This window comes from Streptomyces sp. BK340, from assembly GCF_007827595.1.
Taxonomy (GTDB): domain Bacteria; phylum Actinomycetota; class Actinomycetes; order Streptomycetales; family Streptomycetaceae; genus Streptomyces.
Map to the genome: position 1 here is coordinate 160268 of NZ_VISR01000011.1, position 57447 is coordinate 217714.

The 57447-nt window shown below is 68.8% G+C and carries 51 protein-coding genes, 2 pseudogenes and 2 CRISPR repeat arrays (2 of these 55 only partly in view); of the genes and pseudogenes, 23 read left to right on the plus strand and 30 right to left on the minus strand.

The genetic code is table 11. The annotated features are described in order from the left end of the window. From FB157_RS47960 to FB157_RS21025, 9 genes and pseudogenes are all read right to left on the minus strand, one after another. Window positions 1–329: the 5' end (the start) of a site-specific integrase gene (locus FB157_RS47960; RefSeq protein ID WP_222440951.1), read on the minus strand. 2173 nt of this gene lie to the left of the window's left edge; 329 of the gene's 2502 nt are visible here — the first part of the coding sequence; the start codon lies at window positions 327–329; its stop codon lies off the left edge, out of view. Next, complete coding sequence (locus tag FB157_RS20995) at window positions 326–1471, minus strand: tyrosine-type recombinase/integrase (RefSeq protein WP_145881917.1); 1146 nt, start codon at window positions 1469–1471, stop codon at window positions 326–328. Before FB157_RS20995 ends, FB157_RS47960 begins: the two co-directional genes overlap by 4 nt. 120 nt (window positions 1472–1591) lie before the next feature. Beyond that, the gene (locus FB157_RS21000; protein WP_145881919.1) at window positions 1592–1969 is read right to left on the minus strand and encodes an ATP-binding protein; all 378 of its coding nucleotides are present in this window, start codon (window positions 1967–1969) and stop codon (window positions 1592–1594) included. A 128-nt stretch (window positions 1970–2097) separates the two neighbouring features. Next, window positions 2098–2349, minus strand: a complete 252-nt coding sequence (locus FB157_RS21005) for a hypothetical protein (RefSeq protein WP_145881921.1) — start codon at window positions 2347–2349, stop codon at window positions 2098–2100. A 277-nt stretch (window positions 2350–2626) separates the two neighbouring features. Next, window positions 2627–3085 (minus strand): transcriptional regulator, encoded by a 459-nt coding sequence (locus FB157_RS21010; RefSeq protein ID WP_145881922.1) that lies wholly within the window; start codon window positions 3083–3085, stop codon window positions 2627–2629. 99 nt (window positions 3086–3184) lie between these two features. Next, complete coding sequence (locus FB157_RS21015) at window positions 3185–3910, minus strand: hypothetical protein (RefSeq protein ID WP_145881925.1); 726 nt, start codon at window positions 3908–3910, stop codon at window positions 3185–3187. A 95-nt stretch (window positions 3911–4005) separates the two neighbouring features. Further along, entirely contained in the window at window positions 4006–4668 is a 663-nt protein-coding gene (locus tag FB157_RS21020; RefSeq protein ID WP_145881927.1) for a hypothetical protein, read from the minus strand. A gap of 65 nt (window positions 4669–4733) precedes the next feature. Beyond that, the gene (locus tag FB157_RS47395) at window positions 4734–4871 is read right to left on the minus strand and encodes a hypothetical protein (RefSeq protein ID WP_186581613.1); all 138 of its coding nucleotides are present in this window, start codon (window positions 4869–4871) and stop codon (window positions 4734–4736) included. A gap of 274 nt (window positions 4872–5145) precedes the next feature. Beyond that, window positions 5146–7429: pseudogene (locus FB157_RS21025) on the minus strand (DNA translocase FtsK); the annotation flags it as partial. Here FB157_RS21025 and FB157_RS48565 point away from each other — a divergent pair. After that, the gene (locus FB157_RS48565) at window positions 7404–7631 is read left to right on the plus strand and encodes a hypothetical protein (protein WP_261386419.1); all 228 of its coding nucleotides are present in this window, start codon (window positions 7404–7406) and stop codon (window positions 7629–7631) included. The pseudogene FB157_RS21025 and the gene FB157_RS48565 overlap by 26 nt on opposite strands. A 320-nt stretch (window positions 7632–7951) precedes the next feature. Here FB157_RS48565 and FB157_RS21030 read toward each other — a convergent pair whose 3' ends face one another. The 12 genes from FB157_RS21030 to FB157_RS21085 all read right to left on the minus strand — a co-directional run bounded on the left by FB157_RS21030 (window position 7952) and on the right by FB157_RS21085 (window position 18740). Beyond that, on the minus strand, window positions 7952–8476 hold the full coding sequence (locus FB157_RS21030) for a hypothetical protein (protein ID WP_145881929.1): 525 nt from the start codon (window positions 8474–8476) through the stop codon (window positions 7952–7954). 86 nt (window positions 8477–8562) lie between these two features. After that, complete coding sequence (locus tag FB157_RS21035) at window positions 8563–8790, minus strand: hypothetical protein (protein ID WP_145881931.1); 228 nt, start codon at window positions 8788–8790, stop codon at window positions 8563–8565. Between the two features lie 34 nt (window positions 8791–8824). After that, window positions 8825–11377, minus strand: coding sequence for a hypothetical protein (locus tag FB157_RS21040; RefSeq protein WP_145881933.1), 2553 nt, complete (start codon window positions 11375–11377; stop codon window positions 8825–8827). A gap of 82 nt (window positions 11378–11459) precedes the next feature. Further along, entirely contained in the window at window positions 11460–11858 is a 399-nt protein-coding gene (locus FB157_RS21045) for a hypothetical protein (protein ID WP_145881935.1), read from the minus strand. A gap of 2 nt (window positions 11859–11860) precedes the next feature. Next, entirely contained in the window at window positions 11861–13252 is a 1392-nt protein-coding gene (locus FB157_RS21050; RefSeq protein WP_145881937.1) for a hypothetical protein, read from the minus strand. A gap of 117 nt (window positions 13253–13369) precedes the next feature. After that, a complete protein-coding gene (locus tag FB157_RS21055; RefSeq protein WP_145881939.1) occupies window positions 13370–13741 on the minus strand; it encodes a hypothetical protein in 372 nt (123 codons plus the stop codon). A gap of 226 nt (window positions 13742–13967) precedes the next feature. Beyond that, window positions 13968–15266, minus strand: a complete 1299-nt coding sequence (locus FB157_RS21060) for a hypothetical protein (RefSeq protein ID WP_145881941.1) — start codon at window positions 15264–15266, stop codon at window positions 13968–13970. A gap of 222 nt (window positions 15267–15488) precedes the next feature. Continuing rightward, on the minus strand, window positions 15489–16271 hold the full coding sequence (locus FB157_RS21065; RefSeq protein WP_145881942.1) for a hypothetical protein: 783 nt from the start codon (window positions 16269–16271) through the stop codon (window positions 15489–15491). Between the two features lie 73 nt (window positions 16272–16344). After that, window positions 16345–16542 carry a DUF5999 family protein gene (locus FB157_RS21070; protein ID WP_315903826.1) on the minus strand — a complete coding sequence of 66 codons (198 nt, stop codon included), beginning with the start codon at window positions 16540–16542 and terminating at the stop codon, window positions 16345–16347. A 184-nt stretch (window positions 16543–16726) separates the two neighbouring features. Continuing rightward, window positions 16727–17005 carry a WhiB family transcriptional regulator gene (locus FB157_RS21075; RefSeq protein WP_145882085.1) on the minus strand — a complete coding sequence of 93 codons (279 nt, stop codon included), beginning with the start codon at window positions 17003–17005 and terminating at the stop codon, window positions 16727–16729. Window positions 17006–17216: 211 nt separating this feature from the next. Next, window positions 17217–17654 (minus strand): ATP-binding protein, encoded by a 438-nt coding sequence (locus FB157_RS21080; RefSeq protein ID WP_186581614.1) that lies wholly within the window; start codon window positions 17652–17654, stop codon window positions 17217–17219. Between the two features lie 480 nt (window positions 17655–18134). Then, complete coding sequence (locus tag FB157_RS21085; protein WP_145881947.1) at window positions 18135–18740, minus strand: hypothetical protein; 606 nt, start codon at window positions 18738–18740, stop codon at window positions 18135–18137. Between the two features lie 703 nt (window positions 18741–19443). Between FB157_RS21085 and FB157_RS21090 the strand changes: the two genes are divergently transcribed. The 19 genes from FB157_RS21090 to FB157_RS21185 all read left to right on the plus strand — a co-directional run bounded on the left by FB157_RS21090 (window position 19444) and on the right by FB157_RS21185 (window position 47087). Next, entirely contained in the window at window positions 19444–20202 is a 759-nt protein-coding gene (locus FB157_RS21090; RefSeq protein WP_145882087.1) for a GntR family transcriptional regulator, read from the plus strand. A gap of 315 nt (window positions 20203–20517) precedes the next feature. After that, entirely contained in the window at window positions 20518–21534 is a 1017-nt protein-coding gene (locus FB157_RS21095) for an XRE family transcriptional regulator (RefSeq protein WP_261386398.1), read from the plus strand. Window positions 21535–21558: 24 nt separating this feature from the next. Beyond that, entirely contained in the window at window positions 21559–22122 is a 564-nt protein-coding gene (locus tag FB157_RS21100) for an isochorismatase family cysteine hydrolase (RefSeq protein ID WP_186581615.1), read from the plus strand. Then, a complete protein-coding gene (locus tag FB157_RS21105) occupies window positions 22119–23042 on the plus strand; it encodes an FAD-dependent oxidoreductase (RefSeq protein WP_145881953.1) in 924 nt (307 codons plus the stop codon). The genes FB157_RS21100 and FB157_RS21105 overlap by 4 nt, the downstream gene beginning before the upstream one ends. Window positions 23043–23094: 52 nt before the next feature. Then, complete coding sequence (locus tag FB157_RS21110; protein ID WP_145881955.1) at window positions 23095–23649, plus strand: GIY-YIG nuclease family protein; 555 nt, start codon at window positions 23095–23097, stop codon at window positions 23647–23649. Between the two features lie 877 nt (window positions 23650–24526). Beyond that, window positions 24527–27154 carry a hypothetical protein gene (locus FB157_RS21115; protein ID WP_145881957.1) on the plus strand — a complete coding sequence of 876 codons (2628 nt, stop codon included), beginning with the start codon at window positions 24527–24529 and terminating at the stop codon, window positions 27152–27154. Beyond that, window positions 27151–27843 (plus strand): DciA family protein, encoded by a 693-nt coding sequence (locus tag FB157_RS21120; protein ID WP_261386399.1) that lies wholly within the window; start codon window positions 27151–27153, stop codon window positions 27841–27843. The genes FB157_RS21115 and FB157_RS21120 overlap by 4 nt, the downstream gene beginning before the upstream one ends. A gap of 770 nt (window positions 27844–28613) precedes the next feature. Further along, window positions 28614–29497: direct repeats of the CRISPR family, unit length 29 nt; unit sequence CGGCTCACCTCCGCTCGCGCGGAGAAGAC. Between the two features lie 166 nt (window positions 29498–29663). Beyond that, window positions 29664–32558 (plus strand): CRISPR-associated endonuclease Cas3'', encoded by a 2895-nt coding sequence (locus FB157_RS21130; RefSeq protein ID WP_186581616.1) that lies wholly within the window; start codon window positions 29664–29666, stop codon window positions 32556–32558. 215 nt (window positions 32559–32773) lie between these two features. Continuing rightward, complete coding sequence (gene casA, locus FB157_RS21135; RefSeq protein WP_315903824.1) at window positions 32774–34351, plus strand: type I-E CRISPR-associated protein Cse1/CasA; 1578 nt, start codon at window positions 32774–32776, stop codon at window positions 34349–34351. A gap of 29 nt (window positions 34352–34380) precedes the next feature. Then, a complete protein-coding gene (gene casB / locus FB157_RS21140; RefSeq protein WP_261386400.1) occupies window positions 34381–35151 on the plus strand; it encodes a type I-E CRISPR-associated protein Cse2/CasB in 771 nt (256 codons plus the stop codon). Window positions 35152–35219: 68 nt separating this feature from the next. Next, complete coding sequence (gene cas7e / locus FB157_RS21145; RefSeq protein WP_145881964.1) at window positions 35220–36401, plus strand: type I-E CRISPR-associated protein Cas7/Cse4/CasC; 1182 nt, start codon at window positions 35220–35222, stop codon at window positions 36399–36401. Continuing rightward, window positions 36398–37285, plus strand: a complete 888-nt coding sequence (gene cas5e / locus FB157_RS21150) for a type I-E CRISPR-associated protein Cas5/CasD (RefSeq protein ID WP_145881966.1) — start codon at window positions 36398–36400, stop codon at window positions 37283–37285. The genes cas7e and cas5e overlap by 4 nt, the downstream gene beginning before the upstream one ends. Continuing rightward, the gene (cas6e, locus tag FB157_RS21155) at window positions 37282–37956 is read left to right on the plus strand and encodes a type I-E CRISPR-associated protein Cas6/Cse3/CasE (RefSeq protein ID WP_145881968.1); all 675 of its coding nucleotides are present in this window, start codon (window positions 37282–37284) and stop codon (window positions 37954–37956) included. The genes cas5e and cas6e overlap by 4 nt, the downstream gene beginning before the upstream one ends. Continuing rightward, window positions 37953–38927, plus strand: coding sequence for a type I-E CRISPR-associated endonuclease Cas1e (cas1e, locus tag FB157_RS21160; RefSeq protein WP_261386401.1), 975 nt, complete (start codon window positions 37953–37955; stop codon window positions 38925–38927). The genes cas6e and cas1e overlap by 4 nt, the downstream gene beginning before the upstream one ends. Before the next feature lie 28 nt (window positions 38928–38955). Then, window positions 38956–39267, plus strand: a complete 312-nt coding sequence (gene cas2e / locus FB157_RS21165) for a type I-E CRISPR-associated endoribonuclease Cas2e (RefSeq protein WP_145881971.1) — start codon at window positions 38956–38958, stop codon at window positions 39265–39267. Between the two features lie 18 nt (window positions 39268–39285). Beyond that, window positions 39286–41327: a CRISPR direct-repeat array (repeat unit 29 nt; unit sequence GTCCTCTCCGCGCGAGCGGAGGTGAGCCG). Window positions 41328–41906: 579 nt separating this feature from the next. Then, window positions 41907–45506, plus strand: a complete 3600-nt coding sequence (dnaE, locus tag FB157_RS21170; protein ID WP_261386402.1) for a DNA polymerase III subunit alpha — start codon at window positions 41907–41909, stop codon at window positions 45504–45506. Further along, entirely contained in the window at window positions 45503–45862 is a 360-nt protein-coding gene (locus FB157_RS21175; RefSeq protein ID WP_145881973.1) for a DUF6300 family protein, read from the plus strand. Before dnaE ends, FB157_RS21175 begins: the two co-directional genes overlap by 4 nt. A 140-nt stretch (window positions 45863–46002) precedes the next feature. Then, window positions 46003–46362, plus strand: a complete 360-nt coding sequence (locus FB157_RS21180) for a protein kinase domain-containing protein (protein WP_261386403.1) — start codon at window positions 46003–46005, stop codon at window positions 46360–46362. Window positions 46363–46643: 281 nt separating this feature from the next. Beyond that, window positions 46644–47087 (plus strand): hypothetical protein, encoded by a 444-nt coding sequence (locus FB157_RS21185; RefSeq protein ID WP_145881975.1) that lies wholly within the window; start codon window positions 46644–46646, stop codon window positions 47085–47087. A gap of 308 nt (window positions 47088–47395) precedes the next feature. Here FB157_RS21185 and FB157_RS21190 read toward each other — a convergent pair whose 3' ends face one another. From FB157_RS21190 to FB157_RS21205, 4 genes are all read right to left on the minus strand, one after another. Continuing rightward, the gene (locus tag FB157_RS21190; RefSeq protein WP_145881977.1) at window positions 47396–47575 is read right to left on the minus strand and encodes a hypothetical protein; all 180 of its coding nucleotides are present in this window, start codon (window positions 47573–47575) and stop codon (window positions 47396–47398) included. Between the two features lie 528 nt (window positions 47576–48103). Further along, window positions 48104–48550, minus strand: a complete 447-nt coding sequence (locus tag FB157_RS21195; RefSeq protein WP_145881980.1) for a lamin tail domain-containing protein — start codon at window positions 48548–48550, stop codon at window positions 48104–48106. Between the two features lie 573 nt (window positions 48551–49123). Next, window positions 49124–49627 carry a hypothetical protein gene (locus FB157_RS21200; protein ID WP_145881982.1) on the minus strand — a complete coding sequence of 168 codons (504 nt, stop codon included), beginning with the start codon at window positions 49625–49627 and terminating at the stop codon, window positions 49124–49126. Window positions 49628–49655: 28 nt separating this feature from the next. Further along, window positions 49656–50765, minus strand: a complete 1110-nt coding sequence (locus FB157_RS21205) for a NucA/NucB deoxyribonuclease domain-containing protein (RefSeq protein WP_145881983.1) — start codon at window positions 50763–50765, stop codon at window positions 49656–49658. Window positions 50766–51220: 455 nt separating this feature from the next. On the opposite strand from FB157_RS21205, the gene FB157_RS21210 reads away from it, so the two are divergent. Continuing rightward, window positions 51221–51892 (plus strand): hypothetical protein, encoded by a 672-nt coding sequence (locus FB157_RS21210; protein ID WP_145881985.1) that lies wholly within the window; start codon window positions 51221–51223, stop codon window positions 51890–51892. 430 nt (window positions 51893–52322) lie between these two features. Then, on the plus strand, window positions 52323–52793 hold the full coding sequence (locus FB157_RS21215) for a pRL2-23 (protein WP_261386404.1): 471 nt from the start codon (window positions 52323–52325) through the stop codon (window positions 52791–52793). A gap of 308 nt (window positions 52794–53101) precedes the next feature. Here FB157_RS21215 and FB157_RS21220 read toward each other — a convergent pair whose 3' ends face one another. Together FB157_RS21220 and FB157_RS21225 are read right to left on the minus strand one after the other, a co-directional pair. Further along, window positions 53102–53479 carry a fic family toxin-antitoxin system, toxin component gene (locus FB157_RS21220; protein ID WP_145881987.1) on the minus strand — a complete coding sequence of 126 codons (378 nt, stop codon included), beginning with the start codon at window positions 53477–53479 and terminating at the stop codon, window positions 53102–53104. Continuing rightward, the gene (locus FB157_RS21225; protein WP_145881989.1) at window positions 53479–53718 is read right to left on the minus strand and encodes a hypothetical protein; all 240 of its coding nucleotides are present in this window, start codon (window positions 53716–53718) and stop codon (window positions 53479–53481) included. Before FB157_RS21225 ends, FB157_RS21220 begins: the two co-directional genes overlap by 1 nt. A 244-nt stretch (window positions 53719–53962) precedes the next feature. Here FB157_RS21225 and tpg point away from each other — a divergent pair. Next, window positions 53963–54175: pseudogene (gene tpg / locus FB157_RS21230) on the plus strand (telomere-protecting terminal protein Tpg); the annotation flags it as partial. A gap of 257 nt (window positions 54176–54432) precedes the next feature. Here tpg and FB157_RS21235 read toward each other — a convergent pair. The 3 genes from FB157_RS21235 to FB157_RS21245 form a co-directional block, all read right to left on the minus strand. Continuing rightward, the gene (locus FB157_RS21235) at window positions 54433–56427 is read right to left on the minus strand and encodes a hypothetical protein (protein ID WP_145881991.1); all 1995 of its coding nucleotides are present in this window, start codon (window positions 56425–56427) and stop codon (window positions 54433–54435) included. 391 nt (window positions 56428–56818) lie between these two features. After that, the gene (locus FB157_RS21240; RefSeq protein ID WP_145881993.1) at window positions 56819–57169 is read right to left on the minus strand and encodes a helix-turn-helix domain-containing protein; all 351 of its coding nucleotides are present in this window, start codon (window positions 57167–57169) and stop codon (window positions 56819–56821) included. 2 nt (window positions 57170–57171) lie between these two features. Next, a protein-coding gene (locus FB157_RS21245) for a DUF4259 domain-containing protein (protein WP_145881995.1) crosses the window boundary here: on the minus strand, window positions 57172–57447 show its 3' end. 417 nt of this gene lie beyond the right edge of the window; only the last 276 of its 693 coding nucleotides appear in the window; the start codon falls outside the window, past its right edge — the gene reads right to left on this strand; the stop codon is at window positions 57172–57174.

A 57447-nucleotide genomic window follows, 5' to 3' on the forward strand; every position in this document is an offset into this window, starting at 1 on the left:
CAGTTCTCGATGCCGAGATACCGCCCGGCCTGTGCCGCGGGCGACGCGGCGAACTCCTCGGGACTGAGGTCCTGCCATTGTCGCTTCCAGCGGCTCCGGCAACCGGAGCACAGCCCACAGGCGTAGGTACTGGCGCGGTAGCAGGACGGAACGATGCAGGCCTTCACGCCCAGGTAGAGGTGGTCGTGCGGGAAGTACAGCACCCGCATCTGCGGCTCCCAGCCCAGTAGCGCCAGGAAGTCCGTGTCGACAGCCGCCCACAGCTCTGCGGTGACCGCGTCAAACTCGTCCGTCTCGGGCAACAGGGGCGTTGGCAGGCTGATCGTCACCGGCCCACCCCGTCGACCAGCTCTCGCGGCGTCGGCACCCGCTCGATTGCCGCGCGCAAACGCCCAGGGGAAGGGTGCAGATACGGCTGAGCCGACGCAGGCTGCGACTGCCCCAGCAGGTTCTGGATCTCATCGAGCGTGCCGTCGGCGTCTGCGACGTTGCTGGCAAAGCCGTGGCGCATCCGGTGCGGCGCCACATGCTCCTGCACTCCGGCCCGCCGGGCCAGGGCCTCGATCAGATCGCCGATCGCGTCCGGCGTGACCGGCGACCCCAGCGGCGGGCGGAAGAGGTTGACCAGCAAGAAGTCGCTGCCACCGGCGCCCAGCCGCTCGTGCCGTTCAGCGGCGTACTGGTCGAAAGCCTGCACGACCAGGAAGTCCACCGGCATCGCCCAGGCGCGGCGAGACTTCGACCACGCCCCGTTGGGGTTCTGCCGCCGCACGACATGAAGGTGAGCGCCTTCCACATCACAGCCCAGCGCGCGGGAGTCCATCAGCAGGTGGCAGTCCTCGCGGCGCAACCCGGCCACTTGGCCCCGGCGCAGCCCGACACGGGCCAGAAGCAGCACGATCAGCCGGTCCCGTGCGTTGCGGCACGCCTGGAACATCGCGACCACTGCTTCGTCGCTGGCCCGATCCACCTGTGACTCCGGCTCCTGCAGCCGGTGCCGTGCCTTCAGCCGGTACTCCAGCCCGGCCCCCTCGATATGGGCCTCGGGCGGCAGATCCCGGGTGTCGGCCAACTCGTAGATCTGACCGAGCACCCACGGCGGAGCCTCGCCGATCCGGATCGCGTGAGCCAGCAAGCCGCGCACCCCCGTCAGGACGCGGTTGACCCGCCGCTCGCCCCGCACCGGCACCGCTCCAGGCCCGGACACCACGGCGCCCACCGACCCGTCGGCCCGTACCGGCGTGTACTTCAGCCACACCATGAACAGGCCCAGGTCCTGGGCCGCTACCCGCCAGTCCCGCGCGGTCCGTCGGCACCACCTCAGGTACAGGGCGACGTCACCGGCATACGCCTTCGTGGTCAACTCCGCGCGGTGCTGACCGAAGCGAAGGTGCCGCAGCCAGTGATCCGCTGGCCGCACCACGTCCAATCCGTCATCGATGACTGTCCAGTACCGCGTTCCGGACGGCATCCGAACCGGGAAAGCCCTCACTTTTCACCTCTTGCTCCGAGACCTGTGCAACAACCGGCCACAGAGCGGCACCCCCTGAGAACCGACCTGCGGCTCCCAACGAGAGGGTCTCCAACAACGTCACGCCACAGGCTCAGGACCCCCAAAGAAGTCGGCCGGGGTGGCGACGATGACCGCGATGGCGGGCATGTGGTGCCGTGTGGCAGCGGCGCCCAGCGGGGCCCTGGCCTCCGCCGACACGTTGGTCGCGTCCACGATCGTGTTACGCCGGCGGGCCATCCGGCGCTCCAGGATCAGATGCAGGGCGTCGACCGCGTCGCCCGTCGCCTCCTGGCAACCGCAGTCATCGCTAACGGCAGCATGCAGGGCGTCAAGCGAGAGGACCTGGCTCGCGGGCCAGGTGGCGGCCAGCGTCGACTTTCCCGCGCCAGAGGCACCGATCAACACGATCAGCGCGTTCTCCGGCAGGTCCGGGTACAGCGGCATCGGCGAGGTCATACGTGATCTCCTTGCAGGTCGAGGAACGGGTCGCCCAGCGCAGACACGGGGCGGCGTTGTCGGTGATGAGCGCGGTGGCCTCGTACAGGTAGCAGGAGGCGTCGCCATCTCGGGCGTCAGGTCAGGAGTCAGCGGGTGCGGATGCGGAGCAACTTGGCGACCCACTGCCGCAGCTGGTCCCAGCGGGTGGGGTGCGTGTGCCGCCAGGCACTGCGGTCCAGGCCGTACTGCGTGGGGAAGCTCTGGGAGGCGCCGCAGGTGCACGCCCAGGCGTAGGGCTCGGGACGCGTGTCGTCGCGGGTGGCGGTGACCGTGACCTGGGTGCCGTCGTGGCGTCCGTGGTAGGTGCCGACCCAGAACTGCGTCTTCTCGTCCTTCATCAGATTTCCTTCGGGTTCGGGTGCGCCCACCCAGGGCGCACCGACGTGGAAGCGAGCGGGAGTGGTGTCGTCGGGTCAGTGCTGGAGCCGGTGGACGTTGTCCGGTTCGTCGTCCAGGCCCTCGTGGTCGGGGGCAGGAGCCGCCGGGATGTGGATCTCGGGCCGGATGTCGATCTGGGACTGGAAGCCGTGCTGTGGATGACAATGGGCGCAGGCTCAGCCGCCAACGAGAGGCCGGCGCGTCCGCTCCGGCCTGCGTGCGACACCGCCCCCGCCTTCACCGCTCGGATGCCGCGATGACGGCCGCGACGGTTTCCACGGTGTGATGGAACGCCTGGTCAAGGGCGTAGGATCCGCCCATCGGACCGCCCAGGGTGTAGAAGTTGCCCTTGCCGGTGGCGTCGGCGATGGCCTTGAGGTGGATCCGCCGGTCGGCCCACCAGTGGGTGGCGGCCGAGAGGGCGAGCGCGTCAGCGACCCGGCTGGGCTTCAGGCGAAGTCCGATGGCTCGGGATCCGGCGAACAGGGCGACGGCCTGGGTGGCGGTGTACGTGGCGACGTGTGCGGTGCAGGCGATGCGGCCAGCCCGGCTGGACTGGCCCTCGTTCTCGTCGTGCTCGCCCTTGGTGACGGCCTGGTGGTCGGACTGGATCCAGTGGTCGCCGAGGTCCGCGGCCATGCGCATCAGGGCGTAGGCGGTGGCGAAGCGGATGGCCCGGGTGCTGGGATCGGCCATGGTGGAGGTGCTCCTCATCTCTCTGGTCGGGTGTGGTGTGGCAGTACGGGTGGCTCTCGGGGCAGCCAGCTGGCCGATCGCTCGGTAGCGGCGGTGGCGTCAGGTCGTCCCCGGGGTGTTCGGGAAAGGCGTCGTCGACGGGGCGGGCGAGCTGTTCGTCGCCTTGGTCCGCCGGGAGGCGGTGCTGATGAGGCGCCGGATTTCAACTGCGCACGTGCCACACAGGAAGCGGCACGCCTCGGCGAAGGGGTCGGTCGTGCCGGTGCCGAGCTCGGCCAGGCAACCGCAGTTGTCGCAGACCAGGCCGATGAGCTTGCGGAGTTCGTCGAGCTGGCTCGCGAACGCGGCGCGCTCGTCGGGGAGCATGGCCGCGACGATCCGCTGAGCGTCGTTCCGGTCGTCGGCGAGTACGGCATACACGGCTGCCGTCTCCTGGAACGTGGCAACGGCGGTCGCCGTGACGTCGGTCGGGGGGCAGCAGGTCGGCGGCTGGAGGTCGCGGTCGTCGTCTTCGGCTGGGTCGGGGTCGGGGGGCACCAGCGTTGCGGGCGTCTCGTACGGGGCGGTGATCTTGGCGAGGGCGGCGCGGATGCGGTCGGCGTTGCCCAGGACGAAGGAGCGCTGCTGTTCGGGCGTGATGCCGTTCAGGTGAGCGGCGGTCTCGTCCTCGGGCGGGCCGGCCGTCTCGGCTAGGTGCTCCAGGTGGAGCGTCGCCACGACCAGCTCGCTGATCATCGGCGTTTCCGTGGCTCGGGTGCTGGGGCGCACGGCCTCGGCGGACTCGGGTGCCTCCGTGCGGCTGTGGGTGATGTCCATGGTCGTCATGGGGCGCTGGCCCTCCGTGTCGGTCGGAGCCCGTCTGCCGGGCCTCTGCGCTGCCCCGGCCCGCGGGGGTCGGGGCGGCACAGGGGTCCGGCAGGTCAGGCGCTGACCGGCTCGTCCTCCACCTCGTGGTTGAGGTGCTGCTCCAGGAGGTCACGCACCTGGTCCATGGACGTGACGGGGACCGGCTCGTCCTCGGTCTCCGGGACGACGAAGGCGTATTCGTGGGTCGCGAACTTGCCGTCCTCGTTCTTGCGGTAGTGCACGTAGGCGCCGTCAGTGAGGGGGAACAGGGCGCTGGTGCCGTCGATGCCCACCCACAGCTTGGCCTTGTGCAGGAGGTTCCCGGCGGGGTCGATCTTCCCGGAGTACATCGCGGCCTCGTGGGCGCCGCCGGCCCGGGCGGCCTCGGTCAGGCGGTCGATGAGTTCTTCGGCGTCGGTGGGCAGGTCCTCGTCCGTCTCCTGTGTGTCCAGCCCGTAGGCCGGGGAGGTCGAGGTGCGGGTGAAGGCGCGCAGCGGCGACATGAACGAGTCGAGGAGCTCGCTGACCCCGAAGGCGAAGGCGATTGCGATGAGGCCGGCGCAGAAGACGGCCCAGGTCGGCGTGGTGCTGCCGGGCCAGCCGTCGACTCCGGCGGCGGTCAGCAGGGCCGGCGCGTTGTAGCCCAGTACACCGCCGGTTCCGGCGGCGGCCAGCATGACGACGTTTTCGAAGCCTGCCAAGGCGATGGCGGCGGTGGTGCGCATGGTCTTGCCCATGGGGTTCTCCTCCTTGGGGAGTCCGGGAACTAGTTGGAAACGCGGGGAGGCCGCCCGATCCGGGATCAGGCGGCCTGCGGAAGGGGGCCGAACAGCCGGTGGTGCGCGTCGCGTTGACCAGCGACGGTCGCGTGCTCGTCCTGAGATCCGATGAGGTTGTCTGCTGCATTGCCGTCCGAGGCGAGCGCGGGCGTGAAGTCCATGGGGGCACCTCACCCTTCGGCCCCGACCAGGACGGCGACCATCAGCCCCGACCACCGGTCACGATCAGGCAACGTGTTGCCTGATCTGCCGTGGTCGGGGTGTTGGTCTGCACCGCCGCGGAGAAGGCGCGGTGTTCGCTGCGGTCAGCTTGCGGCCCGCCGACTCCATGGCGGCGGGAGCGGCTCATTGCAGCCGCTCTGCGCCAGACGCGTTCCGAACCCGCTCCTGGAGGCTGTCGTCCGCGCCTTCTTCTTGCGCACTGCCCGGTAAGGGACGGAGCAGTGCCAACACCCCGTCCAGTTCATCCGGCTTCACCAGGACGGCGCGCGCCTTGGAGCCCTCGCTGGGACCGACGATGTCGCGGGACTCCATGAGGTCCATCAGCCGCCCGGCCTTCGCGAAGCCCACCCGGAGCTTGCGCTGAAGCATGGACGTCGAACCGAACTGCGTGGACACGACCAGTTCGGCCGCCTCGCACAGCAGGTCGAGGTCGTCGCCGATCTCTTCGTCGATCTCCTTCTTCTGCTGGGTGCCCACGACGTCGTCCCGGAAGACGGGCGCCATCTTCTCCTTGCAGTGCTGGACGATGGCCGCGATCTCGTTCTCGGTCACGAAGGCGCCCTGCATACGGGCCGGCGTGCTCGCCCCCCATCGGCAGGAACAGCCCGTCGCCCTTGCCGATCAGCTTCTCGGCGCCGGGCTGGTCGAGGATGACGCGCGAATCGGTGAGCGAAGCGGTGGCGAAGGCGAGCCGTGAGGGCACGTTCGCCTTGATCAGACCGGTGACTACGTCCACCGACGGCCGCTGGGTGGCGAGCACCAGGTGGATGCCGGCCGCGCGCGCGAGCTGCGTGATGCGCACGATCGCGTCCTCGACGTCCCTGGGGGCAACCATCATCAGGTCGGCGAGCTCGTCGACGATCACCAGCAGGTACGGGTACGGCTGGAGGTCGCGCTCGCTGCCCGCCGCCGCCTTCACTGTGCCGTTTCGTACGGCGGCGTTGAAGTCGTCGATGTGCCGGAACCCGTACGCCGCGAGGTCGTCGTAGCGCAGGTCCATCTCGCGTACGACCCACTGGAGGGCTTCGGCGGCCCGCTTCGGGTTGGTGATGATCGGCGTGATCAGGTGCGGGATGCCCTCGTATGCCGTCAGCTCCACGCGTTTGGGGTCGACGAGGACCATGCGCACGTCCTCGGGGGTCGCGCGCACCATGATGGAAGTGATCAAGCAGTTGATGCACGAGGACTTGCCGGAGCCGGTGGCTCCGGCGACCAGGATGTGCGGCATCGTCGCGAGGTTGGCCATCACGTAGCCGCCCTCGACGTCCTTGCCGAGCGCCACCAGCAGGGGATGGTCGTCCTCGGCGGCCGCGGCCAGACGCAGCACGTCACCGAGGTTGACCATCTCGCGGTCGGTGTTGGGGATCTCGATGCCGACCGCGGACTTGCCGGGGATCGGCGAGATGATCCGGACGTCGGGGCTGGCGACGGCATACGCGATGTTCTTCGTCAGCGCGGTGATCCGCTCGACCTTCACGGCCGGGCCGAGCTCGACTTCGTAGCGCGTGACCGTCGGGCCGCGCGTGAAGCCGGTGACGGCAACGTCGACCTTGAACTCGGAGAAGAGGTTCGAGAGCGCCGCGACAACCGCGTCGTTGGCGGCACTGCGGGCCTTGCCGGGCCCGCCGCGCGCGAGGAGGTCGAGTGAGGGCAGCGCGTACGTGATGTCGCCGGACAGACGGAGCTGTTCCGCTCGCGCGGGAACATCGCGCTCCTCGCCAGCGGACGGCGCCTTGGTGAGGTCGGGGACAACCAGGGGAGTCGACGTCATCGCGGCCGGCCGTGCGGCGGGGGCCGGCGTTGCTGCGGCCTTGAGTTTCCCGCGCGGCGCGAGGGCCGCCTGCTCGACGGGCCCGCGATGGCGGGAGCGCGCGGTCGGCGGCGGCTCGTGCCGCTGCTCCGGGATTCGCTCGTCGTTCTCACTGGGCATGTCGGCTGTCTGCTCCTGGACGACGCCGAGGTGCACGACGAGCGCCCGCAGCCGCTGCGGGATGGCGTTGACCGAGGTGGCCGTGACGACCAGCAGCCCGAAGACCGTGAGCAGCACCAGCAGCGGTGCGGCCAGCACGTTGCTCACGGTGTAGGTCAGCGGGGTCGCGACGCCCCAGCCGATCAGTCCGCCGGCGTCCCGAATGGCCTGCATGCCGTCGTCCCGCGCGGGCGAGTGGGACGCGATGTGGATCAGTCCGAGGAGGCCGATCAGCAGAGTGGACAGGCCGATCACGATGCGGCCGTTTGCCGTGGGTTTCTCGGGGTGCCGGACGAGCCGGACGGCGATCATCACGAGCAGGATCGGCACGAGCAGGTCGAGCCGCCCGAAGGCGCCGGTCACCAGGATCTCGACCAGGTCGCCGACTGGGCCCTTGAGGTAGGCCCAGGTGCCCGCGGCGACGATCAGCGCGAGGGCGAACAGCAGCAGCGCGGCGCCGTCCTTGCGGTGCGCCGGGTCGAGGTTCCTGGCGCTCCGCCCCATGGTGCGGAACAGCCGGGACAGCATCCTGGTAAGGCTGGGCGCCGATTTCGCGCGGGTCCTCTTCGCGGGGGCCCGCTTCGCGGGCGTCCTCTTGGCGGGCGTCCTCTTGGCGGGCGACCTCTTCGCCGCGGCCCTCTTCGCCGGTGCGCTCTTGGCCGGGGCCCTTTTCGCGGCGGGTTTCTTGGTGGGGGTCTTCTTCACAGTGGCCTCCATGGAGGTTGGGTAGGCAGGCGGTGCTTGGGTGATGGGGACCTGGCGGATCGGTCTTCTGCCGTTACGCGAGCAAGGTCACGACGAGCGCGAGGCCAGCGGAGGCGATGAGGACTACGGCAGCCAGCGAGAGAGACGGGGGCGCGACGCCCCGGCAAAGGAAGTTGGTGGCGAGGACCGGTGGTACGCGGTCTGGGTGGCCGGGCGGACACCGCACGGCCCCGCGGCCGCCTGTTGGGGCGGCGAGCGGGGGCGTACGGAGAACGGCCGATCACTGGTGGAGCGGGGTGGTGCGGAATCGGGCGAGGTCGTTCTTCGCGTCATGCGGGGCCAACGTCACTCCTGGTTGCCGGGGAGTTCGTTGTGGGTGGTGCCGAACCACTTGGTTTGGGTGTGCAGTTCGTTGTGCTGCACGTAGTTCGGCCCGGTGAAGTGGTTGACCGTGTTGTTCGGCAGGGCGGAGGCGCCGTCGCGTACGGCTCGCCCGATCATGCGGGCTGCGACGCCGATCGAGGTGATCACGCCGACGGTGCCTACGCCGACGATGGTCAGCGTCGTCGGGCTGACGTTGGCCAGCCGCCACAGCACCAGCGAGATGGCGGCGCTGACCGGCAGCGAGCCGAACGAGTAGACGAGTACGAGCGCCGCGTGGTCCGTGGCCCGCTGGGACATGGGCGGTCGTCCGTGCGGATCGAACGGCACGGTGTCCCCCGTGGCGGGCTTGGGCGGCGGGAGGTCGGGGGCGACGAGTCTGGTGGTCGTGGGGGCGTTGCTGCTGTACCAGTTGGCCAGCATGCGCGCCTCGTCGACCGCTTCCTGAGCCGTCTGCCCCCGCTTGAGGCCTACGAGGTCGTCGGCCATGTGGCGTGTCTCCTTGCTGAGGGGGCGGGGGTGGACGCAGTAGAGGCGGCCCGCTGGGCGCGGGCCGCCTCTTGCTTGGGGTGGTTCTACTTGGACGAGACCGAGTTGACGGTCTGGGAGGCCGACTGGACCCCGTTGCCGATCATGGTCTGAACCTTCTCGACGGCCGTGGCACCCCAGGGGGTGGCGACCGCGAGGATCCAGAATAGGGACACGGCGAGGAACTCCCGGCGGCGGAAGGAACTGTCCCTCTTGAACCAGATGGCGAGGCCGATGCAGACAAGGACGAAGAGTCCGGTGACGGTGATGTTCATGGAGAAGTCTCCAATTCGGTAGGGCGGGGTGGGGTCAGGCGTCGACGCGTTGGTCGTCGAGGGGGGAGGCCGTGTGCCAGTCGCGGTCGATCTTGGTGAGCTTCCCGAGCCGTTCCAGACGGGTCGTGGCGTTCGCGACATTCGACGGCTGGAGTTCGGTGACCTCGGCGATCTGCTTGTTGCGCCGGGCACCGCCGTCGACCGCGTACCAGACCTTCTGGGTGCGGGTGAGCGGCACGAGCTCGTCCAGGTCCTCGTCTTCGCCGTCCTCTTCCGAGGCGGCCGGGGCGGGCTTGAGGTCGATGACCGTGGCGTGCGGGCTGTTCTTGGACTGCTCCTGCTTGATCAGGTCAAGGAGGAAGGCTTCCTCCTCGGCGGCGTCCAGGTAGCGGTATTCCTCCCGGCGCAGGTACGCGGCGCCGGCGGCGTCGGCCTCCGGGTCGGAGAGGGTCGCCATCGGGAATCCGCGGGCGACGCGGGCCGGGTTGGTGTGGAACATGGCCCGGGACTGGGTGTACTGGGCTTTTCCGTCGGCGAGGTAGAACAGGCCGCCTGTCTCGGACCCGTCCGGGAACCGCTCGGGGAGGGGCTCCAGACGGAATTCCGGGGTGCGGGAGCCGAGCGACATGACGTCGACGTCGGCGCGTGCGGTGCGGAACAGGCCGATGTTCCCGGACTGGAGCATGTCGCGAATGGCGTTCGCGCTTGCGTCGGATCCGATGGAGTCCAGGTTCGGGATCTGGACCCAGGCCCGTGCGGACAGGCCGGCCGCCCTGGAGAGGCGGCCCACGCTGGACATGGCCCGGGTCAGCGGCTTGACGTGGAACGCGTGAGGGTCTTTGAGGACCATCTCGTTGAACTCGTCCCAGGTGACGACCATCGGTGCGAAGGGCTCGCCGGGCACGAAGAACGACCGGCCCTGCTCGATGAACCCTTCCGCGTCCAGCCACTGCATCTTCATCTGCTCGCTGTAGCGGTACTCGCTGACGCGGGTGGCGGACTGGCCCATGAGCATGGCCCCGACCGGCGACTTGACCAGCCAGTCGAGATCTCCGAACCAGGATGCGTATCCGGCGCCGCCCTTGCCGTCGGCCAGCCAGGAGATGAAGCCGTTGACTCGCTGGGCGACCTGGAGGTCTTCTTCCAGGGAGGTCTTGCCGGCGCCGGTGGTGCCGGAGCCGAACGAGTGCACCGCCGACGCGGACGGCCGCCCGGACAGGCCGCGGCGGACCGGGTCGAACTTCAGCAGCCGCCACTTCGCCGGACGGCCGTAGATGTCCTTGCCGACCGTGACGTATCCCTGTTCGTCCATCGTCAGGGCGCGCAGGTCGAGCGTCACACCGTCCTGCAGCGGGTTGGTGCTCATCTCGTTGACTTCGATCCTGCGGGCGTCGATCACGCGCAGGTGCAGCCGGGCGACGGCGTCCTCGCCGGGCATGTCGAGGGCCTGGGCGATGCTGCGCGGCTGCACCTCGGCGACCGAGGACCCCCGACGCGGCATCAGGATCTTGAACTGACGGCCGTACTCCGTCTCCTGCACGTCGTACAGTTCGCTGCCCATGTACGGACCGAACTCCTGCCACACCGCAGGCAGGTCGTCCATGTCCAGGTCGGCTGCCGCGGCGGTCCGCAGCCGGACGGTGAGCTTGGCACGGCTGGCGGACATGTCGTCGGGGCGGTAGACGTTGACCGCCCGGGGCGGCACGTCGAACGCGATCGAGATCTCGTCCTGCCCGACGAACAGCGCAGGCCTGGCGATGGTGGACACGATGATCGCGGTCAGCTTGTCGTCGTCCAGATGGATGTCGACGAGCTTGGAATCGGGCAGCGGGCCGCGCTCGCACGCGATCCACTCATCCCACCGCGCCAGGTACCAGCCCGCTCCCTCCGGGTGTCCGGCCGGGGAGACCCCGACGTCGGGACGGGCCCACACCCACGATCCCCACGCGGACCCGACGGACGCGGCGACGATGTGGGCCCACCAGGGCACGTCTATGAAGCCGCTCGCGGGGATCGCCGCCAGAGGCTCGGCACGCAGCGCCATCTCGGCGGGCGTGTACCGGCGCCACCAGCCGCGCTCCCAGTCAGGCAGGGCCTTGGCCCACATCCGCCGCAGCCTCGCGCAGCGGTTGCGGTAAGCCTCGGCCTTCGCCCTACGGACGAGAGCGGCGCGGTCGTCCCGGTGGCGCCACCCGTCGGCGATGCCGATGGTCGGCACGAGCAGGCCTTCGCTGCCCACGGACGGGCCGTAGCCGTCGTCTTGGGCCAGGCGGCGACGCATCCGGCGGACCCTGCGCCGGTAGCCGCGCCGGCTGCTGCGGGCCATCCACTCCCACGGCTCGCCGTGCCCGGGCAGCCAGCGCCACGGGCCGGGGTTCATGGCCAGAGCGGCCCAGCCGGCCGCGAGGCCGGTTGCACCGATCGTGGTGAACAGGAGCGGGTCGCCAGACAGCAGGCTCGAGGCGATGCTGAGACCGGACCCCACGTACAGGCCGGGATTTTGCATCTGGGCCGCCCGAGCGCGCAGTCCGGTCAGCTCCTGCGGAGTGTCTTCTTCTTCCTTCGTCGCTTCGGTGGTCGCTGCCATCCGGCTCTCTCCGATTCCGGGTATGACGAAGGGCGGGACCGCACGTTGCGGCCCCGCCCTTCGTGGTGGGTCTGTCTGGCTCCTACTGCTCGGGCTTGATGAAGCGCCGGTCGGCCATCTGCACGTGGTGCGTGCGGTTGGCATCCGCCATCCGGCCGTGCTGGGCCGTCGTCTCATCAGCCAGGCCCTGCGCCACGGTGGACAGCGTGTCGGACGCCGAGACGATCGTGCCGACGTTGGCCGACATGGCCTCCGACAGCGTCGCGACCTCCATGTAGGCGGTGGTGGTCGGCTCGTCGACGTCCAGGACGGTCATCGCCTCGGACATGTACCTCGCCGAGGCGGCGCGGTCGTCGAAGCGGGACTTGAGCCGTTCCACGGCCCGTTTGGTGTTGGCTGCGCGGATGCCGTACGCCGCTGCCCTCGCGAGGACGGCGGCGTAGGTGACGATCGCGCTGAGACCACCCTTGGTATCGCTCATGGTCAGGCTCCCCTCGTCTCGTAGACCTCGGTGTGCGCGGAGGTGTCCTCGGCGTCGACCGCGTCGGAGATATAGACCTCGCGGTCGGCCACGGACTCCATGTCCTTCGCGATGCCCGCGTACAGGCCCTGGCCGGCCACCAGCAGGGCCTTGGCCTTCACGACGCCCTCGCCCTGAGCCTTCGTGTTCGACTTCAGCTCGTCGAGCTGGGAGTCGATCACCCCGTACTGCTCCTTGCCGCGGGTGACCCAGCCCATGACCTTCGGTCCGAAGCCGACGGCCTCCATGGCCACGAGCAGCGAGTCGCCGCGGCTGATCTCCCGCTGGCAGCGTTTGCCGATGCGGTCGTAGACGACCAGGTCGTCCTCGCACATCAGCGAGAGCTCGTCGCTCTCCTCCTCAACGGACTCGTACGACACCTCTGCCGCCATACGCCCAACTCCTTCTCCGGCAGCGGCCGGTTCCTTGGTGGTGTTCACGGGTTCCGTCACAGCGGACCCGGGTTCGGTCACGGTCGTGCCGGGTTCCGTCACAGCGGATGCCGGTTCCGTGTCGGAGTCCGTCACGGCTGTGACGGGTTCCGTCACGGTCGTGCCCTCTTCCGTCATGGCGGGATCGGACGGCTCATCGGTGCTCTTGGGCTCCGCGGCCTCCGCGGGGCGCAACCAGTCCTCGTCCGAGGGGTCCCACTTGTACGCTTCCGCCCAATCCATCTCCTCCGTGGCGGGAGGCGGTACCGGCACGGGCTCATCTGCGGCCTTCTCAGGGGCAGTTGGGTCCGTTGAGGCTTCAGGGGACCTGCCATCGGCCGTTGGCGCCTCAGAGGCCCCCTCAGGGGGCTTCTCGGCCGCTTCAGGCTCCGAGGGCGGGTCCGGCCTGGCCAGGGACACTCCCTCGCCCTTGCCGCTGCCGGTTCCAACGGTCGGCGGATCGGCCGACGGGTCACGCGGGGGCACCGGAACGAGCACCGGCGCCGGGTCGGGCTCGCCTCGGGCGCGGCGGCGCTTGCGGTACTCGCGCAGCGCGCCCCTGCCGGTGTCCTCGGCCCAGGCCACGCCGCGCGCGGTCCAAAGCCCGGCGCGGCGCCCCACGGGGGTCGCCAGCCGCTCGATGCGGGTGTGTCCGCGGTAGCCCGACCGGAACGCCTCCGGGAGCGTGAGCACCGGGCCGCGTTCCGACGCCGGCGGCTCCTTCCACGGCGAGACCCCCGGGCCGCGTTCAGCCGGTGCAGCGACGCCGTGCTTGTCGGCGATCTTCTGCACGGACTTCTCGTGCCGGGCCCTCTCCCGAAGGATGTCGCGCTGCGCCGGGGACAGCCCCAACTTCGCCTGCTCGCTCTGCGCGCCATGCGTGTGGACGAGCCACACGCAGGCCGCGAGAAGCAGAACTTCCATCGCATTCCCCTCACGGAGTGCAACCGGGGGGAGTGAACGCGGCCCTCGTGCGCGTACGTACGCGTGTAGAGCCGGGTCGCGTTCATCTCCCCCCGGGGTGAATGAATGAGTGAACGATCACCGCGAGTAGCGGTCGGTGATCCGCTGGAGGGCGTCGCGAACGTCGCGCCATGCGCGGTTGGCGATCACCGGATCGGGGTCGCGCAGCACGCCGCGCAGCCGGTCCAGTCGCTTGATCGCACCCTCCTTGGCGGACCTCGCGTCCGCCTCTCTGATCTCCTTCGTCCAGTACGCAGAACCGCGTACCGAGTGGCGGTCGGTGGTCTGCTGGAGGAGGTTGCCGACGTCGCGCCAGGCGCGGTCGGCGACCACCGGATCGAGTCGGCGCAGTACGCCGTGCAGCCGGTCCACTCGCTTGATCGCACCCTCCTTGGGGGATCGCGCGTCCGCCTTTTTGACCTCTTTTGTCCAGTACGCGGATCCGCCCATCGGGCTTGGATTTCCTCCGTTCGTTCGGGGTGTCGGGTGGGGGTGCAGAGCGCTCCGGGTCTGCTCGCTGGGTCTGCTTGCCGGGTCTGCGAACGTTCCGCTCACCGGGTCACTCACCAGTTCACTCATCGGACTGCTTTGCACCTGTTTCGACCGCTTCCGGCAGTCGCAGCAAAGGCCAACCCGTCAGGGCGAGTTGGCCTTCACTGGCAGTGCCGGACGCTGCTCAGGCGTCGGTCTTCTCGGGGGTCTCGGACTCCTCGTGCGACATCAGGTGGCCCCAGACGCGGCGCACCCGCTCCTCGCCGCCGACGAAACCGGCGTCGCGGAAGGCGGCGACGGCCTGGCGGTAGGACAGCGGCGGGTCGTCGGAGTAGCGCAGGTGTCGCAGGACGACCTCCAGCTGCGCCTCGGTCAGCCGCTCGCCCGTCACCGGGGTGGGCACGCCCGCGACGGCCGCGACCTCTTCGAGCGTGACGGGGTGCGACGACTCCTGTGACGGCGTCCCGTCCGTGACGGAACCGGGCGTGACGGAGCCGTCGACCGTGACGGTTTCCGTCACACCGTTCGCGACGGAGCCCGTGACGGTGTGCGTCACGGTGTCCGTGACGGATTCCGTGGAGTGCGACGGCCGCGCGACCGTGTCGCCACTGACCTGCGTGCCTGTCTGCGTCGCGCCCTCCGGTCCGCTCGTGACGGCGGTGTCACGGGGCGGCGGGTTCGTCACGGAGTGCGTGCCGCCGGTGTGACGGACTGCCTGGTCCGTGACGGACCCCGTGCCGGAACCGTCTCGCCCGGTCGTGCCGGGAAGCGCGGGTGTGACGGATGCGGTGAGCGCGGGCGTGACGGATGTCAGGTCGAACATGCCGGCCAGCGCGTCGTTCGCGCCTTCCGTCATGCGGTCCCGCTGAACCGTCACGAGGCCCGCGCCGAGCGTCGCGTCGCCCGTGCCGACCTTCTTGGCCAGGTCCCACGACTTCAGCTCCGACTCCTTGCGCGTCTTCTCGTCGGGGTGGTTCGCGGCACGGGCCCGGTGGTACGCGAGCTGCTGCATCGTCTTCGCGTTCCGGCGCTGGGCCTCCATGTCGACGCCGGTGACCCGGATGACAATGCGGCGGGCCAGCAGACCCATGCCCTCCGCGGAGGAGCACATGGCCAGCGGCGTGACGGCGAAGACGATCGCCTCGGTAGCGGTCTGCGCGACGGCGGCGCCGGTGCCGGAGGCCGCTGCGGGCAGCAGCCACAGCCCGACCCGGACGGCGGCCGGCGAAGACTGGCCCAGCAGAGTCAGCCCGACATAGACGAGCGCCAGGGACAGCGTGGCGCCCTCACCGGCGGCGACCACACCCCAGGCGGTGGCCGAGCGGTGGAAGACGCCGGTGATGTTGCTGTAGGTGCCCCACGCTCCGAGGCCGGCGAAGACAACCATCGGCACAGCGGCAGCGATGAGGATGATGCGCTGGCCCCGGGTCAGCTTCGCCTCCAGCGGAGGGGGAGGGGAAGTGGATGTGGGTGTGGGTGTCATGGTTCATCACTCCTGAAGGCAGTCGAGGGACAAGGGGGCCGGGCCCAGTACGGGGGGATGGTCGTACCGGGGCCCGGCAGCATGAAGGCCGGCCTCCCGTCGGGGAGGCCGGCCGTGGAGCACGGGATCGGGGGAAGTCCCTGCTGCTCCCTGCCGGTCCCGCCGAGGTAGATCGGCAGGACCGACAGGGAGCCCCGGGGCGAGATGGCCCCGGGGTGGGTGTCAGACGAGTTCGCTGTCGCTCAGGTCCTTGTCGCCGGCCATGACCTGAACCTCACGCAGCCGCTCGCGCTGCGCGTCGATCCCCTTGTGGACCTTGTCGATGAGGCGGTCGCCGATGCCGCGCCAGCTCGCCGTGGACGAGGTGTAGGCACCGTGCCAGGCGATGTGCCAGTCGGAGTCGTCCAGACCGAGCTCCCGCGCGACGGTGCGCAGCGGGAGGTCCTCGTCCTCGCCCGTGACCCGGATCTGCTCCTCGGCAAGATGTGAGAGCTTCACCGCGATCTCGTCGAACGCCTCGGTCGCCAACTCGGCGGCGCGTTCGGCGTCGGTCAGCCGCAGCAGCTGGGCACGCCAGCGGCCGTCCACGGTGGTCCAGAACTCGCGGAAGGTGGCACCCAGCTGCTCGTGGGCGGCCGTCCAGGCCTCCCACAGCGGCGCGGCCATCTTCAGGAGCGGTCCAGCCTGCCGCCGTAACCGCGCCTTCGACCACAGGATCCGCGCGGCGTCGTATTCGTCCGAAAGCGCGGCGGACTGCTCGCGGGTCAACGACGTGTCCCGGATGGCCTCGAGCGGCATCTGCGGCTGCTCCTCCAGGCCGGTGAACGCCTGGAAGAAGTAGGTCATCCACCCCGGGAAGCGTCCGGGCTCGGAGCAGACGAACAGCGGGTGGTGGTACCGGGAGATGTCCGTGGCCACGGCGGCCCGCGTCGTGGTGCCGGGCTGGTAGCGGGACATCAGACCGGTTTCATCCAGCGGTGCCTTGAGGGGAATGAGCTCAGCCATCGATCCTCCAATGATCGAAAACCCGGGACCCTCCCGGGCTCACAGGCAAAGCAGGCGGGATGCCCAGGCGGGATCAGGCGGTCGCCGAGGCCGGCACGGGACGGCACGGGGCGACGATCCGCCCGTCGGGCAGCAGCTCACCGGTGTCGTCGAAGACGAAGAGGCCGTTGCACAGCAGGCTCCAGCCCTGCTCCGGGTGGCTGGCCACGGTCTGCGCGGCCTCACGGTCGGGGCTGTCAGCAGGCGGGCAAGCCGGCTCGTGCCGACACAGCGACGAGGTGGCCACGGTCATGGACGAACTCCTTCAGAGGGTCGGGGACGGTGTGGACCGGCAGCGGGCGCCAAAGGCGCTGGGGCGATCGGTCCCTGCGTTCTCCGCCGCCACCGGGCCGACGATGGCCGGGCCGGTGGCGACGGGCTGGGCAGGGGCTGCGGGTGTCTGCGGGTGTCTGCGGTCAGGCGCTGGCCTTCCGAGCGCGGTTGCGGGCCGCGCGGCGCTTCATCGCCCGGCGCTCGTCCTCGGACAGGCCGCCCCACACGCCGGCGTCCTCACCGGACTCGAGCGCCCACTGCAGGCAGTGCTCCATCACGGGGCAGCGACGGCAGACCGCCTTGGCCTCCTCGATCTGCAGCAGCGCCGGACCGGTGTTGCCGATCGGGAAGAACAACTCGGGGTCTTCCTCCCGGCAAACGGCGCGGTGCCGCCAGTCGACGCCGGCCTCGGAGGCGGGCATGTGGGCAGCGGAGGGGCTGACGAGGTCCTGGATGTCCTGCATGGGGTCCTCCGTTGAGATCGCAGATGCGGGCAGCCCCAGGAACGCGGAGTCCCTGGGGCTGCGGGGGGATGGGGGCGGCTGGGCGCGGTGATCTCCGGCTCCGCCTGGTGCGGTGGTGCTGCAGTGGCAGAACTGACCTTCCGACCGTCCGCCCGTAAGACAGCTGGTGTTACTCAGCCCGGAGGCGGCACCTGATCTGCTTGCCGAGCGGCGACGGCTCGACCGTCCAGTGATCGGTCAGCAGGTCGAGCAGGTGCAGACCGCGTCCGGACATCGCCTCGGCGCTGTCTAAGGCGACGTCGCGGCGGTCCGGCTGACCGGGCACGGCGTCGTGAACGATCACCTCGACGCCGGACGGGACGGCGTACACCTCGACGATCAGCAGGACGGGCTGGTTCTCCGAACTGGCCCGCAGCACGTTGCCCATCAGCTCCGACACCACGAGCTCGGCGGAATCAGCGAGGCCCGGGTCAGCGCCGTACGTCGCCGCCACCGAGCGAGTCAGCACGCGAACAGCGCTGAAGGCCTCCGCAGAGGCCGTCACCTCAGCGCAGAAGCCGCGCCGCCGCTCGGTCAACACCAGACCCGGCACCGGTTCGGGGACCACCAGTCGTTTGTCCACGGCCGCGGCGTGCAGAGAGCCGGTACCGAAGACCGTGACCGTCACCGGGTCCCACCCCTCCGGTCATGCTCCCTGGCCCGGCGCAGCGCCTCGTCTTCCTGGCTCGGGTGCTCGTCCCCCTGTGCACCAAGCGGCGCGCGGGATGTCATCATGTTCCTCAGCAAGGTCGTACTTCCTCTCACCTGAGATGGGCGGACGATCGACAACGGCCCCGGGACGCACCCCGGGGCCGTTCTCGTTGTTCGGTTTTTCTCGGGCTGGGTTGGCCTCCCCTGGCGGAGGCCAACCCAGCAGGGCTGCTGACCTGAAGTGGTCCTGCTACCCCCTGCCATCGCCGCACGTCACACGGGCGGCGATCACAGGTGACGCAGGAGGGTGCTGGTCTGGCTAGAGGCCGCCCCGCCTGGGGGAGTGGATGGACGGGACAACCACCGAGCCAGGCCAGAAACCCCGAGGCGGAGAGCTCTAGAAGCGGATCGGCTCCAGCGGCACGTTGGTGTGATCGTTCGGGCAGTCGGCACCTGCAGGACGCTGTGCGCGTTCGCGGTCGGTACGGCGGACGTCGCGCTCCACCCGGCGCCAGTCCGACGCTCGCCGAAGGGCGATACGGCGGTCGCGGCCGCGCTCCCTGCTCTGCTCTTCTCGCTGTTCGCGGACCTGCCGACGCACTACGTCTTCGCGGGTCTGCTCCGTCCACGCCATCCGCTCGGCTAACTCGAAGCCCATCGGGCAGAACTGGCCGTTCTTGCAGTCGGCGCAGGCGACACGGTGACGGGCGACCGCCTGCAGCGCCCGCTCCAGCGCCGCCAATCCCGCACGGCCCGCCTCGCTTTGGGCCAGGATCCGCGGCATCCGGCACCGCTTGCCGCCACTGCAGATCTTGCAGTCGGCCTGGTGCCGGGCGATCGCCTGCCGCGCACGTTCAAGCGGCGACATCTGCGCAGTGTGCGACATGCGGTGGACCGGCTGCCCCGCCGGAGGGGCCGGCTTGTGGAACTGCTGCTTGCTCCGCCGGGCACCGGCCTCAAGGCCACCCTCGACCAGAGCGGCACCCCACTGCTCGACGGTCATGTCGAAGACGATGTGCCGCGCGCTTCCCGAGCACCGCTTCCCGGGCTGCGGGTAGTGCGGCGTCAGGAGACTGCGCTTGATCGAGTGCCAGCTTTCGCACTCTGGGCAACGGAGAGTCGGAACCTCTCCGTCGCGGAGGTTGACGTGCTGGGGCCGGAAGTCGCTGAGCCGGTACGGGGGCAGCTTGCTGACACGCAAGACGAGCTCCTTGGCGGGGGGAGTGACACGGGCTGCGTTCCCTGCCAACCAGGAGCCGTACAGCGGAACCCGCTGGTCGGATCGTGGAGGACAGGCAGCGCAACTGCTGTCGGGCTGCCCTGCTCAAACTCGTCGGGGGACATCGTGTCGACTCGGTGGTCGGTCACCCCGGCGCCGCATGTAAGCGATGGCGAGCAGGCTGCGCTATGTGGTTGGTCGTGTATCGGGTGCAGGACTCAGGTCCGTTCCCTACCGGCACCGCCTGCGACGGCTCCGTTGGCGGGTCGGGCCAGGAGTCGGCACTAACTCTGTGTGCCGACGCACTGACCAAACCGCCTCAACTTCGATATCGAAGTCGCTACCAGTAGAGGCTATGATCGATAGCGATGTCAAGAACCTCGATATCGAAATATTGTGGAGGAGTCACAGATCGGCCGCCACGGGCGCCGCGACGCTAGTGCTGGACATCGAGGCGCCTAGGATCGCTAGCGAGGTGAGGAGTCGAATGGCGGATGAATCGGGCGCCGAGCAGCCCAAGTACCTGCAGATCGCTGATGCCTTGAAGGAAGCGATCGAGCGGGGGGACACGTACGGCCCTGGGGACCGCTTGCCGGGGGAGAGCCTCCTCGCGCAGCAGTACGACGTGTCCCCGATGACCGCACGTCGAGCGCTCCGCACGCTTGCGAGCCAAGGCCTCGCCGAGTCCCGGAAGGGGGCCGGCTTCTTCGTCCAGGCGTTCCAGCCCATCCGCCGACGAGGCATTCAGCGCTTGGCGCGGGATCAGTGGGGAAGTGGCAAATCCATCTGGGCCGCCGACGAGAACCGTCCGTTGGACGTTGACTGTGTGGCCGTCGAGGAACTCATCCCACCGACGCACATCCAGCGCATGTTGGAGCTGGGGGAGGGAGAAGCCGCTTGCGCACGGTCGCGGCGCTACATGCTCGACAGACGTCCGGTCATGGTCGCGACGTCGTACCTGCCGCACAGCCTTGTGGCAGGGTCGGCAATCACTCAGGCGGATACCGGGCCGGGCGGGGTGTACGCGCGACTCGCCGATCTGGGGTACGCGCCTGTGCACTTCCGCGAGGAGATTCGAAGTCTTCTGCCTACGAGCAAAGAGGCAGCCGCCTTGGAAATGTCCCTCGAGCGCCCTGTTCTCAAGATCTGCAGGACGGCGTTCGCCGCGGACCAGCGCGTGGTCGAGGTCAACGAGATGACGCTCGATTCGGCTTCGTACGTCCTCGACTACGAGTTCGACGCCTGACGACATGGGGGCTACCGACCGATCGCTGAATGGCTGGTTCCGTCGCCAACTAGCTTCCGGTTCAAGGACTGTGAGCGAGATGCCCCCGCGTAGCAGTGGTGTGGACCTAGCGTGGCAATACGGCTGCCGCTGCCTGGTCAAGGACCCGTTTGGAGGTGTGTAGTGATCGCTGTGGATCGATGGACAGGCGAAGAGGGGCTGCTGTTACGGTCGGTGAAACGCCAGTCCGTGCGTGACTTCGCTGACGACCTCGGCATCAGTCCCCGGACGGTTTCTCACTGGCGGGAGGACCCCACTCGCGAGTGCCGCCCCCATATGGCACAGATCCTCGACGCGGCGCTTGCCCGGTGCACGCCAGAGGAGCAGGAGGCCTTCCGCTTCCGGCTGGCGGCACTGCGGGGGGAAACTGTTAGCGCGGCAGGAGTTGAGGTTGCCCAGCCAGCGCCATGCGCCCTTGTCTCGTACAAGTTCCTGCCGGTGTACCTGGGGGAGCGCCTCGGCTCGCTCTACGATGCCGGCGCACCCCGACCCTCGGGACCTGGAGGCCTTGAGCAGCGGGTTCTGCCTGGTGAGCACCGGACTGCACACACCTCCACCGTCCACGTCTTCGCATGTGGGATCGCATTGGTGCTTCTGGAAGAGCATCAAGACGTGGAGTCCCTCACGGAGTTGGCACTGTGGCGTTACCGCTCGTACCTGACGGATCGGACCTGGGCCGGTCAGCGCATGACACGCCTCCTGGAGCAGCACAGCCGGGACGGGAAGGCCGTCGCTCCGTCGCCGGATCCCGAGTACGTCCTCTCCGTGTACGAGCTGCGTGATCACTCGTGGACGAAGGCAGGGCTCGATCCCGCCTTGCAGTTGCTGACGACGCCGTCGGTCCTCGTCAACCGTCAGGACCCGCACAACATCCGGCCTCTCGGACTCGGTGTTGAAGACGCCAAGTTCCGCGACGGCTGGGCGCACCCGGAAGCCGTGGCATTCGATGGCGGCGCTTCACGAGGCGTGGCCGGCTGGTCCGGGGTGTCCTATCACCCACAGCCGGACGAGCGTGCCCTCACGACTAGCCAGATCGTTGCCCTCGAGCTGGACGTCCAGGCGCTGTGGGCGCTGTCGTCGCACATCCTGCGCGTGATCGAGGAAGGGCAGGACCCGGTGATGCCCCCCGCGTACGGGTGGCGGTTCCTCCGCGGCGCGTACGTCCGACTGACCACCGCAAGGCCGACGGAGACTGCCCAGCATCGGGTGATGCGCGAGGCGATCCTGGCCACCAGTGAACTCCCTGATCGGCTGCGCGCCGCCCAGGACGCATTGCGAGACAGCAACCCATAACCAGATATATGGAAGGCGGACTGGGTGAACCCTCGTTCGACAGCGCTGCTGGTCATCGACGTACAGCAGGGCTTCGTGAACCAACACAGCCGTGGTGCTCTCCCCGCGATCGTGCGGCTCGTTGAGGGCTGGCGAGCAGCTGGCGCACCCGTCGTGTTCACCCGCTTCCACAACAAGGCAGGTTCGCCGTACGAAACGATCACCGGGTGGACCCGGCTGCGCACACCCGAGGAGCAGGCTCTCGCCGCCGAACTCGCTCCATTCGCCGACGATGCGGAGGCCGTCATCGGCAAGGACCAGGCCTCCGTGTTCACGCCCGAGGGCGCTCAGCTCATTCGGGATGCGGGATGGACTGACCTGGTGCTGTGCGGCATCGACACGGACGCATGTGTGTACGACTCGGCCAGGGACTCCTATCACCACGGGTACCGGCCGTGGATCGTCACCGACGCCTGCGCCTCAACCGGCGGAGCCCAATATCACGACGCGGCGTTGCTGATGGCAGCCCGGAACATCGGCTCGGAGCAGCTGGTCACCATCGAAACTGTTCTGTCCCGCATCAACGGACCCCAGGGAGCGCCCGCGTGAATGCACCGTCGTGCGACACCGACGTGCTCGTGGTCGGCGCCGGTCCGGCCGGGGTAGCAGCTGCGGTCATGGCTGCCAGCCTCAGCCTGCGGACCATGGTGCTGGAGACCGGCCCGGTGGGCGGCAAGCTGCACCGTATCGGCGCCCTGGGGAATGTCCCGGGCAACTGGACTACCGGCCCTCAGTTGGCCGAGGCCCTGGCCACGGACCTTCAGCGCCTGCAAAAGGCGGGCCAGTGCGCCGTTGAGCAGGGCCGAGCAGTGAAGGCCCACGGATACGACGACCGAGCCGAGCTCCTTCTCGACGACGGACGCGTGCTCACGGCGAAGACCATCGTCGTCGCCACTGGCGTGACCGACCTGACTCCGTCCGACGCGGAGTGGGTAACCGCCCCCTCCAAGTTCTCGGCGCCACCGCTCTGGCGGGCAACTCCGCTGGGGCTCACCGGCCGAACTTACGTCCTCGGTGCTGATCGTCCACTCGGTACCTGGCTGCGAGCTCACCCGAACGTGACCATCACACTGCACGTGCTGTGTCCGCCGACCGACAGATACAAAGCCGCCGAAGTGGAGGACGACAGTCGCGTACGAATCGTCCCCGTATCTCACGTTACGATAACCAAGCCCATGTACGGCGACGGCTGGACAGTCGACGTGAACGGCGAGGACGGGGCCAGGACCGTCTACGCCGCCACGTCGGTGCTCAATAACCTCGGGAACAAGCCGGCCGCTCTAGCCGGGCTCGTGTCTGACAAGGACGGCTACTGCCCGCCTGCCCAACAGCATGGGCGCATCCGGATCGCAGGAGACCTCCGGTCTGCGCGCTACCAGCGCATAGCCACCGCACAGGGCTCGGGAGCAGAGGCCGTGCTGGCCTATTACTACGACACCACGCTGTCAGGCGGAGGCCGGATTTGGTGATCCTCCCGAAGCATCTGCGGACCACAGATTTGTCAGAGCCCAAGGAGTGCCAATGACCGCTACAGGTGGCACAGCTGGTCAGGTCTATTTGATCGGCTCCTCCGGCTCACGCATCGTCAAAATCGGCTACAGCACGGCCCCGGAAAAGCGCCTCTGGTTCCTCCAGGTCGGATCTCCCGTCGAGTTGTCCATCCTCGCCACGTTTGACGGCGGCCAGGAACTGGAGTCTGCGCTACACCACCACTTTGGCCGGCGTCATGTCCGTGGCGAGTGGTTTGATCTTGGTGACAACCCTGTAGAAGCAGTTCGCGCCGCAGTGGCATTGGGGGGCGCTGGCCTCTCGACGATCAAGCCAACGGATGCCCCTCGCACAACGGTTTCCGATCACTACCCGTCAGGGTTCGACAAGCCCTGGTACCGCTGCATGGAGGGCCGAGACTTGGATGTCCGGTTCCCGCCCCTGCCAGGCTGGCGCGCCAAGGCTGTCCTGGCAGCGCGTGGCATCTCAGAAACCGCGACCGATTGGGTAGCCCATCAGTGCGGTGGTTGTCCTGACTGCCTTGCCCACTTCCCACCACGGTTGGTTCTCCGTTCTCATCCTGCCTGATGGGAAGTCGATGTATGAGCCTTCTGTCGAGCGGTCGGCCTGCGTTGGTGTCTGAGGGAGGGTGCTACGGCGGCCCGGAGCGTTACCGGTTCCCAGCTCCCTGTTCGTTCTGGCGCTCCGTCAAGAGGAACTCGCGGGTGGGCGACACGTGCGGTACCGGGCTGACGCCGTGTGATCGCAGGGGAGTACGGTGTCCCCTAGACAAAAGACATTGAGAAAAAGGCAAGGGCCCGCGAGTGCGACCTCGCGGACCCTGTGGGATCCCAGGAGTTGGCGCTCCGGATCCCGTGGCCGAGGACCTATCCAGGGAAGGTCTCGACGTGCACGAGAGTACCCGCACCCTCCTACAGACACACACTCAGGCACCCGCCGTGGCAGCGATGACGATAACCCGTGCGTCGCTCCGGTTGGGTGCCTTCGATGTCTTCCCGCGCCAATCCGGCTGCGGGCGCACCTCTGCCCCGGAGGGGGGCGAGATGTCGTAGTCGCGATTAGCGGCGCCCGCTGAGCGGGTCTTCGAGCCGCCGGGACGCCCCGCCACCCTGGTGATTGCCGTCACCTGGGCCCTGGCGTCCCATCTACCACCAGAGGGTTTGCCGACCCCCTGAAGGGATTGTCCGTCCGGTTGCCGCCGGTCGAACAGTTCGATCTTGGTTCTCCACGAACCAGCGCCAAAGGCGCCTTTTTCATGCCCACCTCGATGTCAAAGCGAGGCAGGAACCATGTTGCAGTATCCCGCTGCCCTTTGTCAGCCCATCCATGCCCGGTTAGCGCATTTTGCGCAGTTTTCCCGGTCACACTTTCCCCATCCCTCTGCTCCTTCGCCATCCCAGCAGACCAGGACGGCGTCCCGTGCGCGGTTCTCCGGGATGTCGACGTGAGCGGCGTTGCGGCGTCGACCGCAACGCGGGCGGAGTTCGTCGATAATTCCGTCGACGAGGTTCCGGCCTTTCCTCAGCAGCGTCGCGGGTCGCGGTCGGTGCCGACCGGGTCGGCTGCGGAGAAGTGTTCGGAGGATCCGCTGCGGCTGGGTCGGGGTATGCGGCTGCAGTTGCTGGCCGCGATCCGGGCGCTGCTGGCGGATGAGTCGCTGGTTGGGCTTGGGGACGCGGCGCGGTTGGCGGCGGTGGTGCTGTATGCGAAGTCGCGGGCGCCGGAGGGCCGCAAGGGCGATCTGCAGTCGTACATCTGGGGTGCGGAGCTGGGTCGGTGGCTGGGCATGTCGGAGTCGACGGTCCATCACGATGTGCTGCCCGTGCTGCGGAGCTCGGACGCGTTGCACACCCGGGTGGTCACTAACGATGAGGGGCATCCGGTCGGGCTGGACTGCCTGGTCATGCCGCTGTGGCGGGCGCACCAGGCTGGGGGAGCGGTGCACCCGCTGGCGCTGAACAAGGCGGAGCTGGCGGTGCTGCTGCGCCTGATCGAGGCGTTGTTCGGGCCGGGGTGGGCGCCGGAGGACAAGGAGCCGACGCCGCCGGGGCTGCTGGCCGGCCGTACGGGCAAGGGCGCGGCGACGGACCGGCTCGGGCTGCTGTTGATGGTGCTGAACACCCAGGCGTCGGGCTGGCTGCAGCTGTGCGGCGGCTCGGTGCGGAAGAAGGAGGGGCGCGGGGCGGCGACGCTGTCCCGGCTGCTGGGCTGCTCGCCGTCGGGGGCCCGGAAGGTGCTGGCCCGGCTGACGGAGGCCGGTGTCGTCGCGCGGCAGCGCAGGGCGATTGCGACGCGGATGAACGGCCGTGGCCGGGTCATGCTGCTGCCGGTCGCCCGTGCGTACGGCCGTGTTCTGGCCCCTGTGGAGCCGGTTTCGGGCTCTGGGCCGGTGTTTTCGCAGCGTCCCGATGGTGCAGTCGGAGTTCTTGCTCCCGGCCAGGATGCCGGCGCCCTTGGTATTTCTGGGGTTTGTGGTGCTGAGGCGGCCATGGAGGCGGGAAATTGGGAGCGTCCCGATGGTGCAGAGTTCCACGCAGACCACGCTTCTGTGGTTACTTCCGTCTTTTCTCCTCGGCTCTCTGGTGGTTTTTCCGGCGAGGGCCGTGGGGGTGAAGGCCGTCGGCCGGAGCGCGTGTGCGTGCGCGAGGACCAGGCCGTGGGCGACGAGGACGCCTCTGCCGAGCCTGCGTCGCCGGTGGCAGAGGTTGGCCCGCTCCGCGGGGCAAAGCCTGGCAAGTCCGCGGTCGATGAGCAGGGTGGGCAGCGTGCTGCCGGGACCAAGGCCGGTGGCTGGCTCAAGGCCGTGGCGGGCGGAAAGACGCGGCAGCAGGGGAGGGTGGACCTTCCCGAGGATCTTGATCTGCGGGTTGCTCTGGGGCCGGTCGCGTGGCTGTGGGCGGGGCTGAACCGCTGGCAGCAGGACCAGGTCGCGAAGGCTGTAAATGCCGAGCTGGAGCGGCTGAAGGACCTGCTGATGCAGCCGGAAGGCGCGCCTCGGCTGCTGGCCGACCGGCTTACCGACCGGCTGGAGGAGACCGGTGGTGAGGCGCGCGTGAGCAGCCCGTTCGGCTGGATCACCCGGCGGGGCCTGGTACAGCGGCCGGCCTGCTCGGACGTGCGCTGCGATGATGGGATCCGGCTGGACACCGGCGGCGACTGCGCGAACTGCGGGAACGTGATTCACATCCGCCGTGCCCGCCGCGTGCGGATCGCGGCCGACATCGACCGGGAGCTGCCCGGGCTCGGTGTGGCGGAGCGGCGCCAGGTCCTTGAGGAGCGGCTGCGTGAGCACGCCGCGGTGGAGGCGGAGGACTTCACGTGGCGCCGTGAGCAGGCCCGCGCGGAGCAGGTCCGGCGGGATGAGGCCCGTGCGGCTGCCCGGGAGCGGGGGGAGCGCGAGCGCCAGGAGGCGGCGGCCGCCGACGCGGAGCGGCAGGCGCTGGCGTGCGAGGACTGCGGGCAGCAGCGGTCGGCCGGGCTCTGCGAGGCGTGCGGTTACCGGCGCCGGACCGAGGCAGCGATCGCGGAGGCCGGGCTGGTCGCGGCCACCTGGGCGGCCGACCTGGACGACGCCGCGGACGTCGCCGCGGTGGCCGCGCACGTCCGGGCGACGCTGGAGGCCGACATCGAGACCACCCACCAGCAGTTCCTGGAGCTGATGGAGCCGGGCGAGCTGGAGGCGAACCCCATCGCTGCGGCGTCCGTGCTCGCCTTCAACGCCCTCCAGGTCGTGCAACAGGCCCTGCCGGAGTACCGCAGCAGCGCCCTCGGGCGGCTGGGCGGCACCCCGGAGGCCGACGCGGAAGCCCGCCGGGCATACAAGACCGAGCAGAACCGCAGGTGGTTCCGTGCGAACCCGAACGGCGCGGACGCGGTCGCCGCCGCGACGAAGGCCGCCGACGCCGCTCGGGAGCGCACTGCCGAGTACCTGCTGGCGACGCGGTTGGAGCAGCTGCGCAAGCGGACGGTGGCCCGTACCGAGACGGTCGCGCCTGCGCCGTGGTCGGCCCGGCTGACGGAGCTCGCGACCCGGCCCCTCGATGGCGACCAGGCCGGGGCGGCGATCGCGTGAGCAGCGAGCTGAGCGGGGTCGACCTCGCTCGCCAGGCCCTGGCCGCGGCCCGGGAGGCGGCGAAGAAGAACGGCGGTACCCAGAAGGCGAAGCCGAAGCGGTCCCGGACACAGGTGGTGCGGCGCGACGGCCGCGAGCCGCTCGGGCTCGGCACGGCGATCACGATGATGATGACCGAGCGCGGCATGGTCGCCCCGGCCGCCGGCGGCAGCCTCCTCGCGCAGTTCGGCGACATCCTTGCCGCGGCCGCGCCCGAACTCGCTGGCCACGTCCAGGCCGTGGCGTTCGACGCGGACACCGGCCGCCTGGACGTCGCCCCCGAAGCCCCCGCGTACGGCACGAAGCTGCGCTGGAGCGCACCCAAGCTGATCGCGGCGGCCAACGCGAAGGTGCCCGACGCGAACGTGCGCACCCTGCACGTCCTGCCGCCCACCCCCGGGAAGGCCGGCCCCGCCAAGGCGGCCGCCGTGGCGGGGCCGCAGCCGACCATGCCCGCCACGCCGTCGCCGCGCCCTGCCCGCCGGACGGCTACCGCCGGGCGATCGAGGCGCACCGCCAGGCCGCGCCGCCGTCCCGCGTGGACCCGGCCATCGCCCAGGCGGTGGAGCGGCAGACCGCCGCGATGCGGGAGCTGTCCCGCCGCGCGTTTCCCGAGCCCGACACCGTCGCAGACGATGCGCCAGCCATGATCGAGCGGGCCCGCGCACAGCGCCGCCGTCAGGCCGCAGCGACCGAGGCCGCCGCCCTGCGCCGGGCACGAGCGGAGAAGGCCGGTCACCAGCCCCGCTCAGTTGAAGGTGCCAGCAGGGCCAGCTAGCGCTGGCGCGCTGGCCGACGCTGAAGCCGAGGGCGGGGAGCAGGCGGCCACCGCCAACCTGTTCGCCGGCGCCATGGGCGCATAACAAGAACCCCGCCAGCCACCACACCGTCGATTTCGACGACCCGATCGAGGCAGCAGAGATCATCCAGTTCGCGGACCTGCTGCTGCGCCAGGTCGAGCGGGCCAGACGCCGCATCGGCGCGGCAAGCGTGTAGAGGGCGCCCACGGCGCGGGGTCTGCGCAGCCGTCGGCCCTCCCGTGGGGAGACCGGGAGGGACGGCGCGGCCCCGCCCAGGTGACGGTTCACCTCCGCCTGCGCGGAGAGGACGCGTTACCGCCCCGGGAACCGGTGACGGTCGGCGGTTCACCTCCGCCTGCGCGGAGAGGACCGCACCCCGGGGGTTCGGCGCTTCCGTCCCGGCGGTTCACCTCCGCCTGTGCGGAGAGGACCAGCCCGGCGGCTTGCGGGACGGTCAGACGTGCGGTTCACCTCCGCCTGCGCGGAGAGGACACTTCATGACCTGCGGCTCTGCGGGCACTTAGCAGGTCCTTTACTCATCTTGCATTTTAGAGGCAGCTCCTGGCGGTAGCGAGGCCGCAGCGGCCCGGCCTGGTCCAGCGGAAAGCAGTCCGGCTCTGCGGCTCACCTCCGCTTACGCGGTTAGGACGAGCCGACGTCGTGCCGGGTGTCTTCCCCACTTCGGCTCACCTCCGCCTGCGCGGAGAAGGCGAGTACCGGCCTACCCGCCCGATCACCCGTGACGGCTCACCTCCGCTCGTGCGAAGAGGACATGCGCCGCAAGGACTGGGCCCACATCGACACCGGTTCACCTGCGCCTCCGCGGACAAGACAGAACCGCGGGCCTGGCGCTCGGCTTCTATCACGGTTCACCCCCGCTCAAGCGGAGAAGACCGCGCCGTCCGCCATTCGCTCATGGTCAGTTCCGGCTTACCTCCGCTCGCGCGGAGACGACTCGTGACGGATCAGCATCGCGTTGGCCTCTACCGGTTCACCTCCGCTCGCGCGGAGACGACTTAGCGAACTGACGGGCAGCCCGGATCCCCTTCGGTTCACCTCCGCTCGCGCGGAGAAGACTCCCGCAGGTTCCGGATGATCATCGGCAAGTACGGCTCACCTCCGCTCGCGCGGAGAAGACGCGTCCTCGACGTGTCCCGGGGCGACGCAGTGCGGCTCACCTCCGCTCGCGCGGAGAAGACTCGGCGTCGAGCGCCGCCGGTTTACGCGGCCACGGCTCACCTCCGCTCGCGCGGAGAAGACCGCTGGATGCGGCGCTCCCAATCGCGGGTAATCGGCTCACCTCCGCTCGCGCGGAGAAGACAGCAGGTAGAGGCCGATCAACACGGCCGAGTACGGCTCACCTCCGCTCGCGCGGAGAAGACACCGAGGCCTCGGCCGGGACAGCGGCCTGCAACGGCTCACCTCCGCTCGCGCGGAGAAGACTGCGTGATCAGCGTCTTGGACAGGTCGCCGGACGGCTCACCTCCGCTCGCGCGGAGAAGACACTTCCTGACCTGCGCCGTCATGAGGGAATTGCAGTTTCTTTACTGTGGCGGCTGATTGGTGTCATCTGCCGCTCCCAAGGTCCCACTGTAGGCCCTCGTGTCTGGCATGTTCGGCGTTCCTGCAGTTCAGCGCCATTGTCAGTGGCTGCTGATAGCAAGTGAGTCATGACAGGCCCTCATGACGCGTGGTTCACCGGCGGTTCCCCGGACCCCCGGTTGTGGGGCAAGGAGCGGGGTCTCGACCGCCCATATCCGGTTATGTGTCACTTATCAGATGTAGCTGCGGTGTTCGCAGTCCTGTGGGACGAGCTGCTGCATGACCGCACACGTCGCCGGGTCTCCCAACAGATGGGCCTGCCGGTGGACAAATGCCGGGCGGTCTTGTCGCTGTGGGCCGGGCTGCACGACCTCGGAAAGATCACCCCAGGTTTCCAGGCCCAGCACGCCGAGCTGTTCCGCTCTTTGTGCGATGAGCCGGGGTACATGTTCGCGCCGGGAGCAGAGCGGGACCTGAGTTTCCGGCACGAGATGGCAACCCACTGGGCCCTGGCCGGGCTGCTGGCCGATGCCGGGTACTCCAGCAAGCGCACCAGGTCAGTCACGGGCGGCTGTGGTGCGCCGCTGGCGCACTGGGTGGCGCAGCTCCTCGGCGGCCACCACGGGCTCTTCGGGTCTTCGCTGTCCATCTCTCACATGCGTCATCCCAGCCGATACCAACCGGGGCTGGGCGAGGAGGGGTGGGCTGAACAGCGTCGCCTGCACTTCGATGAGCTACGGCGGGTGACGGGTGCTCACGCGGTGCCAGTCTCTGCACTCTCTGCTGATCTCGCAGTGGTTATGGCGGGGTTGGTGATTACGGCGGACTGGCTGGCGAGCCAGACGCACGCGATCGTAGGGGTGCGTCCTTCGGCGTCATGGCGGGGCAGTGCAGGAGAGGTCGACGCGCACTTCAGACGAGCTAGGGCTGCCGCACCAGGTCTAGTAGCCGCTGCTCGGTTGGGACGGGCCAACTTCGGGGGCACAGATTTCCGTAAAATATTCCGGTTCGTCCCCAATCCGTTGCAGGCGGACGTGGTGGCTCATCTGCCTGAGCTGGTGGGGCAGCATGGTTCGGGCCTCGTGTTGATAACCGCGCCGACCGGGGACGGAAAAACGGAGGCTGCACTGTATGCGGCCTCGGTGCTGGGCAGGGCGGCAGGCGCCCGCGGCTTGTATTTTGCGTTGCCGACCATGGCGACGGCGGATGCGATGTTCGGGCGGGTCCGTTCGTTTGCCTCTGGTGCTCTGGGTGGTGAGCGTGCGCTGACCTTGTTGCACTCCATGGCCTGGCTCAATCCTCTGTACGGGCAGGGCGCGAGCGACGGCGGGGCCGGGGAGCTGCAGGAGGCGGCTGGTGGGATCAGTGCGGACGGTCCGACGGCAGTGGAGGCGGATGCCTGGTTGCGTGGGCCGAAGCGAGGTTTCCTGGCTCCGTTGTCGGTTGGCACGATCGACCAAGTGCTGAGTGGTGTTCTGCCGCTGCGTTACAACGTGCTGCGCTTGTTCGGGCTGTTCGAGAAGGTTTTCGTCGTTGACGAGGCGCACGCCTACGGGCCATGGATGCACAAGCTGCTGTTGACGCTGTTGGAGTGGTTGGGGGCTGTGCGGGCGCCGGTAGTGTTGTTGTCGGCCACGTTGACCGGGAGTACGGCCGCGTCGCTGGTCAACGCTTACCGTCGGGGTGCCGGGTTCATGGAGCCGGCCGAGATCGCGCCCCGTTATCCGGGGTGGCTTTATGCGAGCGCGGAGAGCGGTGAGGTGTCGCGGCCGCGGGCGACCCGTACCGGCAGGCCCCGAACGGTGGACGTTGTCGTGCGTCGTGTGGCCTGGGATGTCCTGTCGGCGGGCCCCGGCGTGCTGGTTCGTGCTGGGGGGCGGCGGGCGGCTTTGCGGGAGGAGTTGAGGCCGGTCGTCGAGGACGGTGGTACGGCGTTGGTGTGCTGTACGACGGTTGCGGAGGCGCAGGCGACGTTCCGTGATGTGTGTGCGGCGTTTCCTCATCTGGCGGCGCGGGAGGGTGGGGTGCGTCTGTTGCATTCGCGGTTCCCGGCGAATGTCCGGCAGCGGATCACTGCGGAGTGTGAGGCCGCGTATGGGAAGCCGTCTGCTGGGGAGCGTGTCGGGGTACGGCCGGCGTCGGTACTCGTGGCCACGCAGGTGGTGGAGCAGTCCCTCGACTTGGATTTCGATCTGGTCGTCAGTGATCTGGCGCCGTTGGCGCAGTTGCTGCAGCGTGCTGGTCGTGGGCGCCGGCACCGTCGGGGGGTTGGTGGCCGGCCTGTGTGGGCGAGGGAGGAGGATCGGCCGCGGCTGGTCGTTCTTGATCCGTTCCGGCGTCCGGAGAGGGCGGACAGGCCGCCGAGCTGGGGGTCGGTGTATGACACGGGTCTGCTGATCCGCACCTCGCTCCTGCTGGCCGAGCGTGCTGCGGGCGGGATCGTGGTGCCCGATGGGGTGCAGGAGCTCGTGGACGCTGTCTATGCTCCCGACTTCGTCGACGGGCTCGACGCAGCGGTCGAGGAGGAGCTGCGGTTTCTGGATGGCGAGCGTCTGGCGTCGACCGTCGCGGAGACCGACCTCGCCAGCATGGTGGCGATCAAGGGGCCCGGTGACATTCAGGGGAACCTGCATCTCATCAGCCGGCAGCTCGAGGGCGTCACCGAGGAGCTGCTCACGACCCGGCTGGGCGCTGATACCGGCCGCGTTGTGTGCGTCTACGTCCAGGAGAACGGGCAGCGGACCCTCGACGAGGCTGGCTGTATCTCTGTGCCAGGTGGTGCAGGAGGAGGGCCCCTGAGCCGTGATGCCGTCGCTCTGATCGTTGCCCACGTGGCGCCGGTCCCCGGCAAGTGGACAAGGGACACGGCTTTGTCGAGCGAGCTCCCTGACGCGTGGCGGAAGGAGTTCGCGCTCCGGGGCCTGATGGTGCTCTTGATGACCAGGGCTGCGGACGGTCGGTGGAGCTGCCGGTGCGGTGATCGAACGATCAGCATCTCTGAGGTCGGTCTCGAGCAACTATGACCGATTTCCCGGAAGTGCCATTTTTACAACAACAGCCTTTGGTAGCGTCCAACTAGGGCCGCTTCAGGGGGACTTGGGGAGTAACGCCTGCTTTCGCAGGCATGGGGGCTGGCTGGCAGTGGCCGTTTCACAACGACAGCTGGCTCACCCCCGCTCGCGCAGGGACCCGCGCTCATTGTGTACTCCACCTCTTCGGGAGAGCTATGCCCGCATCCGTGAACATCCTCGATGAACCCCTCTTCCCTGTGCGGTGGTTACCAGGAACCGACTACCACCCCGCTGGCGGGCCGGCTCGCGTGGGCCTGCTCGATCTGCTGCTGCACAGTCATGAGATCGAGGGTCTTGCTGTCGCGGACGCGCCCGCGCACGCTGCCCTCCTGCGCGTGCTGTACGCGTTGACCGCGCGCGTCACCGGCCTGGACGAGGCGAAGGAAGGCCCCGACGACTGGCTCCTGATGCGCGAGGAGGTGCTGGCCGAGGAGCGTCTTCCCCAGAAAGCCATCGAGAGCTACTTCGCCCGCTACCGGGAGCGCTTCTTCCTCTTCGCCCCAGAGCCGGGCGGGCGGCCCTGGATGCAAGATCCACGGCTGCGTGACCAGTGCGATGCGGCCAGCACGGCCGGGGTGAACAAGCTGGTCGTGACCCGGCCGGCGGGCAACAACCACTCCTGGTTCCGGCACGCCAGCGACGCACGCCCCGACTCAGCGACCGCCTCGGAGGCCGTCCTCAACCTGTTGACGTGGCACTACTACGGGCCGTCCGGGCGCTGCTCAGCTCGCGAGGTCAATGGGGCGACGAGTGCCAGTGCCAAGGCGGGTCCGCTGCGTACGAGCCTGTCGTATCACCCGGAGGGGGACACGCTGTTCGAGACGCTGCTGGCGGGTCTCGTTCCGCCGGCGCGGGAGGTAGACGCTGAGCGTGACCTGTGTCCGTGGGAGTGGGAAGAGCTGCCCGACCCCGACGGGCCGCCGCCTGCTGTGGTGGGCCCGTGTTCGCGGCTGACGGCCGGCTCCATGCACGCGCTGCTGCTCGTCCCTGACCCGGACGAAGGTGATCGGGTGCGGGATGCGTTCATCACCTGGGCCTACCGTTCTGGGCGTGGTACTCGGCCGGATGACGACTATCTGATCTGGCAGGTCAGCAAGCAGAGCAACACCTATCCGCGGCCGGCCGACTTTCGCCGGGCGTTGTGGCGGGACCTGGATGCCTTGCTGTTGATCGATCCGCCGGGCGTTGCGCAGCCGCGGCGGCCGACGGTGTTCGAGTGGGCGGTTGAGGTGTCGCCGAACCTGCGTGTGCGGGCGTTGGGGTTCGAGCAGGACGGGCAGGCCAAGGACACCCAGTTCGTGGATGCCGTGACTCCGCCGGTGCTCGGGTTCGTGGAGAGGCGCTCGGCTCGTACCCAGCCTGCGGTCGGGCGGCTTCGGGCGCTGGGGGAGCGGTTCGGTGGCCGGCTGGACCGGGCGCTGCGCCGGGCGTGGCGCGCGTATGTGGACGATCCGAAGGACGCTGCCCAGGCCTGGATCGAGGAGGGTGCCGCCCGATACTGGCCGGCCGCGGAACGGGTGTTCTGGGACCGGTTTGCCCTGCTGGACCGGACGGGGACTGCGCTTGACGGCGGCTTGGACACCGCGGCCGCCCGGGCGTCGTTCCTTCAGCTCGCGATCCGGTCCTTCGACGACGTCACGGCGTCGGTGGCCGGCACCCAGCGCGGTGCGAAAGCGGTGGAGGAAGCCCGTATCGAGCTGTTCGGTGACCGCCGTAGCAAGCCCGCCGGCCGCGATGCCGCATGAACCCGCCCCATGGTGAAGGAGTTTCGCCGGTGACTATCGTGTCACGCCCCTCGGCCGTGTCCGTTCCCGCGCAGCGCTCTGGCGCTGCGCCCCGTCTCGAGGGTTACCGCAGGTTCACGGCTGCGGTCCTGCACGCGTGCGAGCGTGACCCGGGCGCCCGCGCGGCTCTGCGCTCCGGGCTAGGCAAGGACCTCGACGCGATGCCGCGGATGCACCGGGTCATCGCCCATTTGGTCCCGTCGGCTGCTAGCGAGGACACGCAGAGGGCGTATTACGCCGTCGCGGCCGTGATCGCTGAGCAGGCTCGGCGGCGGGGCCCCGCCGGCGACGACGGGGCCGAGGTCACCGTCGGCGAAGTGGGCCGGGCAGACGGCGAGGAAGAGCCGCGACCACATCCAACACCGTCGACGGAGGGCGGTCAGGACGGCCAAGACGGCCGGCCGGATTACGGGACGAGCCTGGGTGTGTCGTTCGCCCTGGCCGTGGTCGGCAGCCCTGGACGGGAACGCCAGATGCGCCGAGGTACCGCGGAGAGCCGTCTGAACATCCTGTGCAAGCAGGGTGTGCTGGGCTTGCACCGGCACCTACCTGCCTCCGTCCGCTACCTGCGGTCCCTGGATGTGCCGGTGGACTGGGCGCGGCTGCTGCAGGACCTCGTTGACTGGCGCGAGCAGTCCGGGCGTGTGAAGCGGCGCTGGCTGCAGGACTTCTACCGCCGCTGCCAGGAAGACGCTCGCCGCGAGGCCGACCGGAACGACAACGACGTGCAGGAGTCGGCGGGCGCCGACGGCGACGCATGACCTGCCGCCACCCCGACCGCGTCCTGCGCAACCCCTTTACCGACCAGTGTGATCACCAAGGAGTACCCATGACCGCGAAGCCCCCTGCCCGTTTCATCTGCGTCCACGTTCTGCAGACGGTCCCGTTCGCCAACCTGAACCGTGACGACACCAATTCGGTCAAGACCGTCCAGTACGGGGGCGTCCTGCGCACCCGGGTCTCCAGCCAGTGCTGGAAGCGGGCAGTGCGCACCGATTTCCAGAACCGCATCGGGCAGAAGGCGCTGCGCACACGACGAGTCGGTGAGCGTGTCTCCCGCCAGCTGGCCGAAGAGCGCGGCTGGCCCCAGGAGCTGGCTGCGCGGGCCGGCGCGCACCTGGCCGTGGCCAGCGGTATCAAGTTCGAGCTCGAGGAGAAGGACAAGCAGGTCCAGGTCAACAAGGTCATCGGCAACGCGCTGGTGTATGTGCCGCAGACCGCCGTCACGGAGCTTGCCGATCTGGCGGAGGCGCACCGGGCGGAGCTGGAGAAGGCCAAGGACATCAAGAAGTCCAGCGACAAGAGCGTCCTGCCCAAGGACGAGGTGGCGGCTGTGCTGCGGACCCGCAACGGCGTGATCAACCTCTTCGGCCGGATGCTCGCCGAGGTCGACGACGCGGGCGTGGACGGCGCAGTCCAGGTTGCGCACGCCATGACCACCCACGCCACCGACATCGAGATCGACTACTTCTCCGCTGTCGATGACGTCACCGACGACTGGAACGACTCCTCAGGCAGCGGCCACATGGGCCACGCTGAGTTCAGCGCCGGCACGTTCTACCGCTACGCCACCATCGACCTGGCAGAACTCGCCGACAACCTCGGCGGCGACACGTCGGCCGCCCGGGAACTGGCCGAAGCCTTCCTGCACTCCTTCATCCAGTCACTGCCGCAGGCGAAGAAGAACTCCACCGCCCCCAACACCCCGCCGGACCTCATCCACCTCACCGTGCGTGCCGACCGACCGCTCTCGCTGGCCGCAGCGTTCGAAAAGCCCGTCCGGATGGCCACCGACGGAGGATTCGCCGCCGCCTCCCGCGACGCCCTCGCCCAGTACGCCGACGCCGTGAACACGTTCATGGGCGACGAGAGCATCCTCCGCGCCGGCTGGACGGGCCTGGACGCGAAGGACCACACGGGTCTCGGAGACCGGCACGTCTCCGTCACCGGCCTGGTCACCGCCGCAATCGAGACGGCGTTCGCCACCGGCGGCTCCGGGGCTGCCGCGTGAGCGTCCCCAGCACTGCGCCTGCCGCTGCGGCAGTCCCCGTCCGGGCGGGACGGGGACTGCTGCTCCACTGCGGTGGCCCCCTGCAGTCATGGGGGCACCACAGCCACTTCAACCAGCGGGACACCGCCGCGTTCCCGACCCGCTCCGGCATCATCGGCCTCCTCGCCGCAGCCCTGGGCCGCGGCCGGGGTGAGCCGATCGACGACCTCGCCCAGCTACGGATCACCATTCGTGTGGACCGGCCCGGTGTTCTGCTGCGCGACCTGCACACGGTCGGCGGAGGCCTGCCCGCCTCGGAAACCGTCACCACAGCCCAGGGCAAGAAACGCTCAGGGGACACCACCACGCTGCTGTCGCACCGCTACTACCTCGCCGACGCCGCGTTCACCGTCGCCGTCACCCCCGCATCGGACACCCCGGGGCAAGCCGAGCTCCTCCAGGAGTGCGCCACCGCCCTGCGGGCTCCGCGCTGGCCGCTCTACCTCGGCAGGCGCGCGTGTCCCCCGGCCGGCCCCCTGTTGCTGGGCGTTTTCGACGACGCACTCCACCACCTGGTGCGCCTTCCCCTTGCCGCCTCCGCCCCCCGCGCCGGCAGCCCAACTGGCGTGGTGGAGTTCGTCGCCGACCAGCCGCTCAACCGACTCCCCCTGCCCGACTCCACCCGCGCGTCCGACCCGGCCGACGCTGCCCAGCCCGCAGCACGCATCAACGACCAGCCGGCCACCTTCCACCCGCGACTGCGCACCTATCGGGCAAGGCCGCTATATCGGCGCACCTTCACTCCGCTCCCTGACCAGTGGGGCGGCCTGGGCGTCGACTACCTCGCCTGCGTTGCCGCCTACCTGGACCAGGCCCTGCCTGCCCGCGAAGGGAACCCCGGATGAGCGCCCTGTGGCTGACCCGTATCGTCCCCAACGCCGCCTCCCGGGAGGCGCGCCGCGACCTCGCCGATGCCGTTGGGCTCCATCGGAGGCTGATGAGCGTCTTCCCCGACCAGGCCGGGCCCGACCCGCGCGCCGCACTGGGTGTCCTGCACCGCATCGAGGACGCCCCCGCCGGCCCGTACATCCTCCTGCAGTCCGGACACCAGCCGGACCTCAGCCGGCTGCCCGAGCACTACGGCCATGCAGCCACCCGCCAGGTCGGCCCCCTCCTGGCGGCACTGCGCTCGGGAGCACATATCAACTTCCGCTGCACTGCCAGCCCCGTGCGCAAGCCCGGCGCCACCACCCGCGCCCTGTACAACCTCCCTGCCGTCGTCCCGCTTCACGGCGCCCATGCCGAGGAGTGGTGGCTGCGGCAAGCGGACACCGCCGGACTGAAAGTCCTCACCCTGCACGCGCAGCCGCTGGACAGCGCCACGGGCATCCGCGGCCAGCGTGGCAGCGGCGACCAGCAGCGCGTCCGCCACGCCCGTACACGCTTCGACGGCACCGCCGTCGTCATCGACCCCGACCTGGTCCGTACAAAGATCACTGAGGGCATCGGGCGAGGCAAGGCCTACGGTTGTGGGCTGCTGACCATCGCCCCCTGCCGCAGCAGCAGCGCAACATGAGCGCCCCTTCCAGCACCGAAGCGCGCCGCAGGCTCGCGGCCCCCACCGTAGCCATGCTGCCCCGTATCGCCGACTCGCTGTCCTTCCTCTACCTGGACATCGTTCGCGTCCTCCAGGACGACACCGGAGTCTGCGCCGAGATCACCAGCGAACGACACGGCAAGGAAACGGTGTACCTGCCAACCGCCGCTCTCAGCTGCGTCCTTCTGGGTCCGGGTACCTCCATCACGGCACGGGCTCTGACCACCCTCGCCCGACACGGCACCACTGTCCTCGTCTCCGGATCCGGCGGCGTCCGCTGCTATGCCGCAGCGCAGCCGGAGTCACTGAGCACTACCTGGCTCGAGCGCCAAGCCCGTTCCTGGGCCAACAACGGCTCCCGCCTCGCGGTGGCAACCGCCATGTACGAAAAGCGTTTCGGCTCCGGTACCGCTCCGGCCGGCACCACGCTGGAGCAACTGCGCGGCATGGAAGGACAGCGCGTCAAGGCGCAATATCGGCTCCTCGCGCAGCAGTACAAGATCGGCCGTTTCCGTCGTGCCTACGACCCTGCGCAATGGCATGATCAGGATCCGGTCAACCTCGCGTTGTCCTCGGCCAACACCTGCCTGTACGGCATCGTCCACGCCGCCATCCTTGCCCTGGGCTGCTCGCCCGCTCTCGGCATCGTCCACAGCGGCAACCAGCAGGCCCTCGTCTACGACATCGCCGACCTCTACAAAGCCGAACTCACGGTCCCCCTGGCCTTTTCACTGCACGCCTCCACCAACCCGGAAGCAGAAGCTCGCCGCTCATTCCGTGACGGGCTGCGCCTCTTCAGACTCCTGCCTCGCATCGTCCACGACATCCAGGAACTCCTCGATCCCGGTGGCAACAGGGAAGCCCCCGACCCCGAGGAGCAACTGATCGACCTCTGGGACCCTGTAGCCGGACCTCTGCCTGGCGGAGCCAACCACGGAGGTGGGCCATGAGCCCTGCACGAGTTGAGGTGCACCCAACATGGCCGCGATGATCGTCCTCTCCGCCTCCGCCGTCCCCGACCACCTCAGAGGTGCCCTCACCCGCTGGCTCCTCGAAGTCACGCCCCAGCTATACATCGGCACGGTCTCGGCTCGCATCCGCGATGAGCTCTGGGAGGCCGTCACTGCCTGCGCCGGCGACGGCACCGCCGTGTTGGCCTACCCCAGTAACAACGAACAGGGATTTGAGGTACGCACCGCTGGCACCCAACGCCGAACACCAGTCGATTTCGACGGGCTTACGCTCATGTCGTTCGCGAGAGATACTAAAGAACTAGCAAACCGGCTCTAACAGCGCAGGTCAGGAAGTGTCCTCTCCGCGCGAGCGGAGGTGAGCCGTCGGGTCCAGCTTGTGCACGGCGCCCCCGTACGTCCTCTCCGCGCGAGCGGAGGTGAGCCGAGAGGTCCCCGTGACCACTGAGATTACCTTCCGTCCTCTCCGCGCGAGCGGAGGTGAGCCGGTCGACGGCCTGTTCAACAGCAGCGGCGAACTGTCCTCTCCGCGCGAGCGGAGGTGAGCCGCGAGCGAAGCTCTCCATGAACTTCGAGAATCCGTCCTCTCCGCGCGAGCGGAGGTGAGCCGCGGCTCCCCAGCCCCATGACCGTGAAGACCGCGTCCTCTCCGCGCGAGCGGAGGTGAGCCGTTCCCGGACGTCTCCTCCGCCGTCTGCGAAACGTCCTCTCCGCGCGAGCGGAGGTGAGCCGGAGACGAGGCTGTCCTGCATCAGCTCGGATGGGTCCTCTCCGCGCGAGCGGAGGTGAGCCGCTGGTAGGCGAGAGCGAGGTTCCGCCACACGTGTCCTCTCCGCGCGAGCGGAGGTGAGCCTCCCCTTCCCCCTCCGAAGGGGAGACTGTGTTCGTCCTCTCCGCGCGAGCGGAGGTGAGCCGGCGATCAGGGTGCTGCCCAGGACGTTGAGCCCGTCCTCTCCGCGCGAGCGGAGGTGAGCCGTGAGGTAGACCCCCATGGTTGCAACACGAGTCGTCCTCTCCGCGCGAGCGGAGGTGAGCCGTCATGGAGGACACGGCGTCGACGATGTACACGGTCCTCTCCGCGCGAGCGGAGGTGAGCCGCATGCAATTTCAGGATGACTTGGCCGCGGGCAGTCCTCTCCGCGCGAGCGGAGGTGAGCCGGCAGGGTGCTGCCGTCGGCGAACGTGCCGTCCGTCCTCTCCGCGCGAGCGGAGGTGAGCCGGGCATGTCCCAGGCCCGCCCCTGCCACAACACGTCCTCTCCGCGCGAGCGGAGGTGAGCCGATGCAGGATTTGGCCTCGGCGTTCGGGTCCGGGTCCTCTCCGCGCGAGCGGAGGTGAGCCATTTCCGGCTCGGCCTCGTCGGGCTGCGCCTGCGTCCTCTCCGCGCGAGCGGAGGTGAGCCGCCGAAGGTCAGCCTCGCGCACGTCGTGTACGCGTCCTCTCCGCGCGAGCGGAGGTGAGCCGAAGCTCGGCGAGCGGCACGGCTTCAGTGTCGTGTCCTCTCCGCGCGAGCGGAGGTGAGCCGCCCACCACCAGGCCCGCGGTGCGGGCGGTGGCGTCCTCTCCGCGCGAGCGGAGGTGAGCCGAACCTCGACAAGGTCGGCAAGCGGGGCGGCACGTCCTCTCCGCGCGAGCGGAGGTGAGCCACGTTCTCAGAGACGACTGCCTCCATGAACGTCGTCCTCTCCGCGCGAGCGGAGGTGAGCCGCCACCCGAGTCGGGGGAGGAATCGCCGGAACCGTCCTCTCCGCGCGAGCGGAGGTGAGCCGCCGTTCACCTACCACCCGCATCCGAAGACGAAGTCCTCTCCGCGCGAGCGGAGGTGAGCCGCCCGCCACCAGGGCTGGCTCACCGCCCACAACGTCCTCTCCGCGCGAGCGGAGGTGAGCCGCATGTCGTTAGGCATGGGTGGTCCCCTCTCAGGTCCTCTCCGCGCGAGCGGAGGTGAGCCGGAGCACCCCGAGCCGTGACCGATATCCCCCAGGTCCTCTCCGCGCGAGCGGAGGTGAGCCGGTCCCGTAGTCCTCGCCGTTCTCACCGGTGATGTCCTCTCCGCGCGAGCGGAGGTGAGCCGGCCGCCGTCGACTTCGCCAAGCAGATCTGCCGGTCCTCTCCGCGCGAGCGGAGGTGAGCCGGCCTGGGGATTCCCTCGGCTATCGGCGGCCGCGTCCTGTCCGCGCGAGCGGAGGTGAGCCGGGGTACATCAGGCACCGCCCTTGGGGGCCTGGGTCCTCTCCGCGCGAGCGGAGGTGAGCCGATGCCCCGGACCGTGATGGCCCGGGGCGATCGGTCCTCTCCGCGCGAGCGGAGGTGAGCCGCCGATGGGGGGCACGGTCGACGACGCCAACCGGTCCTCTCCGCGTGAGCGGAGGGCTATCGGGTGCGGGACATCTGTGGCGAACGGCGTATGGCATTCCGGGCTCGAGAGGGTTCTCGAGCTGGACAGGGAAGACCTGGGCCTCGTTGACGCAGCCTCCAGCCTCAGCGTGCCCGACCTGATGGAAGAGTTCATCCGCCCCGTGGCCGAGCGGGACCGGGACCTGCTGCTCTGCGTGGAGATCAGCCATGGGCGCCCCTTTACGTGCGCAAGCACCGCGGCCCCGGCGGCGCCCTCCGCCTACGTGCCGCTCACCTCCCGACGACCTGCCGTGTACGGAGAGTCTCCTTCCCGCCTGCCGATCCGACGAGCTGACGCAGCACCGCAGGTGGGCCGAGGAGGAAGCCCGCGCAGCAGCCAGTGCCCGTCTTGCCCGCCGCCAAGACAACGCGGGCGGCGTGCTCCGACACGCCGAATGGATGGCCTTCAGCAGATTCCAAACCCCCTGGCAAGACGGGCATCTGGCCACTGAACTCCCTTGTAAATAGGGCTTGTTCGCCGGATCGGAGGGACTCGGAACTGACGGGGTGAGGGGTAGCCTGAGGCCTCCCTCTTGATCCCTTCGCGGAGGTGCGCACCCGGTGTCCTCTTTTGTTCACCTGCACAACCACACCGAGTACTCGATGCTCGACGGCGCTCAGAAGCTCAAGCCGATGTTCGCCGAGGTTGCGAAGCAGGGCATGCCGGCCGTCGCAATGAGTGACCACGGCAACATGTTCGGCGCGTACGAGTTCCAGCAGGTGGCCAAGGGCTTCGAGAGCGTCAAGCCGATCCTCGGGATCGAGGCGTACGTCGCTCCGTCGTCGCGGCGCAATCGGAAGCAGGAGTTCTGGGGGCCGGGCGGGCAGCGTGCCATGTCGGACGACGGCGAGGGTTCGAAGGACGTCTCCGGCGGTGGGCGCTTCACTCATATGACGATGTGGGCGACGGGTGCGCAGGGCCTGCGCAACCTCTTCTGTCTCTCGACAGAGGCCAGCTACACGGGCCAGTTCCCGGCAGGCAAGCCCCGCATGGACATGGAGCTGATCAGCGAGCACGCCGAGGGGGTCATCGCGACGACCGGGTGCCCGTCCGGTGCGATCCAGACCCGGCTGCGGCTGAACCAGTACGACGAGGCCCGCGAGGCCGCGGCCGCGTACCAGGACGTCTTCGGCAAGGAGAACTACTTCCTGGAGCTGATGGACCACGGGCTGTCCATCGAGCGGGAAGTCCGGGACGGGCTGCTGCGTCTGGCCAAGGAGCTGAACATCCCGCTCCTGGCCACGAATGACGCGCACTACGTCCACGAGGATCAGGCCGACGCGCATGACAACCTGCTGTGTATCGGCGTCGGCAAGAACAAGGCCGACGAGAAGCGGTTCCGGTTTCAGGGCAGCGGCTACTACCTGAAGACCGCGCAGGAAATGCGGTCTCTGTTCTCCGAGCTGCCGGAGGCGTGCGACAACACGCTGCTGATTGCCGAGCGGATCGGCTCCTACGACGAGGTCTTCGACTACGTCGACGAGATGCCCCAGTTCCCTGACGTGCCGGAGGGGGAGACGCAGGAGTCCTGGCTGCGCAAGGAGGTCCTCAAGGGGCTTGCCATGCGCTACGGCGATCCAATCCCCGCCGAAGTGCTGGACCGCTTCGAGACCGAGATGTCCGTCATCGGTCCCATGGGGTTCTCTTCCTACTTCCTCGTGGTCGCCGACATCTGCAAGTACGCCCGCGACAATGGCGTCCCCGTCGGACCGGGCCGTGGTTCGGCCACCGGATCGATCGTCGCCTACGCGACTCGGATCACCGAGCTGTGCCCCCTTGAGCACGGCCTGCTGTTCGAGCGGTTTCTCAACCCCGAACGCATCAACCCGCCGGATGTCGACCTCGACTTCGACGACCGCCAGCGCGACAAGATGGTGCGCTACGTCACCGAGAAGTACGGCGACGCCTACACCGCCATGGTGAACACGTTCGGCAAGATCAAAGCCAAGAACGCGATCAAGGACTCCTCCCGGATCCTGGGCTATCCCTTCTCCCACGGTGAGCGCATCACGAAGGCGCTGCCGCCGGACATCATGGGCAAGTCGATCCCGCTCGACGGCATCTTCGATCCGGAGCACCCCCGCTACGGCGAGGCCGGCGAGATCCGGCAGATGTACGAGAACGAGCCGGACGTGAAGAAGGTCATCGACACCGCCAAGGGTGTCGAGGGCCTGACCCGGGGTACCGGCGTCCACGCGGCCGCGGTCATCCTGTCCAAGACCAAACTGACGGACCGCATCCCACTGCACATGCGGGCCTCCGACGGCGTGAAGATCACCGGCTTCGACTATCCGTCGTGCGAAGCCATGGGCCTGATCAAGATGGACTTCCTGGGCCTGCGGAACCTGGGCGTCATCGACCACGCCCTGGAGAACATCCGGGAGAACCGCGGCGTCAAGCTCGCCACCGTCGACCCGCTGAACGGCGACAAGGACACCATTGTCATCCCTCTGGATGACAAGAAAACCTTCGAACTGCTGGGCCGAGGTGACACCTTCGGTGTGTTCCAGCTCGACGGCGGCGGCATGCGCGCGCTGCTGAAGCTGATGGAGCCGACCCGATTCGAGGACATCGCGGCAGCCCTGGCGCTGTACCGGCCTGGCCCGATGGCCGCCAACGCACACACCAACTACGCGCTGCGGCAGAACGGCAAGCAGGACCCCGACCCTATCCACCCGGAGCTGAAGGACGTCCTCGACCCGATCCTGGGCAGCACTCACCACCTGCTCATCTTCCAAGAGCAGATCATGGCCATCGCCCGGACCCTGGCCGGGTACACCCTTGGCGGCGCCGACATGCTGCGCCGCGCGATGGGCAAGAAGAAGCCCGAGGTCCTGGCCGCGGAGTGGAAGAACTTCCACGCCGGCATGACGGGCAACGGCTACTCGGAAGAGGCCACCAAGGCGATCTGGGACGTCATGCTCCCGTTCTCCGGCTATGCCTTCAACAAGTCCCACACCGCCGGATACGGACTCGTCTCCTACTGGACCGCGTACCTGAAGGCCAACTACCCGGCCGAGTACATGGCCGCGCTGCTCACCTCCGTCGGCGACGACAAGGACAAAGCCGGCGTCTACCTGGCCGACGCCCGCAAGCTCGGCGTCACCGTCCTGTCGCCCGACGTCAACGAATCCCTGGCCGAGTTCGCAGCGGTGGGCGACGACGTCCGCTTCGGCCTGCTCTCGGTGCGCAACGTCGGCGAGAACGTGATCGAGTCGATCATCACGGCACGGAAGGCCCAGGGGAAGTACACCTCGTTCCAGGACTTCCTCGACAAGGTCGACCTGCCCGCACTGAACAAACGGGCCATCGACTCACTCATCAAGGCCGGCGCCTTCGACTCACTCGGGCACACCCGCAAGGGGCTGGCCACCGTGCACGAGATGGCAGTCGACGCGGTCGTGCCACTGAAGAAGGCCGCCGCGTACGGGCAGGACGACCTCTTCGCCGGCCTGGGCGGCGCCGACGGCGGTAGCGACGACTCCGGATTCGGCATCGATATGAAGATCGGCGAGGAGGAGTGGCCGCGCAAGCAGCTCTTGTCCACCGAACGGGAGATGCTCGGCATGTACGTCTCCGCCCATCCACTGGACGGCACCGAGAACATCCTCACCGCCAACCGCGACACCACAATCGTCGACCTGCTGTCCTCCGGACGCACCGAGGGCATCGTGCGTCTGTCGGGCCTGATCACCAGCGTCCAGCTGAAGATGACCAAGCAGGGCAACAGCTGGGCGATCGTCAACCTTGCCGACCGGGACGGCACGATCGAAGTCCTCTTCTTCCCTGCCACGTACCAGCTCGTCGCAGGCGCCCTGGTCGAAGACAGCGTGGTCTCCGTCCAGGGCCGCCTCAACGACCGAGACGGCTCGATCAGCATCTTCGGACAGGAACTGCAGGTACTCGACGTCACCTCAGCCGAACGCGCCGGCGCGGCACCCGTAGGACTCACCTTGCCCTACCACCGCATCAACGAGCCCGCGCTCAAGGAACTCAGGCGGATCGTGGGGGCTCACCCCGGCGAGAACCCGGTCCACCTCTCGGTCCGCGGAGTACAGAAGACGATCGTCTACCGATTGCAAGCCACCGTGAACGCCACCACGATCGCCTCCGACATCAAGGGATCATTCGGACCCGACGCATGGCAAGGAGTCGCGTGACTGATCCGGACAACAGTAGAGAGGAGATCCACCTCCGGCTCGACACCCCTCCGCCTTGCACACGATGCGAAGGACCAGCCCTCCTGCTGGCCCGGTTCCCACACGCCTGGACGAACTGCAATGGGCGAAGAGTCGCAGGCCTGCGCGAGAGCACGCTGTGCCCGATCTGCGACCGGGGGAAGAGCGACGCCGAAGCCCTGCTACAGCTCCTTATGGCCTGCGGCGAACTCGACGCCACCAGCTTCGAGTCCCTCGGAGGGTTGGCAGCCGCGTGGGTCGAGTCCCTACGCCAGGAATATGTCGATATCGAGCTTCTCAACAGCGAGCATGAACAGTGGCAACGCGGCGATCTCTGACCATTCGATGAGCAAGTCCGGAATTTGACATCAGATCAATTCCCTCTGCAGCAGGGCCTTCGTGTGCGTTGACGGGTACACGCCTGGTACACCGTGCATCGCGGTGAGCGCCGAAAGGGGGAGTCGTACAGGCAGGAGCTGTGCTGGACGGGCGCTACCGGCTGATCGAGCCCATCGGCGCGGGCGGCTTCGGCCAGGTCTGGAAGGCACACGACCCCAACGTCGACCGCCTGGTCGCAGTCAAGGTGCTCACCGGTGACGCGGGCAGCAGGCGGCAGGCGGCCAGCTTCGCCCGTGAGGCCGCAGTCGCCGGCGGCCTCACTCACCCGAACATCGCACCCGTCTACGACTTCGGCTCAGCGACACACGACGGGCAGACGTGCGCCTACCTGGTGATGGAGCTCCTGGCCGGCCAACCGCTCTGGAAGCCGGAAGACTGCCCCTGCCGAAGGCCCTGTACGTCGCTGACGCCCTGGATGCCGCTCACGACGCGGGCCTGACCTACCGGGACATCAAGAAAAATTCGCGCCGCCACGCTCGGTGACGGGGGTCCCACCCCGATGCCGGAGCCGCCGGGCAGCCGGTCGCGCAGCCGCTCCAGCCTGCCCTCGTCGCGCCGCAGCGGCCGGGCCGCCGGGTCCGCATCCTCGGCATCGTCACCGGGGTCGGGCTGCTGCTGGTCGGCACCTTCCCCGGTTCCCCCGAGGCGGTCGCCGACGGCACCATCGCCCTGCACACCTCCGGCGCCGCGCTCGCGATCTTCGGAGGCAACCTCGCCGCGATGACCACAGGTGCCGGCCTGCGCCGCCAGGCACACCGACGCCTGGGCACCGCGCTCATCGCCCTGGGCGCCGCCGGGACGGTCAGCGTGGTGGTCATGTTCGCCTGGGCGGCGATCGTCGCCTCCGCCAGCGTCATCACCGGTGTCGCGGTCGCCGAACGCGCCTCGGTCTACACGATCACGACCGCCGAACTCCTCCTCGGCATCGCCGTGTTCACCGCGATCCGCCGCCGGGCCCGGCGCAGAACCGACAGCGCACTCGCGGAAAGGAGCGAGCATCACCGCATGAGGGTAGTGGTCTTCGGCGGGAGCGGCCTCATCGGCGACGGCTTCCTCCAGGAGAGCCTGCGGGCCCCCGACGTCACCGAGGTCATCACCATCGGGCGTACGCCGTTGAACCTGACGCACCCAAAGCGGCGCCTGCACTCTCTGGACGACGGATGACGCCGGAACTCACCAACATGTGCTCTCGCTCAAGACCTACGCAGCCACGCATCCTGAGGTCGGGATGGACATCACACCTGTCGAGGCGAACGGCCTCACTCACCCGAGGCGCCGAGTGATACAAGGTGCGCAGCAGCGCGTAGCCCCGTGCCGCCGGCGGATAGTCGGACGTGGTCACAAGGCGGGGGCGGGCGAAGGCGAAGAAGGCGTCAGGCGACATCGAGGCGTCCACGCCTTTCCGGGCGAGAAAGTTCTACGCCCGCGTCGGCGTGGCTGCTTCAGACCGGACGACGAGTGGTGATGCGTGTTCAGACGGAGGTCGTGCGGCGGGAGAGGGCCCGCAGAAGGAGTGCGGTGCCGACTGCGGCGGTGAGGAGTACGCCGTCGGCGGCCCAGGCCAGCGTGGCAGTGCGGGACGACCCGGTTGAGTGCTGCGCCAGGCCCTTCTTTCCGGGGGCGGCGGGGGCGATGCGCGCAGTCGGGCCCATGGTTTGTCGGGACCGGTCTGGTCGACGTCGTGCCGGTAGACGACGTAGATGCCGGGTGCGGAGTCGCAGGTCAGGGTGGTGGTGGCGGTCAGGACGGCTTTGGCGCCGCGCAGGACGGGGCGGTCGGTGAAGGCGCGGGAGGTGAGGGTGATATCTCCGTCCGATCCCGGCTCCGCCACGCCGCCGAGCGGCTGCGCAAGACCGCACAGGCCGCACAGGGACCGAGCACGGCCGGGCGCCTGGCGACCGGCCTGCGGGCGAAGTCGGTCCAGCACACCATTCGCTGCGGGCCGAGGACCGCGTTCAGGCGCCGTGCGACTTCTGTCCGGTGACAGGGCTCCTTCAGACATCTTGGGCGCCCAGGGTCCGACAAGGCGGGCCACGTCGTCGAGCAGCGTCCGGCGTCATGGTCGACCGCGGTCACGTGCGCGGCCACCGAGGTCCTCGGGTTGCCTGTCGGTGTGCAACGGCTGTCCTCTTGCCGGTGGACGCCTCATCGGCGTCCACCGGCAAGAGGACGGGGCTGGGTCAGCGGCGGATGCGATGCTGACCCCAGGAGAATTCGTCGACGAAGCGGTCGCGGTCGTTGCGCAGGGTCGCGGTGTCGTAGTCGTTGTTCCAGACGTAGTGGCGGCGGTCCTGGAACACGTCGGTGCCGCTGTCGCGGCCGGTGCCGGTGTGGACGCGGACGGTGGAGCGGCCCTGGAGGCGGTAGTGGTCGAAGGTGTAGGTGTGGCCGTCCTCGTCCGAGAGGGTCCAGCCGTCGAGGTTGACCACGCGACGGCTGTTGTTGGTGATGTCCACCCACTCCCTGTTCAGGGAGCGGTTGGAGCGGTCGTCGCGTCCCGGCGAGTCGTACTGCACGTCGCTGATGTAGACGGCGCTGTGGTGGCGGCCCGGATGGTGGTCGGCGGCCGAGGCCGGCAGTGCCACAGTGGCCACGGCGGCGGCCGCCACGGCGGCAACGGCGGTCATGCGACGCACGGATGCGGAAACGGTCACGAGGATCCCCCTACAGGAGTCCATGGCACCCCCTGTGCGGTCCTGCGGATGTGAGAACCCCGCAGGCCGGTGGTGGTGCGTTGTGCGGGTGGCGGCCGGCCGGCCGCGCACTCACACTGTGCAGGCCGTGCGCCCGGATCGTGGGGGAGATGTGTGCTTCATTACGGGTTCAACATATTTCTGTGACTCTCCGCTGCAACATCCATGTATGCCTCTAACACGCCTGATTGGCCTTTTGTCAGGGAAGCTGGCCATACCGTCACTGGCCTGTGTGGTGTGCCGATACCGATCCGGCACCTCGGTCCCTGAGGCATCGTCACCCGAAAGTGAGTAACAGCGGCCCTCCCCAACCGACCGGACTAGTCCGCTCGGGCTTCGGCGCGCCCGCCAGGATGGAGACCCCGGTTGGAAAACGAGGTCCGAGGCTGCCGTGCTCATCCGCGGTAGGGTTCACCGGCCTCGCTGCATAGACATCAAGCTGTAGGTCCCCGAGCATGCGTGAGGCCCCGTACAGCGCTCTGCGCTGTACGGGGCCTCACGCATGGGTCAGTGGGTGCGGACGGTGGCTCCATAGCTGTCGGTCTGGCGCAGTACCGACGCGGGCTGCGGCGGTGCGGGCCACACCTGGATGAGGTACCACTCGGTGACGTTGTCCGGGGCGAGGTCGATGGCGGTGTCCCGGCCGCGGGCGTGGATGCGCAGCCGGTAGTCGCCGGGGCCGTTGAACGAGAGCACGGGCAGCTCCTCGTCCAGGTCGTCCATCAGGCCTCGTACCACCAGATCGCCCGACACCGAGTGCAGGGACACTTCGACGATCTCGTCCCACTCGGCGTCCCCGGCCTGGGGGGCGTTGGTGTGCAGGGTGACGGTGACGTCGACGTCCCCGGTGTGGATGCCGGTGTGGACCGTGGCGATACCGTCCTGGATCTCGATCAGCCCGTTGTGCTGGCGGGGCAGATCGGGGCCGGCGGGACCGTCCTCGTCGTTGATCTGGAACTGGTGGTACTGCACGGGCACGAGCCCGCGCCCTTGCTCGGCCTGATCGCTCATGGCGTGTTCCCGGGTGATCGAAGACTGGTCAGGGCTTGATCCACACTTGGAACTTATCCTTCTCCAGGACCCGGTTGTAGAGGTAGAAGCGGCCGAGGGCCTTACCGCCGTCCTCGTTCTGGGTGGCGTTGATCATGCGCCAGCTGAAGTTGCCGCCTCCGGTGGAGGCACCCTGCCAGGTGGAGGCGAACGGGTACTCGTCGCACTGCTTGCCCGCGGGCCGGTGACGGCTGGACGGGCACGCCTTGTCCCGGTTCTGCCGGATCTTCGTCTTGTCGGTGAGGCGTGTCAGGTACTTCGTGCTGCTGTACTTGCCCGGCAGGTGCTTGGTGTTCTGCGCGTACTCGATGTGCTTGGCCAGCTCCGGGTACTCCCCGCTCTTGGCGTACATCATCACCGGGATGTACGGCATGACGCAGCCGATCTTGGAGGTGCCGGGCAGAGCGTTGTCGCACCGAACGACCGGCAGGCTCAGCGTGATGTCGTTCGTCGGCGCTGCCCACCTGGGGTTGGTGAAGTTCCAGTGGGCCGTCCCCTGGCCCTGGCCCTTGGATCCCTTGGGGCGGGCGCTGATGGTGGTGTCGAAGAAAAACTGCCCGACAGCCTCCTTGTCCTTGCCCATCGCCTGGGAGGGGAACTTGCTGTCGGTGACCTTGCACTTGCCCGCGCAGGTGCCCTTCCCGTTCGCGCTGCTGCCAACGGCGGCGCCCGAGGCGCTCACCTGCAGAAGCTCGACCTGGTAGGCCCACGCCTTGATGTCACGCTTGCTGTAGGAGTAGCCGACGGTCAGGTAGTGCATCTTGCCGATGACGCGACCGGTGCGGACGTCGTGCACGGTCACATCGGCCTTGAAGACGCCGCAGGCCTTGAACCGGGTGACGTACCAGGTGTTGTTGGCGCCGTGGTCGTCGCACCAGTTGGGTGTCGGCCACGCGGTGATGGCTGCCCGCAGGTCAGCTGCGGAGGCCGCCGTCCCCCAGGAGGCGCAGGCGACCGGCTTGGCGCTGCTGGCATCGCGTGCTGCCTTGAGCCGGGCGTCGCATGCGGTCTTCGCTTGGGCAGCCGTCGTCGTCGGCGTGATGGCCGCCGGGGCCGGCGCGGGCGTCGAGGTGGTTGTGGAGGCCTGCGCGGTGGTCAAGGAGCCGCCCAACAGCCCCAGCCGCAAGCAGCTTTCTGTATCTGAAACGCACGAATGTCTCCCCGTGATGGTCGACTCGCAAGTGACGCGCGTGACGAACTCGTCACTCGCAGTGATCACATCACGGGTCATACTGTCGGGACAGACAGGTCTGAGACGAACTGGCGTTCCATATCGGTCAGTTCTGAAAGCGGGGCACGCGACTGGTTCTGATCTGGCCCTGTGACCATCGCCCGTTGGGGCGATAGACACAGGGCTGGTGTTCAGAGTGCGAGGGCGGCGGTGATGGGCCGGCCAGGGCACCGGCCAAGGCTGAGCAAGCAGGTCGTGCGTTTGTGGGTCAACTGTGCCTGCCATGCAACGTCCGTGCCCTTTTGCGCCGTACCCCGCACGGTAGGGCGTCAGCCCGGTGGGGGAACATCTGCTCAGCCATCGCCTGCCTGTGAGGGGTCGTCATGCGTTCCACCCATCGCGCCGTGTCGTCTGCGCTGTTCGCCTGTCTGCTGCTGGCGGGCTGTTCTTCCACCGGGGCCGACGGCGCCAAGGACTCCGGGAAAGGGAGTCCGGCGGCGGGCCCGTCGCAGACTGCGTCGCAGGCGGACACGTCCGGGTCGATTCCAGTAGGGGCGGGGCCGCAGAAGTCGTACACGGTGCAGCAGCAGCCGGCCGCGGGTAGCTGCCACTACCGGTATGAAAACGGTGAGCCCCTGCAGGACCCGATGTGCTCGCCGGGCGCAATCTCCCCGGCCGTGACGCAGGCGAACCTGAAATCGACGATCTGCCGCAAGGGCGGCTACACCGGCGACATCCGTCCGCCGGAGTCGGTCACCCGCAAGGAGAAGGAGCTGAATGCCGCCTCCTACGGCTACACCGGCCGCCTCGGCGACGCGGAGTACGACCACCTCATCAGTCTTCAGCTCGGCGGCGACCCCAACGACTACCGAAACCTGTGGGTGGAACCCGCCGACCCGGGCCACAAGACGGGCTCCGGCGTGAACAACAAGAAGGATCCAGTGGAGACGAAGCTGCACACCGCGGTCTGCAACGGCAGCGTCACTCTCACGGCCGCGCAGCACGCCATCGTCACCGACTGGACAACAGCGCTCAGCAAGCTGGGACTTGACTGACTCGTTGACGGGGACGTCGAGGGCGGCGTCCGAGCCGAGCTGCAGGTAGGCACAGCGCATGTAGTCGATGCGGCGCTGCTGATCGCAACAGAATCACCTGGCGGACGCCTACGGTCTCACGAGTGGTTTTGTCGCCGGGAGCCAACAACGTTTGTTGGTCACCGCTGAAAACGGTCCGCCAGCGACAAGAAACGTGTTGCTGAGTTCGGGAGGCGTGCCGGTACTTGCTTCCGGCCGTCTCGTGTGCCGGTCGGCTCGGAGCAGGTGATCACGGGCCCAGACTCTTATCTCTGACGCAAGCCGCGAAAGACTGACCGCCAGGGTTGATCTGGAGCGCCGCAGGTGTAACCCGGCCACCGAAGTCGCCGCCGCGTACCTTGTCCGCCGACCTGACCACCGAAACCGACCACCCGAAAGGCCCCAACACCTGATGTCCATATGGCCTTCGATCGTTGCCGTACTCGGCACCCTCGCCGGCGCCCTGACCGCCGGACTCCTCCAGCACCGATCGGCACACACCGCACGCGCCGAGCAGCGCGCCGACAGCCACCGCCAGGACCAACTCGGCGCCGTCACCGACTTCGCGGCCGCCCTGGACGCCCACCGCTCGGCGATGTTCCACCGGGAGCGCCTGGCCCTGACCGAGACAGGCACCGAGCACCAGTTGGAGGCCCAGACGAGGTCCCACGACACCCGGGCGGCGATAACCGCGCCCCACATCCGCCTTCAGGTCCTGGTCCCCGAACTGGCCGGCCCCGCCCAGCAGGCCGCAGACGCCACATACGCACTGCGCAAGGCCACCGACCGCACCGAGCTGGACGCCCTGCGGCATGCGGCCAAGGAAGCGTCCGAGGCCTTCGTCGCCGCGGCCGCCACGCTGCTGAGCCCCAACAACCGCTGACCGAGGGGGGCCACTGCCGGCGCCCTGGCCGCCGATCGTGCCGGCCCCATACGCCAGCAGCCCTCGTACGCTCCCGTGGCGGGTGTTTCTATTTCTCGCCGACATTCCGGACATCGGCGATCGTGAAGCGTTCCTGAAGGCTGCAAACAACTGTTCTTGGAGATGACCTACGCAGCCACACGAGGGACATCCCAGCAGGGACACAAGAGTTCATCGAGCCGCTCCAGACGTCACACCTGAGGGGAATCGAGCAGTGTCAGGGGTGGAGCCGGTCGCTCGGGGGCTGCGATGCGTCCGAGGTGCGCGGTTCAGGTGGCCTGTGGCCAGACTCGTAGCAGGGCAGCGATGCGTTTGGCGGTGCAGCCGGGGTCCCGGAGCAGTTCGCGCAGGGCGATGGCGTCGTCTCGGGTGGGCTTGACCGGAATGCCGGAGGCCTCCAGGTACATGACGCCCGTCGCCGCGGCGACGGCCATGTTGGAGCGCTCCAGCCAGCGGCAGCGGCCGAGAATGTGCACGAGCGCGGCGGCACGGGCATAGGGGCCGTCGTAGACGGGCGTCTCCAGCAGCTCGGCCCGGTGGCAAGCGACCGCTGCCACGGGTACCCCGTAGTCGTCGGGGGCGGGATCCCCGGCGCCCGCGAGTTCGGCAACCTCCAGGATCCAGGGCACGTCGATGTACAGCTCCATCACGCCGCGTGTGCCCCCGGGGTGCGGCGGTCCGCCTCTTCCGCCTCGTCGAACACACTCTGATGCTCATCCAGGAAGCGCCGTGCGGCGTCCAGGCCTTGCCGCCGCAGTCCGCCGGCATCCTCCCGCACGAGACCGGCGATGTAGTCGCCAAGACTCTGCCCCCGGTCCCTGGCCCGACTCTCGGCCAATGCCTTGATCTCGTCATCCACCCGCGCGCCCAGCTGTGACTTCGCCATCCCCCTATGGTAACAGCTGTTACCAGATCATTTTGGGGTTGGTCGCCCACGCCTATGCCGCGACCGTCTGCTGACTATCGGCGGCAACCCGCGATGCTGCGCACCTTAATGCTGCTGATGAGCCGCTCGCCGGGTCTTTCACCTTCCCCCGCAATGAAGGGCCCGGCAGCTCATTTAGTGGGCGAGAGTGACGGTAATGGGCTGGTCAGGGCAGCGGGCGAGGCCTTCGGCCAGCGCGGCCTACAACGGACGCTTCCGCCGCCTCACCGTGCACCTCCCCCCGGCCTACGCGCAGCGCCTGTTCAACGCCCGCAACGCCGGGGCCAGCGACCAGGAGATGCGCGGGATCATCGTCGAAGGGTTTAAGGACGTCTATTTCCAGGACGGTGGCGCCCGCGCTATGGGGCTGTCAGACGTGGAAGTCAGCGACATCGGCTACCTGGATCTCGACTACTAATCCGGAGCCCTTTGCAGCGAACCTCGGCTACCCGGATGAGCCGAAACACGATAGTTGTCACACAGGCGCGCATGTTGTCACCGGCGGGGCTGCGGGCCTTCTGTCGGGTGCTCTGGCGGAGCTGCTCGGCGTGTGCAGCGAGCAGCGGTTTGAGGTACCCCGCTGCTGGGGCGGCCGCACTCGATCTGCCCGCCGTGACCGCCTATGGCAGTTCGGGACCACCGGGCCCGCCTTCGGCGCCGCCCGCCGGCCGGTCGTCACGGCAGGGCGAGGACGTCGTCGATCGCGGACCGGATCTCCTCGTCCTGCATGAAGGCTCGGTAGTCCCGGTACGTCGACAGCCGCCGGTCGGATCCCCGCACCGTACGCAGGGTTGCCCACGCCGCCGGAGAGACCGGGCCGATCCTGACGAGGGCGCGCAGCGCGTCGAGGAAGGAGCCGTAGGCGTCGCCGCCATCGGCGATGGGAAGGAGGTACTCCTCCAGGACGGATCCACTCGGCTCCGGCTCGCCAGTGATCGACCACAGCGCGACCGCCGCGCGCAGCCGCAGCCAGTTGTCACCGTGCTCCATGACACGCCGCACCCGGTCGGCGTAGCGCGCGGCCGCCGGTCCGAAATCGCCGAGGAGGCCGACGGGACCGTAAAGCGGCCCCTCCTCGGTCAGCACCGCCTCGCCGATGAGCTGCAGCGCCGCGTCGCGGTCGCCGCCCAGGCGCCAGGCCGCCCACGCCACCTTGTGATGGTTCCCGGGAAAGTCGAGGACCGTGCACCGGCGCACGGCGGGCTCGGCTGACGCCGCAGCCGGTCCCATCGCCACCAGCGCATCGACTGCGTCCAGTGAGTACCGAGCGTCGTCCAGCAGGGCCACCACCTCCGGCAGCGCGGCCGCCGCGGCCGGCCCCCACGCTTTGAGGACTTCCAGGAAGCAGCGGGTCAGCGAGCCGCCCACGCCGTCGTCCCGGAGCAGCTTCCGCACCGCGGGCAGCAGAACCTCCGCGTGCGCCCGCAGCGGGGCCAGGACGTCCTCGACCTCCGGCAGGTGGGGGTCACCCGAGACGTACCCGCGGGAGTACTGGCCCCGGTACGGCGCGTACAGCCGCTCGACGAGCCCCGGCAGCACGCGCTCGTCGCCGATGCGGGTCAGCGCCCAGCGGGCGTGGTCGCCGACGGTGCCCTCAAGAAATTCGGCCTCGCCCGGGTCGTCGAGGAGCGCGGCCAACTCGTCTGCGTACGGAGTCGCCTGCGAACCCAGCACGGCCAGCAGGTGGGTCGCCCGGTACCGTACGCCGTCGTCCGGCTCAGCGAGCAGCGCGCCCGCGAGCGGCAACAGCGCGGATGCCGCGGATGGCCGGACCACCAGCAGCCGCCACCCCTCGTCCAACGCGGCGCGGCACAGCAAGGTGTCCCCGTTCCGGCGCGCCGCGCCGATGAGCCGGACGACGAAGGCGAGTGCCGTCTGCGGTGCACCCTCGAACAGGTGGGTCGTCCAGGAAATGACATCCTCGCGGGTGAGGGCACTGTCGATGTCCGGCACGTACCAGATCGCCTCGAATTGCGGACGCACAGCTGGGTCGGACAGGACCTCCACCAGCAGGTCCAGCTCACGGACCGACGCCTGGGCATCGAACGCGGCCCAGGCGTGCACGGCCGCGACCCGCATGACGGGACCGTCCGTCCGCAGAGCCTCGGCCACCACCGCCCGTACCCGGTCCACCGGCTCGGCTTCGCCGACGTCGGCTGCGGCAGCCCCCAGCGCGAGCAGCACGGGCAGCCGCACCGTCGGGTCCGTCTCGGCGTGCCACCGCTCCAGCAGCACGCCGATGCCCTCTCCGAGGGGCAGGGCTTCCCTCCGCACCTCGGGCAGGGGGTCCGCGAGCAGCGCCCTGATCCGGGGGCGCTGGAGCCGCCATGCCTCGTGCCACCCCGCGTCCACCAGGCCCGGGTCGGCTTCGGCCACCGCCTTGGACAACCTTGCCAACAGCTGGACAAGCGTGGCCCGGGCGCCCATGTCCGGATCGCCGGCGAGGGCAACGACGAACGGCAGCGCGGCGGTTTCGACGGAGGCCACGCGTCCGGTGCCCAGCGCGAAGCAGTCGAACAGCGGGTAGCAGTCTTCCTCGGTCGCCACCCCGCCCTTGAGTGCCAGGCGACGCAGGGCGCGCCGCATCTCCTTGGCCGGGTGGTGCCCAAGCGCCGACTCCAGCCGCTCCCACGGCACATCGTCCAGCGCCTCGAGCGCTATGCCTGCCACTCATACCCCCCGTGACCTCGCGAATCGGCTCCCCTACGGACATCCTGTCATCGAAAGGGCCCTTTGCAGGATCGCTGGACCGGCTGCCCATCTGCCCTCTCGACACCGTCCACAAAAGCCAGCGCGACGCTCTACGAAGTTGGGTGGTGACAACTGCCCTGCTTTGAGCAGGCTGGTGACAACTAGCTTGCTTCGCCAATGACAACTACGGTGCTTCGTTCACGGGAACCCGCAGTGCGGCGTGGCCCGGGGGTGACAACAACCGTGCGTCGGCACTCCGGATCGGGGAACGGCGGAGGTGCGGGTTTCTGCCGTTCTCTCCTGCGGGCCGCGCAAAGCGTCTGTTGCAGAGTTCCGAGTACACCTGGCCGCCGTATCGGAGCAGGACCGCTCACCGTGGCGTCGGATCCGAGTCTGGCCGACAGCGGTCAGGAGGGTCGATGAGACGAGGGGAACGTCCGATCGATGCAGGCGTGCGCCCGAGGAGGCTCCGGGCGGTGCGGGTGAAGTGGGCTTGGTCGGCGAAGCCCGCGACGGCTGCGGCCGAGGCCGCAGACTCGCGCGGCAGTTCGGCGACGGCTACCCGCAGCCGGGCCCATTGCCGCAGCCGTGCGAGCGGGACGCCGACCGAGGCGTGAACGAGCGCGCGCAACCGCGGCGGTGAGAGCCCGACGTCGGCGCTGGAGTTGTCGTCCCATGTGCGCGAGAGAGGGTTCTGGCACGACTTCCGTGAAGCGGTCACGATTAGTGATCAGTGGGTGTTTCGAGTGCTTGGAGGATCTGCCGCACTTCCTGGCGCCACTGGTCGGCGTCGGCGCTGTCCACCCAGCTGGTTGCCAGTTCTGATCCGTCCTGGAGAACCCGGTCCAGTGCGAGTCTCGCCGACGCGCGAAGGGAGGCCAGCAGTTCGGGCAGTGGTTCCCTGGGGCCGTCATCGGGGTCAATCACGATGGGGCTGTCCGGGAGGGTGCTGGCGACGAGAGCGCCGGCGGCAACGGCTTCGGCCCCGTCTCCGCCATC

Coding starts and splice junctions, on each gene's coding strand:
- cas2e (WP_145881971.1), top strand. CDS start 38,956: ATGGCCGCGATGATCGTCCTCTCCGCCTCCGCCGTCCCCGACCACCTC.
- cas1e (WP_261386401.1), top strand. CDS start 37,953: ATGAGCGCCCCTTCCAGCACCGAAGCGCGCCGCAGGCTCGCGGCCCCC.
- FB157_RS21095 (WP_261386398.1), top strand. CDS start 20,518: ATGGCACAGATCCTCGACGCGGCGCTTGCCCGGTGCACGCCAGAGGAG.
- FB157_RS21185 (WP_145881975.1), top strand. CDS start 46,644: ATGACCACAGGTGCCGGCCTGCGCCGCCAGGCACACCGACGCCTGGGC.
- FB157_RS21075 (WP_145882085.1), bottom strand. CDS start 17,005: ATGCCCGCCTCCGAGGCCGGCGTCGACTGGCGGCACCGCGCCGTTTGC.
- FB157_RS21045 (WP_145881935.1), bottom strand. CDS start 11,858: ATGAGCGATACCAAGGGTGGTCTCAGCGCGATCGTCACCTACGCCGCC.
- FB157_RS21065 (WP_145881942.1), bottom strand. CDS start 16,271: ATGGCTGAGCTCATTCCCCTCAAGGCACCGCTGGATGAAACCGGTCTG.
- FB157_RS21195 (WP_145881980.1), bottom strand. CDS start 48,550: ATGACCGCCGTTGCCGCCGTGGCGGCCGCCGCCGTGGCCACTGTGGCA.
- FB157_RS21005 (WP_145881921.1), bottom strand. CDS start 2,349: ATGAAGGACGAGAAGACGCAGTTCTGGGTCGGCACCTACCACGGACGC.
- FB157_RS47395 (WP_186581613.1), bottom strand. CDS start 4,871: ATGGACTTCACGCCCGCGCTCGCCTCGGACGGCAATGCAGCAGACAAC.
- cas7e (WP_145881964.1), top strand. CDS start 35,220: ATGACCGCGAAGCCCCCTGCCCGTTTCATCTGCGTCCACGTTCTGCAG.
- FB157_RS21035 (WP_145881931.1), bottom strand. CDS start 8,790: ATGAACATCACCGTCACCGGACTCTTCGTCCTTGTCTGCATCGGCCTC.
- FB157_RS21225 (WP_145881989.1), bottom strand. CDS start 53,718: ATGGCGAAGTCACAGCTGGGCGCGCGGGTGGATGACGAGATCAAGGCA.
- FB157_RS20995 (WP_145881917.1), bottom strand. CDS start 1,471: ATGCCGTCCGGAACGCGGTACTGGACAGTCATCGATGACGGATTGGAC.
- FB157_RS48565 (WP_261386419.1), top strand. CDS start 7,404: ATGGTGCGGAACAGCCGGGACAGCATCCTGGTAAGGCTGGGCGCCGAT.
- FB157_RS21020 (WP_145881927.1), bottom strand. CDS start 4,668: ATGGGCAAGACCATGCGCACCACCGCCGCCATCGCCTTGGCAGGCTTC.
- FB157_RS21090 (WP_145882087.1), top strand. CDS start 19,444: ATGGCGGATGAATCGGGCGCCGAGCAGCCCAAGTACCTGCAGATCGCT.
- FB157_RS21215 (WP_261386404.1), top strand. CDS start 52,323: ATGTCCATATGGCCTTCGATCGTTGCCGTACTCGGCACCCTCGCCGGC.
- FB157_RS21130 (WP_186581616.1), top strand. CDS start 29,664: ATGACAGGCCCTCATGACGCGTGGTTCACCGGCGGTTCCCCGGACCCC.
- FB157_RS21015 (WP_145881925.1), bottom strand. CDS start 3,910: ATGACGACCATGGACATCACCCACAGCCGCACGGAGGCACCCGAGTCC.
- FB157_RS21055 (WP_145881939.1), bottom strand. CDS start 13,741: ATGGGCGGATCCGCGTACTGGACAAAAGAGGTCAAAAAGGCGGACGCG.
- FB157_RS21040 (WP_145881933.1), bottom strand. CDS start 11,377: ATGGCAGCGACCACCGAAGCGACGAAGGAAGAAGAAGACACTCCGCAG.
- FB157_RS21210 (WP_145881985.1), top strand. CDS start 51,221: ATGCGTTCCACCCATCGCGCCGTGTCGTCTGCGCTGTTCGCCTGTCTG.
- FB157_RS21085 (WP_145881947.1), bottom strand. CDS start 18,740: ATGACCGTCGAGCAGTGGGGTGCCGCTCTGGTCGAGGGTGGCCTTGAG.
- cas6e (WP_145881968.1), top strand. CDS start 37,282: ATGAGCGCCCTGTGGCTGACCCGTATCGTCCCCAACGCCGCCTCCCGG.
- FB157_RS21190 (WP_145881977.1), bottom strand. CDS start 47,575: ATGGGCCCGACTGCGCGCATCGCCCCCGCCGCCCCCGGAAAGAAGGGC.
- FB157_RS21060 (WP_145881941.1), bottom strand. CDS start 15,266: ATGACACCCACACCCACATCCACTTCCCCTCCCCCTCCGCTGGAGGCG.
- FB157_RS21050 (WP_145881937.1), bottom strand. CDS start 13,252: ATGGAAGTTCTGCTTCTCGCGGCCTGCGTGTGGCTCGTCCACACGCAT.
- FB157_RS21200 (WP_145881982.1), bottom strand. CDS start 49,627: ATGAGCGATCAGGCCGAGCAAGGGCGCGGGCTCGTGCCCGTGCAGTAC.
- FB157_RS21110 (WP_145881955.1), top strand. CDS start 23,095: ATGACCGCTACAGGTGGCACAGCTGGTCAGGTCTATTTGATCGGCTCC.
- FB157_RS21000 (WP_145881919.1), bottom strand. CDS start 1,969: ATGACCTCGCCGATGCCGCTGTACCCGGACCTGCCGGAGAACGCGCTG.
- FB157_RS21030 (WP_145881929.1), bottom strand. CDS start 8,476: ATGGCCGACGACCTCGTAGGCCTCAAGCGGGGGCAGACGGCTCAGGAA.
- FB157_RS21220 (WP_145881987.1), bottom strand. CDS start 53,479: ATGGAGCTGTACATCGACGTGCCCTGGATCCTGGAGGTTGCCGAACTC.
- FB157_RS21010 (WP_145881922.1), bottom strand. CDS start 3,085: ATGGCCGATCCCAGCACCCGGGCCATCCGCTTCGCCACCGCCTACGCC.